The 53,551-nt window shown below is 72.8% G+C and carries 43 protein-coding genes and 1 pseudogene (1 of these 44 running past the window's edge); 13 read left to right on the forward strand and 31 right to left on the reverse strand.

Annotated features, from left to right (window positions below):
- The 3 genes from sdhA to ACZ4A5_RS09920 all read left to right on the forward strand — a co-directional run.
- Window positions 1-1,024, forward strand: the 3' portion of a protein-coding gene (sdhA, locus tag ACZ4A5_RS09910; protein ID WP_467580577.1) for a succinate dehydrogenase flavoprotein subunit. The gene continues 731 nt to the left of window position 1, outside the view; only the last 1,024 of its 1,755 coding nucleotides appear in the window; the start codon falls outside the window, past its left edge; its stop codon occupies window positions 1,022-1,024.
- Window positions 1,024-1,782, forward strand: a complete 759-nt coding sequence (locus tag ACZ4A5_RS09915; RefSeq protein WP_467580580.1) for a succinate dehydrogenase iron-sulfur subunit — start codon at window positions 1,024-1,026, stop codon at window positions 1,780-1,782. Before sdhA ends, ACZ4A5_RS09915 begins: the two co-directional genes overlap by 1 nt.
- Before the next feature lie 113 nt (window positions 1,783-1,895).
- The gene (locus tag ACZ4A5_RS09920; protein WP_467580583.1) at window positions 1,896-2,681 is read left to right on the forward strand and encodes an alpha/beta fold hydrolase; all 786 of its coding nucleotides are present in this window, start codon (window positions 1,896-1,898) and stop codon (window positions 2,679-2,681) included.
- 21 nt (window positions 2,682-2,702) lie between these two features.
- On the opposite strand, the gene ACZ4A5_RS09925 is transcribed toward ACZ4A5_RS09920, so the two are convergent.
- Both ACZ4A5_RS09925 and ACZ4A5_RS09930 read right to left on the reverse strand, forming a co-directional pair.
- Window positions 2,703-4,265 carry an ABC transporter substrate-binding protein gene (locus tag ACZ4A5_RS09925; RefSeq protein WP_467580586.1) on the reverse strand — a complete coding sequence of 521 codons (1,563 nt, stop codon included), beginning with the start codon at window positions 4,263-4,265 and terminating at the stop codon, window positions 2,703-2,705.
- Between the two features lie 114 nt (window positions 4,266-4,379).
- On the reverse strand, window positions 4,380-4,667 hold the full coding sequence (locus tag ACZ4A5_RS09930; RefSeq protein ID WP_467580589.1) for an SCO4848 family membrane protein: 288 nt from the start codon (window positions 4,665-4,667) through the stop codon (window positions 4,380-4,382).
- A 112-nt stretch (window positions 4,668-4,779) separates the two neighbouring features.
- Between ACZ4A5_RS09930 and ACZ4A5_RS09935 the strand changes: the two genes are divergently transcribed.
- The gene (locus ACZ4A5_RS09935) at window positions 4,780-6,021 is read left to right on the forward strand and encodes a D-alanyl-D-alanine carboxypeptidase family protein (RefSeq protein ID WP_467580592.1); all 1,242 of its coding nucleotides are present in this window, start codon (window positions 4,780-4,782) and stop codon (window positions 6,019-6,021) included.
- A 301-nt stretch (window positions 6,022-6,322) separates the two neighbouring features.
- Here ACZ4A5_RS09935 and ACZ4A5_RS09940 read toward each other — a convergent pair whose 3' ends face one another.
- From ACZ4A5_RS09940 to trpS, 3 genes are all read right to left on the reverse strand, one after another.
- Window positions 6,323-7,168 (reverse strand): YihY/virulence factor BrkB family protein, encoded by an 846-nt coding sequence (locus ACZ4A5_RS09940; protein WP_467580595.1) that lies wholly within the window; start codon window positions 7,166-7,168, stop codon window positions 6,323-6,325.
- Window positions 7,169-7,213: 45 nt separating this feature from the next.
- Window positions 7,214-7,798: a 2'-5' RNA ligase family protein gene (locus ACZ4A5_RS09945; protein WP_467580597.1), complete on the reverse strand. Its 585-nt coding sequence runs from the start codon at window positions 7,796-7,798 to the stop codon at window positions 7,214-7,216.
- Window positions 7,799-7,980: 182 nt separating this feature from the next.
- Window positions 7,981-8,994 carry a tryptophan--tRNA ligase gene (gene trpS, locus ACZ4A5_RS09950; RefSeq protein ID WP_467580600.1) on the reverse strand — a complete coding sequence of 338 codons (1,014 nt, stop codon included), beginning with the start codon at window positions 8,992-8,994 and terminating at the stop codon, window positions 7,981-7,983.
- 100 nt (window positions 8,995-9,094) lie between these two features.
- Here trpS and rocD point away from each other — a divergent pair, with 100 nt between their 5' ends.
- Window positions 9,095-10,303 (forward strand): ornithine--oxo-acid transaminase, encoded by a 1,209-nt coding sequence (rocD, locus tag ACZ4A5_RS09955; RefSeq protein WP_467580602.1) that lies wholly within the window; start codon window positions 9,095-9,097, stop codon window positions 10,301-10,303.
- A 259-nt stretch (window positions 10,304-10,562) separates the two neighbouring features.
- Here rocD and ACZ4A5_RS09960 read toward each other — a convergent pair whose 3' ends face one another.
- The 3 genes from ACZ4A5_RS09960 to ACZ4A5_RS09970 are packed head-to-tail and all read right to left on the reverse strand — an operon-like array spanning window position 10,563 to window position 12,300.
- On the reverse strand, window positions 10,563-10,736 hold the full coding sequence (locus ACZ4A5_RS09960; RefSeq protein WP_467580604.1) for a hypothetical protein: 174 nt from the start codon (window positions 10,734-10,736) through the stop codon (window positions 10,563-10,565).
- Between the two features lie 55 nt (window positions 10,737-10,791).
- The gene (locus ACZ4A5_RS09965) at window positions 10,792-11,976 is read right to left on the reverse strand and encodes a glutathionylspermidine synthase family protein (RefSeq protein ID WP_467580607.1); all 1,185 of its coding nucleotides are present in this window, start codon (window positions 11,974-11,976) and stop codon (window positions 10,792-10,794) included.
- 6 nt (window positions 11,977-11,982) lie between these two features.
- The gene (locus ACZ4A5_RS09970; protein ID WP_467580610.1) at window positions 11,983-12,300 is read right to left on the reverse strand and encodes a hypothetical protein; all 318 of its coding nucleotides are present in this window, start codon (window positions 12,298-12,300) and stop codon (window positions 11,983-11,985) included.
- Between the two features lie 121 nt (window positions 12,301-12,421).
- Between ACZ4A5_RS09970 and ACZ4A5_RS09975 the strand changes: the two genes are divergently transcribed.
- Entirely contained in the window at window positions 12,422-13,243 is an 822-nt protein-coding gene (locus ACZ4A5_RS09975) for a hypothetical protein (protein ID WP_467580724.1), read from the forward strand.
- Between the two features lie 273 nt (window positions 13,244-13,516).
- Here the strand turns inward: ACZ4A5_RS09975 and pdxR are convergent, their stop codons facing one another.
- Entirely contained in the window at window positions 13,517-14,932 is a 1,416-nt protein-coding gene (pdxR, locus tag ACZ4A5_RS09980) for a MocR-like pyridoxine biosynthesis transcription factor PdxR (RefSeq protein ID WP_467580612.1), read from the reverse strand.
- Between the two features lie 47 nt (window positions 14,933-14,979).
- Here pdxR and ACZ4A5_RS09985 point away from each other — a divergent pair, with 47 nt between their 5' ends.
- A complete protein-coding gene (locus tag ACZ4A5_RS09985; RefSeq protein ID WP_467580615.1) occupies window positions 14,980-15,456 on the forward strand; it encodes a carboxymuconolactone decarboxylase family protein in 477 nt (158 codons plus the stop codon).
- A 63-nt stretch (window positions 15,457-15,519) separates the two neighbouring features.
- On the opposite strand, the gene ACZ4A5_RS09990 is transcribed toward ACZ4A5_RS09985, so the two are convergent.
- The 13 genes from ACZ4A5_RS09990 to ACZ4A5_RS10050 all read right to left on the reverse strand — a co-directional run bounded on the left by ACZ4A5_RS09990 (window position 15,520) and on the right by ACZ4A5_RS10050 (window position 32,276).
- Entirely contained in the window at window positions 15,520-16,488 is a 969-nt protein-coding gene (locus tag ACZ4A5_RS09990) for an ABC transporter substrate-binding protein (protein ID WP_467580617.1), read from the reverse strand.
- Window positions 16,475-18,523, reverse strand: coding sequence for an ABC transporter permease (locus tag ACZ4A5_RS09995; RefSeq protein WP_467580620.1), 2,049 nt, complete (start codon window positions 18,521-18,523; stop codon window positions 16,475-16,477). Before ACZ4A5_RS09995 ends, ACZ4A5_RS09990 begins: the two co-directional genes overlap by 14 nt.
- A gap of 40 nt (window positions 18,524-18,563) precedes the next feature.
- On the reverse strand, window positions 18,564-19,622 hold the full coding sequence (locus tag ACZ4A5_RS10000) for a quaternary amine ABC transporter ATP-binding protein (protein ID WP_467580623.1): 1,059 nt from the start codon (window positions 19,620-19,622) through the stop codon (window positions 18,564-18,566).
- Window positions 19,619-21,190: a GMC family oxidoreductase gene (locus tag ACZ4A5_RS10005; protein WP_467580626.1), complete on the reverse strand. Its 1,572-nt coding sequence runs from the start codon at window positions 21,188-21,190 to the stop codon at window positions 19,619-19,621. Before ACZ4A5_RS10005 ends, ACZ4A5_RS10000 begins: the two co-directional genes overlap by 4 nt.
- Window positions 21,191-21,253: 63 nt before the next feature.
- A complete protein-coding gene (locus tag ACZ4A5_RS10010) occupies window positions 21,254-22,756 on the reverse strand; it encodes an aldehyde dehydrogenase family protein (protein ID WP_467580629.1) in 1,503 nt (500 codons plus the stop codon).
- 187 nt (window positions 22,757-22,943) lie between these two features.
- A complete protein-coding gene (locus ACZ4A5_RS10015; protein WP_467580632.1) occupies window positions 22,944-23,933 on the reverse strand; it encodes a hypothetical protein in 990 nt (329 codons plus the stop codon).
- A 12-nt stretch (window positions 23,934-23,945) separates the two neighbouring features.
- Window positions 23,946-24,479 carry a hypothetical protein gene (locus tag ACZ4A5_RS10020; RefSeq protein ID WP_467580634.1) on the reverse strand — a complete coding sequence of 178 codons (534 nt, stop codon included), beginning with the start codon at window positions 24,477-24,479 and terminating at the stop codon, window positions 23,946-23,948.
- Window positions 24,476-26,092, reverse strand: a complete 1,617-nt coding sequence (locus ACZ4A5_RS10025; protein ID WP_467580637.1) for a hypothetical protein — start codon at window positions 26,090-26,092, stop codon at window positions 24,476-24,478. The genes ACZ4A5_RS10020 and ACZ4A5_RS10025 overlap by 4 nt, the downstream gene beginning before the upstream one ends.
- 168 nt (window positions 26,093-26,260) lie before the next feature.
- The gene (locus tag ACZ4A5_RS10030; protein ID WP_467580639.1) at window positions 26,261-27,250 is read right to left on the reverse strand and encodes a malate dehydrogenase; all 990 of its coding nucleotides are present in this window, start codon (window positions 27,248-27,250) and stop codon (window positions 26,261-26,263) included.
- Window positions 27,251-28,284: 1,034 nt separating this feature from the next.
- Window positions 28,285-29,298, reverse strand: a complete 1,014-nt coding sequence (locus tag ACZ4A5_RS10035) for a helix-turn-helix domain-containing protein (RefSeq protein ID WP_467580642.1) — start codon at window positions 29,296-29,298, stop codon at window positions 28,285-28,287.
- Between the two features lie 389 nt (window positions 29,299-29,687).
- A complete protein-coding gene (locus ACZ4A5_RS10040; protein ID WP_467580644.1) occupies window positions 29,688-30,908 on the reverse strand; it encodes an NADP-dependent isocitrate dehydrogenase in 1,221 nt (406 codons plus the stop codon).
- Between the two features lie 101 nt (window positions 30,909-31,009).
- On the reverse strand, window positions 31,010-31,417 hold the full coding sequence (locus tag ACZ4A5_RS10045; protein WP_398868056.1) for a DUF3017 domain-containing protein: 408 nt from the start codon (window positions 31,415-31,417) through the stop codon (window positions 31,010-31,012).
- Window positions 31,407-32,276 (reverse strand): bifunctional methylenetetrahydrofolate dehydrogenase/methenyltetrahydrofolate cyclohydrolase, encoded by an 870-nt coding sequence (locus ACZ4A5_RS10050; RefSeq protein WP_467580648.1) that lies wholly within the window; start codon window positions 32,274-32,276, stop codon window positions 31,407-31,409. Before ACZ4A5_RS10050 ends, ACZ4A5_RS10045 begins: the two co-directional genes overlap by 11 nt.
- Window positions 32,277-32,439: 163 nt before the next feature.
- Here ACZ4A5_RS10050 and ACZ4A5_RS10055 point away from each other — a divergent pair, with 163 nt between their 5' ends.
- Window positions 32,440-33,120: an RDD family protein gene (locus ACZ4A5_RS10055; RefSeq protein WP_467580651.1), complete on the forward strand. Its 681-nt coding sequence runs from the start codon at window positions 32,440-32,442 to the stop codon at window positions 33,118-33,120.
- An 87-nt stretch (window positions 33,121-33,207) separates the two neighbouring features.
- On the opposite strand, the gene purH is transcribed toward ACZ4A5_RS10055, so the two are convergent.
- Together purH and purN are read right to left on the reverse strand one after the other, a co-directional pair.
- Window positions 33,208-34,788, reverse strand: a complete 1,581-nt coding sequence (purH, locus tag ACZ4A5_RS10060; RefSeq protein WP_467580654.1) for a bifunctional phosphoribosylaminoimidazolecarboxamide formyltransferase/IMP cyclohydrolase — start codon at window positions 34,786-34,788, stop codon at window positions 33,208-33,210.
- Window positions 34,785-35,417: a phosphoribosylglycinamide formyltransferase gene (purN, locus tag ACZ4A5_RS10065; protein WP_467580657.1), complete on the reverse strand. Its 633-nt coding sequence runs from the start codon at window positions 35,415-35,417 to the stop codon at window positions 34,785-34,787. The genes purH and purN overlap by 4 nt, the downstream gene beginning before the upstream one ends.
- Before the next feature lie 298 nt (window positions 35,418-35,715).
- Here purN and ACZ4A5_RS10070 point away from each other — a divergent pair, with 298 nt between their 5' ends.
- A complete protein-coding gene (locus ACZ4A5_RS10070; protein ID WP_467580659.1) occupies window positions 35,716-36,603 on the forward strand; it encodes a hypothetical protein in 888 nt (295 codons plus the stop codon).
- Between the two features lie 394 nt (window positions 36,604-36,997).
- Here the strand turns inward: ACZ4A5_RS10070 and ACZ4A5_RS10075 are convergent, their stop codons facing one another.
- From ACZ4A5_RS10075 to ACZ4A5_RS10100, 6 genes and pseudogenes are all read right to left on the reverse strand, one after another.
- On the reverse strand, window positions 36,998-39,340 hold the full coding sequence (locus tag ACZ4A5_RS10075; protein WP_467580662.1) for a cell division protein PerM: 2,343 nt from the start codon (window positions 39,338-39,340) through the stop codon (window positions 36,998-37,000).
- Window positions 39,341-39,526: 186 nt separating this feature from the next.
- Window positions 39,527-40,411 (reverse strand): succinate--CoA ligase subunit alpha, encoded by an 885-nt coding sequence (gene sucD / locus ACZ4A5_RS10080; protein WP_467580664.1) that lies wholly within the window; start codon window positions 40,409-40,411, stop codon window positions 39,527-39,529.
- Between the two features lie 20 nt (window positions 40,412-40,431).
- Complete coding sequence (sucC, locus tag ACZ4A5_RS10085) at window positions 40,432-41,607, reverse strand: ADP-forming succinate--CoA ligase subunit beta (protein ID WP_398868064.1); 1,176 nt, start codon at window positions 41,605-41,607, stop codon at window positions 40,432-40,434.
- A 241-nt stretch (window positions 41,608-41,848) separates the two neighbouring features.
- Window positions 41,849-43,171: a VWA domain-containing protein gene (locus ACZ4A5_RS10090; protein WP_467580727.1), complete on the reverse strand. Its 1,323-nt coding sequence runs from the start codon at window positions 43,169-43,171 to the stop codon at window positions 41,849-41,851.
- A gap of 147 nt (window positions 43,172-43,318) precedes the next feature.
- Window positions 43,319-45,565, reverse strand: a pseudogene (locus ACZ4A5_RS10095) (DUF5682 family protein); the annotation flags it as partial.
- Window positions 45,562-46,662: an ATP-binding protein gene (locus ACZ4A5_RS10100; RefSeq protein ID WP_467580668.1), complete on the reverse strand. Its 1,101-nt coding sequence runs from the start codon at window positions 46,660-46,662 to the stop codon at window positions 45,562-45,564. The gene ACZ4A5_RS10100 and the pseudogene ACZ4A5_RS10095, both read right to left, overlap by 4 nt.
- Window positions 46,663-46,790: 128 nt before the next feature.
- On the opposite strand from ACZ4A5_RS10100, the gene ACZ4A5_RS10105 reads away from it, so the two are divergent.
- Complete coding sequence (locus ACZ4A5_RS10105; protein WP_467580670.1) at window positions 46,791-48,122, forward strand: SWIM zinc finger family protein; 1,332 nt, start codon at window positions 46,791-46,793, stop codon at window positions 48,120-48,122.
- A gap of 112 nt (window positions 48,123-48,234) precedes the next feature.
- Entirely contained in the window at window positions 48,235-49,818 is a 1,584-nt protein-coding gene (locus tag ACZ4A5_RS10110) for a DUF5691 domain-containing protein (protein WP_467580673.1), read from the forward strand.
- Between the two features lie 55 nt (window positions 49,819-49,873).
- Here the strand turns inward: ACZ4A5_RS10110 and ACZ4A5_RS10115 are convergent, their stop codons facing one another.
- Window positions 49,874-50,281, reverse strand: a complete 408-nt coding sequence (locus ACZ4A5_RS10115) for a cobalamin B12-binding domain-containing protein (protein ID WP_361533297.1) — start codon at window positions 50,279-50,281, stop codon at window positions 49,874-49,876.
- A gap of 381 nt (window positions 50,282-50,662) precedes the next feature.
- Between ACZ4A5_RS10115 and ACZ4A5_RS10120 the strand changes: the two genes are divergently transcribed.
- A complete protein-coding gene (locus ACZ4A5_RS10120; RefSeq protein ID WP_467580676.1) occupies window positions 50,663-51,541 on the forward strand; it encodes an esterase/lipase family protein in 879 nt (292 codons plus the stop codon).
- A 249-nt stretch (window positions 51,542-51,790) separates the two neighbouring features.
- Window positions 51,791-53,290, forward strand: coding sequence for a M23 family metallopeptidase (locus ACZ4A5_RS10125; RefSeq protein ID WP_467580679.1), 1,500 nt, complete (start codon window positions 51,791-51,793; stop codon window positions 53,288-53,290).
- Window positions 53,291-53,551 lie beyond the last annotated feature (261 nt).

Here is a 53,551-nt window from a genome sequence, read left to right on the forward strand (position 1 = left end):
GGGCATCTGGCGCATGGGCATCCTCCTCACCGAGGGCGCCCGCGGCGAGGGCGGCATCCTCCGCAACAAGGACGGTGAGCGCTTCATGGAGAAGTACGCGCCCGTCATGAAGGACCTCGCCTCGCGTGACGTCGTCTCGCGCTCCATCTACACGGAGATCCGCGAGGGCCGTGGCTGCGGTCCCGAGGGCGACCACGTCTACCTCGACCTCACCCACCTGCCGCCGGAGCAGCTGGACGCCAAGCTCCCGGACATCACGGAGTTCGCGCGGACCTACCTCGGCATCGAGCCCTACACGGACCCGATCCCGATCCAGCCCACCGCGCACTACGCCATGGGCGGCATCCCGACCAACGTCGCGGGTGAGGTGCTGGCCGACAACGACACCGTCGTGCCGGGTCTGTACGCCGCCGGCGAGGTCGCCTGCGTGTCCGTGCACGGCGCCAACCGCCTGGGCACCAACTCGCTGCTGGACATCAACGTCTTCGGCAAGCGGGCCGGCATCGCGGCCGCGGAGTACTCCGCCAAGGCCGACTTCGTCGAGCTGCCGGAGGACCCGGCCCAGCTCGTCGTCGACCAGGTCGAGCGGCTGCGCAGCTCCACGGGTGGTGAGCGGGTCTCCGAGATCCGCAAGGAGCTCCAGGAGACCATGGACGCCAACGTCATGGTCTTCCGCACCGAGCAGACCATCAAGACGGCCGTCGAAAAGATCGCCGAGCTGCGCGAGCGCTACAAGAACGTGTCCATCCAGGACAAGGGCAAGCGCTTCAACACCGACCTCCTGGAGGCCATCGAGCTGGGCAACCTGCTCGACCTGGCCGAGGTGATGGCCGTGTCCGCGCTGGCGCGCAAGGAGTCCCGCGGTGGTCACTACCGCGAGGACTTCCCGAACCGCGACGACGTCAACTTCATGCGCCACACCATGGCGTACCGCGAGGTCGGCAAGGACGGCAAGGACTCGATCCGCCTCGACTACAAGCCGGTAGTGCAGACCCGCTACCAGCCGATGGAGCGTAAGTACTGATGGCAACCCCGACCCTGGACAAGCTCGAGGCGGACTCCACCGCCTCGCACCTCATCACGGTCACCTTCCGGGTCCGCCGGTTCAACCCGGAGGTCTCGGCCGAGGCGAGCTGGCAGGACTTCCAGCTGGAGATCGACCCCAAGGAGCGGGTCCTCGACGGCCTCCACAAGATCAAGTGGGAGCTGGACGGCTCGCTGACGTTCCGGCGTTCCTGCGCGCACGGCATCTGCGGCTCCGACGCGATGCGGATCAACGGCAAGAACCGCCTGGCGTGCAAGACGCTGATCAAGGACCTCAACCCGAGCAAGCCGATCACGGTCGAGCCCATCAAGGGCCTCACGGTCCTGAAGGACCTCGTGGTCGACATGGAGCCGTTCTTCCAGGCGTACCGCGACGTCATGCCGTTCCTCATCACCAAGGGGAACGAGCCGACGCGTGAGCGCCTGCAGACGGCCGAGGACCGCGAGCGGTTCGACGACACCACCAAGTGCATCCTGTGCGCCGCGTGCACGTCGTCCTGCCCGGTGTTCTGGAACGACGGGCAGTACTTCGGCCCGGCGGCCATCGTCAACGCCCACCGCTTCATCTTCGACTCGCGTGACGAGGCCGGCGAGCAGCGGCTGGAGATCCTGAACGACAAGGACGGCGTGTGGCGCTGCCGCACGACGTTCAACTGCACCGACGCGTGCCCCCGTGGCATCGAGGTCACCAAGGCGATCCAGGAAGTCAAGCGCGCTCTGATCACGCGCCGCTACTGATCCCGGTCGCACGACGTGCCAGGCCCCGCTCCCACCAGGGAGCGGGGCCTGGCACGTATCCGGCCCCAAGATCGCTTGACCTTGACACCGTGTCACATGACACGCTCGACGGCATGACACAGCAGCTTCCGATATCCCTCTCCACGGCCGTCCGCGGCTCCGGCCCCGGTGTGCTGCTCGCGCACGGCGCGGGCGGCAGCGTCGCGGGGAACTTCACGACGCTGATCCCCTCCCTCGCCGCGCACCACACCGTGGTGGCGCCCGACTACCCCGGCTCCGGCGCCACGCCGCGCGCGGACGCGCTGACGGCCGACCTGCTGGCCGACGCGCTCGTCGCCCAGGCCGACGCCGCGGGCCTCGACACCTTCACCCTGGTCGGTTACTCGATGGGCACCATGGTCTCCGTACGGATCGCGGCTCGCCATCCCGAGCGGGTGCGGGGGCTGGTGCTGACGGCGGGCCTGGCCAAGGCCGACAACCGCGTGCTGGCCTCCCTGGACCTGTGGCAGAAGCTGCTGGAGGACGGCGACCTGGAGAGCTTCGCGCGGTTCACCGCGCTGAGCGGCTTCAGCGGGGGGTTCTTCAACGCGATGCCCGAGGAGCAGCTCCCGGCGTTCTACAGCCTGCTGGCCAAGGGCGTCCCGGCCGGCGCCGCCGAGCAGGCGGCCGTGGTGCAGACGACGGACACCACGGCCGACCTCGCGGGCATCTCCGTGCCCACCCTCGTCATCGCCACCCTGCAGGACACCCTGGTCTCCCCCGAGAACTCCCGGCTCCTCGCGGAGGCCATCCCGGGCGCGGAGTACGCCGAGGTCGACACCGGCCACATAGTCATGGCCGAACGCCCCGACCAGTGGTCGAAGCTGATCCTGGACTTCCTTGCGCGTCACGGGCTCTGATCGCCCGTCAGGCGGCGGCGCTCACATCCGGCCCAGCTGCCACAGGCGCCAGGTGCCCGTGCCGTCCGAGAGGTATTCCGTGCCGGAGATGTCCGCGTCGCCCAGCACGTACTCCTTCTTCTGCCACAGCGGCACCAGCGGCACGTCCTCCGCGATGATCTTCTGGATGGCCCGGAAGTCGTCGGCCGTGCGGATGCGCTGCTCCTCCTGCTGGGTGGCGCGGATGAGCTGCTCCACACGGGGGTTGGAGTAGCCGGAGTGCAGGGCGGAGTCCTTGCCGACGACGGAGGTGGTGAAGGTGTCCGGGTCGGGGAAGTCGGCGAGCCAGCTGACGCAGTACGTGTCGTAGGCGCCGCGGGCGTAACCCGCCAGGAACTCCGCCCACGGCACGCGCCGGGTGGTGACCTCGAACAGGCCGGTGGCCTGTAGTTGCCTCTTCAGCAGGGCCGCCTCCTGGTCGGTGGCGGCACCCTGCGCATAGGCGAGGCCGAAGCGCACGGGTGTGGCGATGCCCGCCTGGCGCAGCAGGGTCCTGGCCTTCTCCGGGTCCGGCGTCGGATAGGCGTCGAAGAAGGACGTGGTGTGGCCGGTGAGGCCCTGCGGGACGAGCGCGTACAGCGGCTCGACGGTGCGCAGGTGGACGTCGCGCGCGAGGGCCTGCCGGTCGACGACCGCCGCGATCGCCCTGCGCACCGCCACCTGCCGCATCGGCGAGCCGTCCCGCAGGTTGAAAACGAGCGAGCGGGCCACCGAGCCCGTGGACTCCATCAGCTTCGAGCCGGCATCCGAGGGGGACTGCCGGGCGATGTCCGCCGGGGGGAGCTGACGGCCCGCGACGTCGATGCCGTGCCGCTTCCACGCCTCGCTCAGCTTGTCGGGGCCCGCGAAATAGCGGACGGTCACGGCGTTCCCCTTGGGCTTGACCGCGCCCTCGTAGTGCTTGGCGGGCTTCAGCTCGGCGCGCTCGCCCGGCCGGTAGCCCTTGAGGACGTACGGGCCCGAGCCGTCGGCCTCGTCGCCCGGCCGCAGCGCGTCCGCGGGATAGAGCGAGGAGTCCACGATCGACCCGGCGCCCGTGGCGATCTTGAAGGGGAAGGTGGCGTCCGGCGCCTTCAGGTGGAAGGTGACCGTCTGGCCGGCCGTCTCCACCGCGTCCAGCGTGGACAGCAGCGGCGCGGGGCCCTGGGCGGAGTGGATGCGCCGGATCCGGTCGAAGGAGAACTTCACGTCCTTCGCCGTGAGGTCGTGCCCGTTGCCGAACTTCAGTCCCTCGCGCAGGGTGCACGCGTACGTCATCAGGCCGCGGCCCTGGAAGCCGCAGCGGCTCGCCGCGTCCGGTAACGGGGTGCTGGAGCCGGGGGTGAAGGTCAGCAGCGACTGGTAGAGATTGCCGAACAGCGCCCAGGAGCCCACGTCGTAGGCGCCCGCCGGGTCCAGCGCGGTGACCGTGTCCGTCGTGCCGACGGTGATCGGCCCCCGGTCCGCCTCACCCGGTGACCCCAGCCCGCAGCCGGCCGCCCCCACCGTCAGCAGCACCGCTCCCGCGGCCGCCGCCGCACCCGTCCGTAACCGGCCCGCACGCATCCTCGCGCCCCCTCCGCCCGTGATGCGCATCACCCAAACACACGAGCGCCCGTACGTCCCGGGAATCGGCCAAGCGATCGGCGCCGACCGGCGGAGGTGGCCGGAAACCTCCCGCTATGAGGTGCGCCGCAACGCCCGCACGCCGCGCAACCCGACGATCCCCACGGCCGTCCCCAGAAGAAACGAGGTGATCGCGAGCAGGAGATGGACCCAGAAGTACGGGGTCGGGTCACCCGAGTCGTCGAAGGCGAGCCCGCTGCCGTCCTTCCACAGATTCTTCGCAAAGGTGATCCAGATGACCCACGACCACGCGCCGAAGGCGAGCAGGAACCAGGACACGCGACGGGAGAGGACGGCGGGGGCGGGAGAGGCGCCGGTGGTCTCTCCGGAAGAACTCTGCATGGGTTTCAGTATGCGTTCGGCCGTCTCGAATCCCCCTATCGGGTCCCAGGGCGGCACCCGCACCGGTGAGGCACCATCCACAGGCCACGGGCGTCGGGGTACGTTCACGGACGTGCCGACGACATCACTCCCCCCGCGGTACGCCGCGACGCGCCGCTACCGCCCCGCCCTCGCGGCGGCCGCCTCGTTGCTCCTCCCGCTGATGACCGCCGCTCCCGCCGCCGCCGACAACCCGGCCGACGGCAAGGGCGCTCCCAAGACCCCGCCCGCCCGGATGTCCACGGTGGGCGGCGAACTGCTCGGCAGGCCCGGACCCCAGGTGCAGCTGGGCCCGGGCGCGCCGCAGCTGCCGCAGGGCCTCAGCGGCCGCTCCTGGCTGGTCGCCGACGCCGAGTCCGGCGAGATCCTCGCCGCGAACAACGCGCACTGGCGGCTGCCCCCGGCCTCCACCCTCAAGATGCTCTTCGCCGACACGGTGCTGCCGAAGCTCCCCCGCGACAAGGTGCACAAGGTGGTGCCCGCCGATCTGGAGGGCATGGGCGCGGGCAGCAGCGCCGTCGGCGTCCGCGAGGGCTCCTCCTACACCGTCCACGACCTGTGGCTCGGCGTCTTCCTGCGCTCCGGCAACGACGCGGTGCGGGTGCTGTCCACGATGAACGGCGGCGTCCCGCAGACCGTCAAGGACATGCAGGCCCACGCGGACGAGCTCCAGGCGAACGACACCCACGTCGTCAGCCCCGACGGCTACGACGAGGAGGGGCAGGTCTCCAGCGCGTACGACCTGACGCTCTTCGCCCGCTCCGGGCTGCAGAAGGCGGACTTCCGCGAATACTGCTCGACGGTGACCGCGCAGTTCCCGGACGAGGAGAAGAAGGGCGAGAAGCGGACGTCGTCCACGATCGTCAACACCAACCGGCTCCTCACCGGACAGGGTGTGCCCGCGTACAAGGGCATGGCCGGGGTGAAGAACGGCTCCACCACGAACGCGGGCAACACCTTCACCGGCGTCGCCCAGCACGACGGCCGCAAGCTGCTGGTGACCGTCATGAACCCGGAGAAGAGCGAGCAGTACGAGGTCTACACCGAGACCGCGAAGCTCCTCGACTGGGGCTTCGAGGCGGCCGGGCACGTCAAGCCCGTCGGCACGCTCGTGGCGCCGAAGTCCTCGGCGGGCAAGTCCGGCGACCGCGCGCAGCCGTCCGCCGACCGGACGCAGGCTTCTGTCGCCGGGTCGGGTGGGGGCATGTGGACGGCGATGGGCATCACCGGGGCCGTCCTCGTGATCCTCGCGGTCGCGGGCTTCATGGTCCACCGGCGGCATCCGCTGCCGGATCTTGTGCGGCGTAAGGGGTAGCGGGGTGGGGGGGTGCGGGTGCGTTGCCGAGTGCGGGGGCCTGCGGCGGGCTTTTTCCCCAGCCCCGCCCCCTCCCGCCGCATCTGATGTGCGGCTCCGCCGCGTGGGGGGGCAAGCCCCCAGCCCCCCAGCAACACGCTTCGCGCGTTGTCCTCAAACTCCCCCAGCCACCTCCCCCAGACTCCGTCCGGGGGTGCCCCCAGAGGTGCCCCCAACGGGCTGGATGTTCAGCCCGTCCGGCGTTTGAGGACCCGGCCGCAGGGCGCTCTCCGCCGCAGGCGGCGACGGAACCCGCAGCCGATCACGCCTTCCGCGACGGCGTCGCGGTCCACGCCGCGCAGAAAAGCAGAAGCTTCGCCGTGAAGTTGATCCACAGCAGCAGAGCGATCGGCGTGCCGAACGCGCCGTACATGCTCTTCGCCGCCACATGCTGGAGATAGCCGCTGAGCAGCAGCTTCAGCAGCTCGAAGCCGACCGCGCCGATCAGGGCCCCCACCAGCAGGCGGTGCCGGGTGGGGTGGACGCCGGGGAGGCGGGTCAGGACGTAGAGCAGCAGGACGTAGTCCGCGAGGACGGCGATGCAGAAGCCCAGCGCCGTGAGCAGCCCGCCGACGCCCTGGAGGCCGGCGCGGTGGACCACCCAGCCCACCGCTGCCGAGGCGAACGCGGAGCAGCCCAGCGACACCAGGGCGACCCCGCCGAGCCCCAGCAGGACGCCGCCGTCCTTCAGCCGCAGCAGGACGGGGTTGCCGGGGCTCTCCTCGCACTCCCACACCGCGCGCAGGCACTCCCGCAGGGAGCCGACCCAGCCGAGGCCGGTGAAGAACAGCGCGGCGCCCGCGAGGACGCCGACCGTGCCGGCGTTGTCGACGAGGCCGCTGAGGTCGAGCTGGCCGGAGATCCCGGGCACCTGCGCGGCGAGCTTGTGCTCCAGGTCCTGCATCTGCTGTTTGCTGAGCACGGCCGCGCCGACGGCGGCGCCGACGGTGAGCAGCGGGAAGAGCGCGAGGAAGCTGGTGAAGGTGATCGCGGCGGCCAGCCGGGTCCACTTCACTCGGTCGAGGGTCTCGTAGGAACGCCATGCGTGCGTGCGCATGAGGCGGGCGATCAGAGGCCCGATCCAGGGCAGCCGGGTCAGCCATTGCATGGACCCACACATTGCCACGTACGGGCCCCGCGAACCCTCCGGGACTCAGCGGGACGGGGCCGGGGGGAAGGCCGCGTTCGACTGGGTGGGGACGGCGCTCTCCACCGGCGCCCCGAAGGGATACTCGCGCTCCAGGCGCCACACCGCGTCGTCACCCTGCTCGTACAGCGCGAAGCCGGTGACCGTCCAGGCGGCCTCGAAGTCCGCCAGCTCCGCGTACGCCCGGTCCATCGCCTCCTCGGCGATGCCGTGGGCGATGGTCACGTGCGGGTGGTACGGGAACTGGAGCTCGCGGGCCACCGGCCCGGAGCTGTCGCGGATGCGCTTCTGGAGCCACGCGCAGGAGGAGGAGCCCTCCACCACGTTGACGTAGACCACGGGCGAGAGGGGGCGGAAGGTGCCGGTGCCGGACAGGCGCATCCGGAAGGGGCGGCCGAGGGCCGCGACCTCGGCGAGGTGCTGCTCGATCACGGGCAGGGCCGAGGCGTCGGCCTCGGTGGGCGGCAGCAGGGTCACGTGCGTGGGGATGCCGTGCGCGTGCGGGTCCCCGAAGCCCTCGCGGCGCTTCTGGAGGAAGCTGCCGGACGGCTCCGGGACCGCGATCGAAACGCCGAGCGTTACGGTCCCCATTGCGTTCTCCCTCCTGTGCGCCTGCGTGTCCCCGTGGCCAGTGTGACGGCTGGGCCGCCCCCGGTGCCAGGTCCCCTGGTCCGCGCCCGGGACCCGTGGTCCCGGGCGCGCGTCCGGCCGCCACCGGTTCGCCCGGCGCTCGGTCGATGCCTGCTGCGTACTCGCCGTGCTCAGTCGTTCGCTCAGTGCTTCGCGGGCAGGAAGCCCATCCTGTCGTACGCCTGCGCCAGGGTCTCGGCGGCGACCGTGCGGGCCTTCTCGGCGCCCTTGGCCAGAATCGCGTCCAGCGTCTCGGGGTCGTCCAGATATTCCTGCGTACGGGCGCGGAAGGGGGTCACCCACTCCACCATGACCTCGGCGAGGTCGGTCTTGAGCGCACCGTAGCCCTTGCCCTCGTACTTCTGCTCAAGTTCCGGGATTCCCGTGCCGGTGAGCGTGGCGTAGATGGTCAGCAGATTGCTGACGCCCGGCTTGTTCTCGGCGTCGAAGCGGATCACCGTGTCGGTGTCGGTGACCGCGCTCTTGATCTTCTTCGCGGAGACCTTGGGCTCGTCGAGCAGGTTGATCAGGCCCTTGGCGGTGGACGCCGACTTGCTCATCTTGGCGGTCGGGTCCTGGAGGTCGTAGATCTTCGCCGTCTCGCGGACGATGTGCGGCGAGGGCATGGTGAAGGTGTCACCGAAACGGGCGTTGAAGCGCTCGGCGAGGTCACGCGTGAGCTCGATGTGCTGACGCTGGTCCTCCCCCACCGGAACCGCGTTCGCCTGGTAGAGCAGGATGTCCGCGACCTGGAGGATGGGGTAGGTGAACAGGCCCACCGTGGTCTGGCTCGCGCCCTGCTTCGCCGACTTGTCCTTGAACTGCGTCATCCGCGACGCCTCGCCGAAGCCCGTGATGCAGTTCATCAGCCAGCCCAGCTGGGCGTGCTCGGGCACGTGGCTCTGCACGAAGAGCGTGCAGCGCTCGGGGTCGAGCCCGGCGGCCAGCAGCTGGGCGGCCGCGGTGCGGGTGTTGGCGCGCAGCTCCTTGGGGTCCTGCGGCACGGTGATCGCGTGCAGGTCGACGACCATGTAATAGGCGTCGTGGGTCTCTTGCAGCGCCACGTACTGCCGGACGGCACCGAGGTAGTTCCCGAGGTGGAACGAGCCTGCGGTGGGCTGGATACCGGAGAGAGCGCGCGGACGATCGAGGGCCATGAGCACATTCTCTCAGGTGCGCAACCGGACTCGGCCCCGCGGTGCGGACGGGGGTGTAGAAAAGCCACAGCAGCCTGCCCCGCACAGCGGAACGGAGCACATGGTGACATCCACGGAACGCAGCATCGCAGCCGCCGAAGCCCACAGCGCGCACAACTACCACCCGTTGCCGGTCGTCGTGGCCTATGCGGAGGGCGCGTGGATGACCGATGTCGAGGGGCGGCGCTTCCTCGACATGCTCGCCGGCTACTCGGCCCTCAACTTCGGCCACGGCAACCGCAGACTGATCAACGCGGCCAAGGCGCAGCTCGATCGGGTGACGCTCACCTCGCGCGCCTTCCACCACGACCGCTTCGCCGACTTCTGCGCCGAACTGGCCGCGCTGTGCGGCAAGGACATGGTGCTGCCGATGAACACCGGCGCCGAGGCGGTCGAGACAGCCGTGAAGACCGCGCGCAAGTGGGGCTACCGCGTCAAGGGCGTGCCGGACGGGCGGGCGAAGATCGTCGTGGCCGGGAACAACTTCCACGGCCGCACGACGACGATCATCAGCTTCTCCACGGACGAGGAGGCCCGCGCCGACTACGGCCCGTACACCCCCGGCTTCGAGATCGTGCCGTACGGCGACCTCGCCGCGCTGGACGCGGCCGTCGACGAGAACACCGTGGCCGTGCTGCTGGAGCCCATCCAGGGCGAGGCCGGGGTGCTGGTGCCGCCCCCCGGCTATCTGCCGGGCGTGCGGCGGCTGACGGCCGAGCGCGGGGTGCTGTTCATCGCGGACGAGATCCAGTCGGGTCTCGGCCGCACGGGCCGGACCTTCGCCTGCGACCACGAGGACGTGGTGCCCGACATGTACGTCCTGGGCAAGGCGCTCGGCGGCGGGGTCGTGCCGGTGTCCGCCGTGGTGGCCTCCCGCGAGGTGCTGGGCGTCTTCCGGCCCGGCGAGCACGGCTCGACCTTCGGCGGCAACCCGCTGGCGTGCGCGGTGGCGCTGGAGGTCGTGGCCATGCTGCGGTCCGGCGAGTTCCAGCAGCGCGCGACGGAGCTCGGCGATCACCTCCACCACGAGCTCGGCCTGCTGGTGGGCGGCGGCGCGGTGGAGGCCGTACGGGGCCGTGGGCTGTGGGCCGGCGTCGACATCGCCCCTTCGGTGGGCACGGGGCGGCAGATCTCCGAGCGGCTGATGGAGCGGGGGGTTCTGGTCAAGGACACGCATGGGTCGACGATCCGGATCGCTCCGCCGCTCGTGATCAGCAAGGAGGATCTGGACTGGGGGCTGGAGCGGTTGCGGGGGGTTCTGGCGGTTTAGCGGCGCGCGGCGCGGCTTCCGGGTGCGGGTCGGTGGCGCCTGCGGCGGGCTTGTTCCCCTGTCCCGCCCCTTCCCGACCGGGGCTGCGCCCCAGACCCCGCAACACGGCTTCGCCGCGTTGTCCTCAAACGCCGGACGGGCTGAAAGTGCCGACTACGGTCCGCACAATCCAGCCCGTTGGGGGCACCTCTGGGGGCACCCCCGGACGGAGTCTGGGGGAGGTAGCTGGGGGAGATTGAGGACAGGAAACCGCCACCCGCTACGCGTCGAAGTTCCGGTCGAAGATCTCCCGTGCCTTCCATTCCTCGGCCTCCGCGTCCACCGTCCTGCGGCGCTCGCGATCGTCCGCCTTCTCCCGCTCCTGGGCCGCCTTGGACTTCGTCTGGTCCTTCTTCCGCGCCGCCTTGTCCCGGGACTTGTCTCCACCGGCCATCGCGCTCACTCCTCTCGCGGCCAGGCTGACACAGGCCCCGATCACCCGCATCTCGTCAGCGGATGACGTGCGGCAGGAAGCGCGCGTAGCCGTCCGTGACCAGGCCGGCCGACTCGCGGATGCCCAGGCCGGCGGGCTCGCCGTCGACGGTCCAGGCGCCGAGGACGACGTGGTTGCCGTCGAAGTCGGGCAGGGGTGCCAGCTCCTGGAAGCAGCACGGTTCGCCGGGGGCGGGTGGGGCGGCGCCCGGTGGGTGGACGGTGACGCCCGCGCCCTCGCGCCCCAGGAGAGGCTTGGCCACGTAGCCGCGCGCGGCGGCGAGCTCGCGGGGGCCGTCGAGGTAGGCGGGCAGCAGGTTCGGGTGGCCGGGGAAGAGCTCCCACAGGACGGCGAGCAGCGCCTTGTTGGAGAGGAGCATCTTCCAGGCCGGTTCGATCCACAGGGTGGAGCCCGTACCGCCGCCGTTGTCGAGGGTGTCCAGGGCGTGCCCGCCGAAGCGGTCGGTGGCCAGCCACTCCCAGGGGTAGAGCTTGAAGCAGGCGCGGATGAAGGCGTACCGCTCGTCGACGAAGCGGCCGGAGAGCGGGTCCCAGCCGATGTCCTCCATGGAGATCGCCCGGGTGTCGATCCCGGCCTGTGCGGCGGTCTCGCGCAGATAGGCGACGGTCATGAGGTCCTCTCCGATCTCGTCGCCGACGGAGTGCGCGAAGTGCAGCGGGGCGCCGGGCGGCAGCAGGTCCGCCTGGCGCCGCCAGGCGTCGACGAGGCGCTCGTGGAGGGAGTTCCACTGATCGCCGTCGGGGAAGCGGTCCTCCATCCAGAACCACTGGGCGCTCGCCGCCTCCACGAGCGAGGTGGGCGTGTCGGCGTTGTACTCCAGCATCGTGGCCGGGCCTCGCCCGTCGTAGCGCAGGTCGAACCGCCCGTAGACGGACGGGAGTTCGTCCCGCCGCCGCCAGGACTCGGCGACCAGGCCGGCGAGCCGGGCGTCGGTGATGCCGAGGTCGGCGAAGCGGTCGCGGTCGACGATGTGCGCGGCCGCGGCCAGGCACATCTCGTGCAGCTCCGCCACGACGGCTTCCAGCGCCTCGACCTCGGCGAGCGAGAAGGAGTAGTACGCGCTCTCGTCCCAGTACGGGCGCAGCGAGCCGTCCGGGTGCCGGGTGAGGGGATAGACGACGCCCTGTTCCTCGACGGTGGTCTGCCAGCCGGGGCGGGGGGTGGTGCGGTGGCGGCGCACGGCCGGTCAGCCGCCGCTCGAACCGGAGCAGCCGAAGCCGCCGCGGTGCACGGCGCTGCTCTTGTCGAACGTGCCGCCGCCGGTGTAGGTGCCGGACTTGCCGCTGTTGTAGTACCAGGTCCCCGCCGGGTGGCCGGTGCTCTTGTCCGAGCACGCCTTCCGGTCGAGGACGCGGTAGCCGCCCTTGGCCACGTCGTAACTCTTCGGGTCCACGCAGCGCTTGTCCGGCTCGGAGCCGCAGGAGGTGAGGGCCGCCGCGAGGGCGCCCATGCTGCCGAGTACGACCGTGGACGAGCGCAGGCGCCTGCGCGCTTTCTCCGCCATGTTTCCGACCCCCGTCAGAATGCGTTCCGTGCAGCGGGTTCCCGCTGAAGCGTTCACCCTAAAGGGGGAAGACGTGTGGCCGGCCGCCGGGCGGCCTACAGTTCGGGGCGTGCTTCTTGGGATGCTCTGCGCGCTCGGTTCGGCGGTCTGCTTCGGCACCGCGTCCGTCCTCCAGGCCGTCGCCGCCCGGGCCTCCGCGCCCGGCAGCGGCTCGGGCGTGGACCCGGTGCTGCTGCTGCGGGTGCTGCGGCAGTGGCGCTATCTGGCCGGACTCGCCCTCGACGGCCTGGGCTTCCTGCTGGAGCTGGTCGCGCTGCGTTCCCTGCCGATCTACGCCGTGGGCGCCGCCCTCGCCGCGAGCCTCGCGGTGACGGCGGTGGTGGCCTCCCGGGTGCTCGGCGTACGGCTCAGCGGCGTGGAGTGGGCCGCGGTGTGCGTGGTGTGCGGCGGGCTGGCGATGCTCGGCCTCGCCTCGGGCGCGGAGGGGCACCGTACGGGCTCCACGGCGCTGCGCGTGGGCACCCTCGCCGTCGCGGCCGCCGTCCTGGGCCTGGGCGCCGCGGCCGGCCGCCTGCCGGGCCGGGCACGGGCGGCGGCGCTCGGCCTGGGCGCGGGCATCGGCTTCGGCGTCGTGGAGGTGGCCGTCCGCCTCGTCGACGACTTCTCGGTGCGGGGTGTGCTCACGAATCCGGCGGTCTACGCGTTGCTGCTGGGCGGGGGTGCGGCGTTCCTGCTGCTGACCTCCGCGCTGCAGCGGGGTTCTGTGACGGCGGCCACGGCGGGCATGGTGATCGGGGAGACGCTCGGGCCGGCTCTGGTGGGGGTGGCGTGGCTGGGGGACCGGACGCGGGCCGGTCTCGAACCGCTCGCTGTGGCGGGGTTTTCGCTGGCGGTGCTGGGGGCGTTGACGCTGGCGCGGTTCGGGGAGGTGGGGGGTGATTGATCCTTCCGCCTGCGGCGGGCTTTTCCGGGTGCGGGCCGGTCGGCCCCTGCGGCGGGCTTTTCCCCTACCCGCCCCTTCCCGGCTGCATCTGATGTGCGGCTCCGCCGCGTGGGGGGGGGCAAGCCCCCAGACCCCCGCAACGTCGCGCGACCCGGAACTGGGGCTGCGCCCCAGACCCCGCAACACGCTTCGCGCGTTGTCCTCAAACGCCGGACGGGCTGAAATACAACCCGATGTCACCCCCGGCACCGCAAGGCACCACCACCCCGCCCCCTACCCCGCCGGCAAAACCCGCAGCAAAGCAGCCAACGCCCCCTCGAACCCATGCGCCGGCGGCGTCGCGTACCCCACCACCAAGCCGTCCGGACCTGCCGAAGCCCCCCGGCGGAAGCGTGAGAGGCCCTCAAGGGCGAGACCCTCCCAGGCCGCGGCCCGCACCGTGTCCTGTTCCGTGCCCTCCGGCAGGGAGAGGACCGCGTGCAGCCCCGCCGCGATCCCGGTGACCCGGATATGGGGAGCGTGCGCGGCGAGCGCGGACACCAGCTGGTCGCGCCGGCGCCGGTAGCGCAGCCGCATCGCGCGGACGTGGCGGTCGTACGCGCCGCTGGTGATGAGCTCGGCGAGAGTGAGCTGGTCGAGGGCGCCCGAGCTCCACTCCCCCGCGCGCTTGAGCGCGACGACGTCGCCGACGAGGTGTTCGGGGAGGACCATCCAGGCCAGCCGCAGCCCGGGGGCGAGGGACTTGCTGGCGGTGCCGAAGTAGACGACGTTCTCGGGGCGCAGCCCCTGGAGGCAGCCGACGGGGTGGCGGTCGTAGCGGAACTCGCCGTCGTAGTCGTCCTCCAGGATCAGTCCGCCGGTGCGCACCGCCCAGTCGACGACGGCCGCGCGCCGGTCGGGGTGCAGGGGCACGCCGGTGGGGAACTGGTGGGCGGGGGTGAGGAGGACGGCCCGCAGGTCCTCGTGGCCGGCCAGCTCCTCGACGCGGGCGCCGGATTCGTCGACGGTCAGCGCGGTCGTGCGGAGCCCGTGCCGGTCGAGCGCGTCGTGGTGGAACCAGAGCCCGTACGCCTCGACGCCCAGCTCGCGCGTCCCGCGCTCGCGCAGCACCCGGCTCAGCAGGGCCAGGCCCTGGGTGAAGCCGGCGCAGACGACGATCCGCTCCGGGTCGGCGCGCACGCCGCGCGCCCGCGAGAGATAGTCCGCGAGGGCGGTCCGCAGCTCGACGCGGCCGCGCTCGTCGACGTGGCCGAACGCCTCGGCGGGCGCCGCCGCGAGCGCGCGCCGGGCGGCGCTCAGCCACGCGGTGCGCGGGAAGGCGGAGACGTCGGCGGTGCCGCCGCGCAGGTCGTAGAGAGGTCGCGGGCGCGTCCGGGGCACGGGTGACCTGCGCTCGGGGGCACCGGGTTCCGCGCGCGGTGCCACCCGGGTGCCGGAGCCCTGCCGGGCGGTGAGCCAGCCCTCGGCGACGAGCTCGCCGTAGGCGTCGGCGACGGTGTTGCGGGCCAGGCCGAGGTCCGCCGCGAGCGTGCGGGAGGCGGGCAGGCGGGTGCCGGGGGCGAGCCTGCCCGTACGGACGGCGTCGCGCAGGGCCCGGATCAGCGAGGCCCGTACGCCGCCGGGGCCGGTGAGGTCGAGGTGCAGGTCGGCGCCCGCGCCGTCGCCGGAAATGGCCCACGTTCTCTCCACGGGAATGGACCATACCTGTGGGCTGCCCGCGCCGTAATGTCGCAGGCATGACGAACGAGAACACGCACGACCACAGCCCCCGGATGTTCCTCCACCAGCTCGCCCCCGAGGTGCAGAAGGCGATGATCGCCCTGCACAAGGCCGCCACGAAGGGCCTGGAGCCGTCCCTCGTCGAGCTCGTCCAGATCCGCGCCTCGCAGCTGAACCACTGCGCGTTCTGCCTGGACATGCACACGAAGGACGCGCGCAAGGCGGGCGAGACGGAGGAGCGGATCCACCTCCTGCCCGCGTGGGAGGAGGCGCACGGCTTCTACACCGAGAAGGAGCGCGCGGCCCTCGCCCTCACCGAGGCCGTCACCGTCCTGACGGACGGCTTCGTGCCGGACGAGGTCTACGAGCGCGCCGCGCGCCACTTCCCCGAGCAGGAGCTCGCGCACCTGATCTCGGCGATCATCACGATCAACTCGTGGAACCGCATCGCCGTGACGACCCGGCTGGCGCCGGGCGCGTACGACCCCAGCTGACGGACCGGGACGGCACGGGGGTCCGTCCCGGCCGGCCGGCGGGGGCCGCGTCCACGGCGTCCGCTAGGGGAGCCACCGCTTCCAGACGTCCGGGTGCTCCTTGACCCACCGCTTGGCCGCGTCGTCGGCGGAGAGCTTCTCCTCCGCGATCATCTGGGCCACTTCGTTCTGGTCCTGCTTGGTCCAGTTGAAGTTCTTCAGGAAGCGGGCCGCCTTGCCGCCCTTGCGGGTGAAGTCGGCGTTGAGGAACTTCTTCAGCGACGACGTCGGGTACGCGCAGTCGACGGTGGAGGGATCCGCCGTGCCCTTGTCCGCGCAGGCGGTGGTGTGCTCGGGGAGCTTCACCTCCACCATCGGCACCTCGTTGAAGAGCCACTGCGGCTCGTACCAGTAGGTGAGGAAGGGCTTCCTGTCCTTGGCGAACTGCTTGATCTGGGTGATCTGCGCGGCCTCGGAGCCGGCGAAGACCACCTGGTAGTCCAGGCCGAGGTTCTTCACCAGCGCCTTGTCGTTGGTGACGTACGACGGGGAGCCGTCGAGCAGTTGGCCCTTGCCGCCGCTCTCGGGAGTGCGCAGCTGGGACGCGTACTTGTTGAGGTTCTTCCAGTCCAGGACGTCCGGGTGGGCGTCGGCGAAGTACTTGGGGACGAACCAGCCGATGTGCCCGGTGACGCCGAGGTCGCCGCCGGGCGCGATCGTCTTCTTGTCCTCGACGTACCGCTTCTCCTGGTCCGGGTGGCCCCAGTCCTCCAGGATCGCGTCGACGCGGCCCTGGCTGAGCGCGTCCCAGGCGGGCACCTCGTCCACCTGCACGGTGTCGACGCGGTAGCCGAGTTCGTGCTCCAGCAGGTACTTGGCGACGGCCGCGTTGGCCCGCGCGCCCACCCACGACTGCACGGACAGCGTGATGGACTTCGTGCCCTGGGCGTTGGCGTACGGCGAGGACTGCTTGGTCATGTCGGCCGCACCGCAGCCGGTGGCGGCCAGCAGGCCGAGCGCGCCCGCCGCCACGATCCACTTACGCGCCTTCACGGGAGCCTCCCTTCTTCGTCGGCTGCGTGACCCGGTCGAGCATCAGGCCCATGCAGACGATCGCCGCGCCCGCGACGAGGCCGGTGGCCAGGTCGCCCTGGGCGAGGCCGAAGACGACGTCGTAGCCGAGCGCGCCGCCGCCGACGAGGCCGCCGATGATGACGACGGACAGCACCAGCACGACCGCCTGGTTGACGGCCAGCAGCAACTGCGGGCGGGCCAGCGGGAACTGCACCTGGCGCAGCTGCTGCCCGCTGGTCGCGCCCAGCGAGCGCGCGGACTCCAGCGCGCCGGGGTTGACCTGCCGCAGACCCTGGCTGGTGATGCGGACGACGGCGGGCAGCGCGTAGACGATCGCGGCCGCCGCGGCCGGGGCCCGGCCGACGCCGAAGAGGGCGACGACGGGGATCAGATAGACGAACTGCGGCATCGTCTGGCACACGTCGAGGACCGGGCGCAGCAGCCGCTCCACCCGGGCGCTGCGCGCGGCGGGCACGGCGATCGCGAAGCCGAGGACGAGCGTGACGGCGACGGCCGCCAGCACCTGGGAGAGCGTGTCCAGGGAGATCTCCCAGCGGCCGAGCACGCCGATCGCGGCCAGCGCGAGCACGGCGGTCAGCGCGGTGCGCCAGGTGCCGATCAGCCAGGCGAGCGCGGCGACCAGCAGCAGCGCGCCCCACCAGGGGAGGGCCTGGAGGCCGTCGCGCAGCGGGTCGAGGATCCAGCCGGTGTAGTGCGCGGCCCAGTCGGCGGTGCCGCCGACGCCGGGCAGGCCGGAGTAGAGGTGGTCGACCATCCAGTCCTTGGCGTCGTTGACGGGACCGGCGATGGCGACGTTCCAGCTGTCGGGCCAGTTGAGCGCGGAGAGCGCCCGGCCGCCGAGGGCGACGGCGGCGGTGCCGGCCGCGGCGATCAGCCAGGCCGTGCGGCCGCCGATGCGCGTGCCGGGGGCGCGGCCTTCGGCGCCCGCGGCGGCCGTGGTGCGGTCCATGACGATCGCGAGCAGCACGATGGGGATGCCCGCGGCCAGCGCGCTGCCGACGTCGACGGTCGACAGGGCCTGGTAGACGCGGTCGCCGAGGCCGTCCGCGCCGATGACGGACGCGATCACGGCCATGGACAGGGCCATCATGATGGTCTGGTTGACGCCCAGCAGGAGTTCGCGGCGGGCCAGCGGCAGGCGTGCGGTCAGCAGCCGCTGCCGGCCGGTCGCGCCGAGGGACTCCACGGCCTCCATGACGCCCTGGTCGGTCGAGCGCAGGCCCAGGGCCGTGAGGCGGGCCATCGGCGGGGCCGCGTAGACGACGGTCGCGAGGACGGCCGGTGCCACACCGATGCCGAAGATCAGCACGACGGGCATCAGGTAGGCGAACGCGGGCAGCGCCTGCATGGTGTCGAGGACGGGGCGCATGGCGCGGAACGCACGGTCCGAGAGACCGCCCGCGAGGCCCAGCAGCGCGCCCACCGCGACGGACGCGGCGACGGCGACGATCATCAGCGCGAGCGTGCGCATCGTGGGCACCCACATGCCGAGCAGCCCGCACACGGCGAACGACACGACGGTGGTGACGGCCACCCGTACGCCCGCGACCCGCCAGGCGAGCAGCGTGGCACCGGCGGTGACGCCGGCCCAGCCGAGGGCGAGGAGCACGGTGTAGACGGCGTGGACGGCGTCGATGATGCCGCCGCTGATGTAGCCGAAGAAGTACAGGAACAGCCAGTGGCTGTCGCGGTTGTCGATGATCCAGTCGTTGGCGCGGCCGAGCGGCCCGCTCAGGTCGACGGTCAGCGCGTGCGGCCAGCCGCCGCTGCCCCAGAGGGCGGCGGCGAACGGCACGAGCACGGCGGCGGCGACGGCGAGCACGAGCAGCTTGCGCGCGGCGGGCCGCTCGCGCAGGGCCTGCCGGACGGCGGACGCGCGGCCTGTGGGCTCGGCGGCCACGGGCTGCGGGCGCGCGGCGGGCTTGGCGCCCGCGGCGTCGGCGGCGGGCGCGGCCGGACGGGCGGACGCGGGAGGGGAGACGGTGGTGCTCATGCGCGGCCCCTTCCGGTCATCCGATGGGTGGTGAGTGCGTTCACGCGGCCGCCTTCCGGTCCAGGCCCGCCACCACGCCGAGGAGGGCCTGGCTGTCGACCACCCCCAGGCAGCGGCCGCCCTCGACGACGCGCGCGGGGGCGCCCGTGCGGGCCACCGCCTCGATCGCGTCGGCGACGGTCGTCGCGGGGGTGAGCGCGGCGCCCGAGTCGGCCTCGCCCGCGCGGGCGGGGCGCATGGCGCGGCGGACGGTGAGGACCTGCTCGCGGGGGACGTCGCGGACGAAGTCCCGTACGTAGTCGTCCGCCGGGGAGCCGACGATCTCCTCCGGGGTGCCGCACTGCACGACGCGCCCGCCGCGCATCAGCGCGATCCGGTCGCCGACGCGCAGCGCCTCGGACAGGTCGTGGGTGATGAAGACCATCGTGCGGCCCTCGTCGCGGTGCAGGCGGACGACCTCCTCCTGCATGTCCCGCCGGATCAGCGGGTCGAGCGCGCTGAACGGCTCGTCGAACAGGAGCACTTCGGGGTCCGCGGCGAGCGCGCGGGCGAGCCCGACGCGCTGCTGCTGACCGCCGGAGAGCTGGGTGGGGCGGCGCCCCTCCAGCCCGGCGAGGCCGACCTTCTCCACCATCTCCCCGGCCTTGGCCCGGCGTTCGGCCCGGCCGACGCCCTGGATCTCCAGGCCGTACGCGACGTTGTCGAGGACGGTGCGGTGCGGGAGCAGGCCGAAGTGCTGGAAGACCATCGCGGCGCGGTGCCGGCGCAGTTCGCGCAGGGCGCCGCTGTCCATGCCGCACACGTCCTCGCCGTCGATGGCGATGGTGCCGGACGTCGGCTCGATGAGCCGGGTCAGGCAGCGCACCAGCGTGGACTTGCCGGAGCCGGAGAGGCCCATGACGACGAAGACCTCGCCCTGGCGGACGTCGAAGGACACGTCGCGGACGGCGACGGTGCAGTTCGCCTGCGCGCGCAGGTCCTCGGGCGAGAGGTCGGCCAGCGGGCCGCCCGGCACGCGCTCGGCCTTGGGCCCGAAGACCTTCCAGAGGTTGCGGACGGAGAAGACGGGCGCGTCGGTTGTGCCACTGCCGCCGTTCATCGGGCATCGCCCCTGTCGGTATCGGAGACAAGCAGCTCCGCGCACTTCTCCCCCACCATCAGGACGCCGATCATCGGGTTCACGGCGGGCATGGTCGGGAAGACGGAGGCGTCGGCGATCCGGACGCCCTCCAGGCCGCGGATCCGCAGCTCGGGGTCGACGACCGCCTGCGGGTCGTCGGCGGCACCCATCCGGCAGGTGCCGGCGGGGTGGTAGACGGTGTGCGCGACCTTCCGCGCGTACTCGCTGATCTCCTCGTCGGAGGTGATCTCCGGGCCGGGGCAGACCTCGCGCTTGAGCCAGCCCGCCAGCGGCTCGGTCCTGGCTATCTCCCGGGCGATCTTGATGCCGTCGACCAGGGTGCGGCCGTCGTAGTCCTCCTCGTCCGTGAAGTAGCGGAAGTCGAGGGCGGGCTTGACGGCCGGGTCGGCGCTGGTGAGGTAGAGCCGGCCGCGGCTGCGCGGCTTGGGGATGTTGGGCGTCATCGACACGCCGTGCTCGGGCTTCTCGTAGCCCAGGCGCTCGGGGTTGTCGGTGAAGGGGATCTGGTAGAAGTGGAACATCAGGTCGGGGCCCGGGGATTCGGGGTCCCGGCGCACGAAGAGCCCCGCGTCGGAGTCCATCGCCGAGTTGTCGGGGATCGGCCCGTCGGTCTCCCAGACGATCACCGACTCGGGGTGGTCGAGGAGGTTCTCGCCGACGCCCGGCAGGTCGTGGACGGCGGGTATGCCCAGCGCGTCCAGGTCGGCCTTGGGGCCTATGCCCGAGTGCATCAGCAGGCGCGGGGTGTCGACGGCCCCGGCGCACAGCAGCACCTCGCGGCCGGCCTCGACGAAGATCTCCTCGCCGTCCTTGGTGCGCACGTGCACGCCGGTGGCGCGGGTGCCCTCCAGTTCGAGCTTGTACGCCCAGGTCTCCAGCAGGATGCGGAGGTTGGGGCGGTCACCGGCCTCGATGTGCGGGTGGAGATAGGCGACGGACGCGGAGGAGCGCTTGTTGTTCTCCGGGTGGTACGCGAGGTCGAAGAAGCCGACGCCCTCGTGGAAGGGCTTCTTGTTGAAGCCCTCCACGCGCGGCACCCCGACGGCGGCCTGCGCGGCCTCCACGAAGTCGCGGGCGATGGCGTTCCGGTCCTTCTCGTCCACGGCCACGATGTTGTTCCGCAGCCGGGCGAAGTACGGCTCCATGGACGCAGCGTCCCAGCCCTCCGCGCCCGCGGCCACCCACTCGTCCCAGTCGCCGGGCAGCGGCTTGAAGGAGATCAGGGTGTTGTGCGAGGAGCAGCCGCCCAGGACCTTCGCCCGGCTGTGCCGGATGTGGGAGTTGCCGCGCGGCTGCTCGGTCGTCGGGTAGTCGTAGTCCAGGTCGCCGCCGAGGAGACCGAGCCAGCGGCGCAGCGTGAGCACGTCGGGGCGGTCGATGTCGGTCGGGCCGCCTTCGATGACGACGACGGACGTGCCGGGGTCCTCGGCGAGCCGGGAGGCGATCACCGATCCGGCGGTGCCGCCACCGACGACGACGTAGTCAGCGGTGATCTTCGCGCGGGTCTCTTCGACAGCGGGGGGCATGGGGGTACTCCTCGGAGGGCAGGGAAGGTTCTTCGCGTGGCGTTTCGTCAGGCGGCGCGGGCGTCAGCCCGCGAACCAGCGGACGGGCTTCGGGGCGAGGTTCTGGTAGATGTGCTTGGCCTCGCGGTATTCGGCCAGGCCCGCGGGGCCGAGCTCGCGGCCCGTGCCCGACTTGCCGAAGCCGCCCCACTCCGCCTGCGGCAGGTAGGGGTGGAAGTCGTTGATCCACACGGTGCCGTGGCGCAGCCGCCCGGCGACCCGGCGGGCCCGGCCGGCGTCCTTGGTCCACACGGCGCCCGCGAGCCCGTACTCGGTGTCGTTGGCGAGCTCGACGGCCTCGTCCTCGGTGCGGAAGGTCTCGACGGTGAGGATCGGCCCGAAGGTCTCCTCCCGGACGACCTTCATGCCGCGGTGGCAGCGGTCGAGGACGGTCGGCGAGTAGAAGTAACCGGTCGCGGGGCGGACGGCGTTCGGCTCGGGCTGGCCGCCGCCGCAGCGCAGCGCGGCGCCCTCGGCGAGCGCGGAGGCGACGTACGCCTCGGTCTTGTCGAGCTGCGCGGCGGAGACGAGCGGGCCGCACTCGACGCCCTCCGCGGTGCCCCGGCCCAGCTTGATCTTCTCGGCGCGGCGGGCGAGTTCGGCGACGAAGCGCTCACTGACCGACTCCTCGACGATGAGGCGCGAGCCGGCCGAGCAGACCTGGCCGCTGTGGATGAACGCGGCGTTGAGGGCCTGGTCGACGGCGGTGTCGAAGTCCTCGTCGGTGGCGCAGGCGTCGGCGAAGACGACGTTGGGGTTCTTGCCGCCGAGTTCGAGGGCGACCTTCTTCACGGTCGGCGCGGCCGCTTGGGCGACCTTGACGCCGCTGGTGAGGCCGCCGGTGAAGGAGACGAGGTCGACGTCCGGGTGCTCGGACATCCGGGCGCCGACGGGGTCGCCCGCGCCGGTGACGAGGTTGGCGACACCGTCGGGCAGGCCCGCCTCGGCCAGCAGCCGGACGAGGTGCACGGTGGAGAGCGGGGTGACCTCGCTGGGCTTGATGACGAAGGTGTTGCCCGCGGCCAGGGCCGGGGCGATCTTCCAGCTCGCCTGGAGCAGCGGGTAGTTCCACGGGGTGATCAGCGCGCAGACGCCGACCGGCTCGTGGACGACGACGCTGTGCACCTCGTCCGAGCCCGCGTCCACGACGCGGCCGCCGCCCTCGCCGATGACGAGGTCGGCGAAGTAGCGGAAGGCGTTGGTGACATCGTCGACGTCGACCCGGCCCTCCTCCAGGGTCTTGCCGGTGTCCCGGCTCTCGGTCAGCGCGATCTCCTCGCGGTCGCGCTGGAGCAGGTCGGCCACGCGCCGCAGCAGCGCGGCCCGTTCGGCGACGGGCGTCCGCGGCCAGGCGCCGTGGTCGAAGGCGCGGCGGGCCGCGGCGATCGCGGCGTCGGTGTCGTCGGCACCACCCTCGGCCACGACGGCCAGGGTCTTGGCGTCTGCGGGGTCGAGGACCTCCCGCTGCGCGCCGGACGCGGCGGCACGCCACACCCCGTCCACAAGGATGGTCTCGACTGACGACATGCTCTTCTGCCTTCCGGTCCACTGGGCACTCACTACCGCGCCGGGCCCTCGCGGGGCCCGGCAACGAGGCGCGCCTAACCAGAAGGCGGAAACATATGCCACTTCTTTCGCGAAGAGTGACGGGTGTCACTTATGCCGGCCCGACGGCCCGCCGCCGACAAGGGGCGGCGGGCCGTCGGGAGCGCGGTCAGCCTCCGCCCGGGCAGTATCCGGTCGGGCAGAACGAGCCCAGCAGCACCGCGTAGACCCGCGCGTACGAGGACCACTCGTCGTCGGGCCCGGTCACCAGCAGGACGTACATCTGGTGATCGGGTGCTCTCACGTCACGCAGGACGACGTGCCGGGTGCCGCCGTCACGGGTGTAGGTGTACTCCAGCTCCGCCTCCGAGCCGTCCGGCGTCTGGCCCAGCTTGATGCGGCGGTAGCCCGGGTTCTTGGACATCGTCGCCTCGAGCGCCGCGGCCGCCTCGGCCGGTGTGCTCTCCGGTCCGTTCTGCCGGTAGACCTGGATGAAGTTCTGGCCGTCGGGCGCGGAGCGGTAGAACACGCTGATGCCGTCCGCGGTGCGGCGCCAGTCCTGGGGCACGTCGAGCGTGATCCCCGAGGGGTCGCCGACCCGCTGGTATCCGGCGGGAGCGGCACCCGTGCCGCCGGAGGAACCGGAACCCCCGGAGCCGCCGGTCGAACCGGAGGAGCCGGTCGACCCCGAGGTGCCGGTCGACCCGGAGGAGCTAGCCGACCCCGACGTACCGGTCGATCCGGCGGAGACCGAGGAGCCGCCCGAGCCGTACGCCGGCGCGTCCGGTGTGGCACCGGTGCCGCCGCCCGTGGTGACCGCGCCGCCGGTGCCGCCCGTGGCGCTCACCCCGCCGTCGCCCAGGCCGGGCGTCGCCGGGGCGGTGGAGGCGGTGCCGCCCGGCCCGGCGGCGTGGTCCCCGCCGTCGTCCTGGGTCAGCTTCCAGACCCCGAAGCCGATGCCCCCCGCGAACACCACGCCCGCCACCGCCCCGGCCAGGATCGCCTGGCGCGAGGGGCCCCGCGGCGCGCGGGCGCCCGAGGAGACCCGGACCAGGGGGAGGTCGGGCTCGGTCGGCTCATAGGCGGCGGAGGGGTGCGCGCCGCGCGGTGGCGGCTCGTCGTCCACCCACTGCTGGAGATCCGCGTCCCAGCGGCTCACGTGACCGCCCCCTCACGCCAGCAGCTGACTGATCGCCTGGACGACGGCGAGCGCCGACGCCAGGCCCGCCGCCACCGTGGCGCCGCCGGTCAGCAGGGACCGCAGCCGCTCCAGCCGGCCGCGGTCGGCCCGGCCGGTGCGCGTGGCCTCCTCCTCCAGATCGGCGAGCTCACCCTCGACCTCGTCGATGCCGTCGCCCTCCGTCCGCGCGAGCAGCGGTAATTGACCGCGCAGGTCCCGTACCGCCACGAGCAGCGCGGCCGGTACGGGCAGCGGCTCGCGGGACGCGTCCACCGCGGCCGCCCGCTCCCCCGCGGCCACCGCTCCGCCGCCCAACTCCCCGACGGTGATGCTCCCTTCACCGGGCGCCCGGTGCGGGACGGGAGCCGGCCCGCCCCCTCTCGTGGCGGGCCGGGCGGTCCGCTCCGAGCGGTCCTCCGCGCGCGCCCCGCGGCCGCTGGCGGCCGCGCCGCCGGTCATGCGGCCGATGGCGATCCCGCCGCTCTTCTCCCCGGCCTTGTGCTGCTGATCCCTGGCCTCTGTCATGATCCCCCGCTTTGTGTGCCGCTCTTGGCCGACGCCCCGGCCCCGCTGGCGACCGCGCCGCCGCTCATCGAGCCGATGAAGACGCCGCCCTCGCTGACCTGGACGAAGTGCTGCTCGAACTGGTCGGTCTCGTAGCCCTGCGCGCGCAGGGCGTCCCGTACTCCGCTCGCGATGCGGTCCTGGACCGTCTTCACATAGCGGCTGATGTCCATCTCCTGGAACAGCGACAGCGTCTGCGTGCCGGCCAGCTCCCGCACCGAGGTGGCCGGGCCGTCCGGGATCCCGTACTGCGGCATCGTCAGCCAGGTGCGGAAGCCGGAGACGGCGGAGCTCACCGTGGAGACGGCGGAGGCGAACCCGGCGGCCGGCCCGCTCAGCAGGGCACGCAGCCCGTCGCGCAGGAAGTTGTCCCCGCCGCGCGCCACGATCACGTCGACCGCGCGGAACTCCGGCTTGATGGGCATCAGCACATGCGGCACGACCTCCAGGACCAGCATGCCGCCCTGGGTGTGCACCCGGACCAGGATGGTCGCCACGACCTGTTCGTCCCAGGCGCCGACGCGGATGCGGAGGAAGTAGCGACGGGCCTCGCCGCCCTCGTCGACGGACTGCGCGAGGTGCCGCAGGACGGTGCCGCCCCCGTAGTCCACCTCCGGTCGCGGCGGGCCCACCGGGAGATAGACGAACTCCTCGATCTCCAGATCCTTCAGCCGGTCCCGGCTGGTCTGCGCGGCGCTCTCCCGCAGCGCCTCCAGCCGGGGCCGGATCAGCTCGACGACCGTACGGGCGGTGAAGGGCGCCGGGCTCGTGGGCTCCTGGCCGGCGTCCGGGCGCCGCTTGAGCTCCAGGGCGAGCGACCAGGGCTCGTACGGCCGCCCCATGCCGAGGAACGGGCGGCCCGAGTCGTAGATGGTCAGCCCCGCGTACTGCTCGCGGTCGATGGCCTCGGCGATCCGCCGGTGGTGTTCGGTGGACGGGAACGCCCGGTCCCGGCGCGCGAACTCCTGGCGGCTCAGCTCGGCGCGCATCACGTCCGCGACCCGCGTACGGTGCGCCCAGACGGGGAGGGCCAGCAGCAGCGGGAAGACGATCGAGATCCAGCTGCCCGAGCCGGTGAAGAGCCGCAGCAGCGCGTACGCCCAGTAGGCGAGCGCGAGGACCACCGGGACCGCGGGTATCAGGACCCGCACCTGTCCCTTCATCGCCTCGCGCATGGTGCGCTTGTCGACCACGTACACGGACGAACCGCGCCCGGCGGCGGCAGCGACCCACCACTGCACGAAGCAGACCACCGCGTACAGCAGGGCCCACAGTGGGAAGCCCATGCCGACGCCGGGGTCGACGGCATCGTCGGCGGTGCCGACCTCGATACCGATGAACAGGCCCCAGATCAGCAGGAGCCACAGCGCCGTCTGCGCGTCCTGCGCGCGGGCGCGCAGCGCGTGCGCGAGCACCGGCACGATATCGACACCGAGCGAGGGCGCTATCGGGCGCTCCTCGTGCTCCACCAGCTCTTCGATGACCCGGCGGCGGAACCCGATGTCCAGGTAGGCGCCCGCGCAGAGAAGTCTCGTGGCCTCTGTGCGGGACTCACGTCCAACAGGAGTTGACATACGTCCCCCGATTGTCGAACTCACCTGCTAGTAAGCAGGAGTTGACACTCTTTCGGAGAACTCAGAATATGCCGAACGGCCCGCCACCGTCCCCGTCGGGGAACGAATAGCGGGCCGGAATTCGACGCGTACAGGCGTACGTCAAAACGCCCGTACGAAAAGGGTCGGTCAGATGAGGCCGAGGGCGCGCACCGCGTCGCGCTCCTCCACGAGCTCCCGCACGGAGGCGTCGATGCGGGTGCGGGAGAACTCGTTGATCTCCAGGCCCTGGACGATCTCGTACGTGCCGTTCTTCGTGGTGACCGGGAAGGACGAGATGATGCCCTCGGGCACGCCGTAGGAGCCGTCCGACGGGATACCCATCGAGGTCCAGTCGCCGGCGGCGGTGCCGTTGACCCAGGTGTGCACGTGGTCGATCGCGGCGTTGGCGGCGGAGGCGGCCGACGAGGCGCCACGGGCCTCGATGATCGCGGCACCGCGCTTGGCGACCGTCGGGATGAAGGTGTCGGCCAGCCACGCCTGGTCGTTCACGACCTCGGCGGCGTTCTTGCCCGCCACCTCGGCGTGGAAGATGTCCGGGTACTGGGTGGCGGAGTGGTTGCCCCAGATCGTCAGCTTCTTGATCTCGGAGACCGGGGTGCCGGTCTTCTGCGCCAGCTGCGAGATCGCGCGGTTGTGGTCCAGGCGCGTCATCGCGGTGAAGCGCTCCGCCGGGACGTCCGGCGCGGCGGCCTGGGCGATCAGGGCGTTGGTGTTGGCCGGGTTGCCGACGACGAGGACCTTGATGTCGTCCGCGGCGTGGTCGTTGATGGCCTTGCCCTGCGGCTTGAAGATGCCGCCGTTGGCCTCCAGCAGGTCACCGCGCTCCATGCCCTTGCTACGCGGGCGGGCGCCGACCAGCAGCGCGACGTTCGCACCGGCGAACGCGACGTTCGGGTCGTCCGTGATGTCGATGCCGCGCAGCAGCGGGAAGGCGCAGTCGTCGAGCTCCATGGCGGTGCCCTCGGCGGCCTTCAGGCCCTGCGGGATCTCCAGCAGACGGAGCTTGACCGGCACGTCCGCGCCGAGCAGCTGGCCGGAGGCGATGCGGAAGAGCAGCGCGTAGCCGATCTGACCGGCCGCGCCGGTGACGGTGACATTGACGGGAGTGCGGGTCATGGCGATCTCCTGCTGCGAACTGGGGTTGGGTGTCCCTGCCCATTTGTGGGGATCTCTCTCGGTGTCAAGAGATCCGGCGTCAGGCTATCCGACGCGGCGGCGGGGGAACGCCGCGGTGGGTGTGGAACGCGACTCATCGGACCGGGTCCTTGGAACGAGTCCTCTGAGCGAGTCCTCGGAGCCGGACGGGCTGGGGCCCCGGGTGCCGGGTGCGTCGGCTGACGCGCAGCGCCTGCGGCGCTGTCCTCAAACGCCGGACGGGCTGGAAGGGTGCGGGTAGCCGGTCTGCGCCCTGACCCGGGTACTTCGGCTCACGCACAACGCGAGTCCTCGGAGCCGGACGGGCTGTGGATGGCCCGGCTGCCGGGTGCGTCGGCTCACGCACAGCGCCTGCGGCGCTGTCCTCAAACGCCGGACGGGCTGGAAGGTGCGGGTAGCCGGGCCACGTCCAGGCTGCCGGCCTGCCCACCCACGCAAGGCAGACCCTCAGAACCGGACGGGCTCGAAAGAATGCGGGCGCCCCTTCGCCTGCGGGGAATCCCCCGGGCGGCTGACCGGCTGCGGCAGTGCGTCCGCTGACGCGCGGCGCCTCCGGCTTCGGATGGGGTACGCGTAGGCGGCAGCCGCAGGGATCCAACCACGAACGGCAGGCCCAGCGCGGGCCTCGCCCTCCCCCTGTCAGGCGACACCTCACGCTCACCCCCTCCAGCCCGTCCGGCGCTTGAGGACCTGCGCCGCAGGCGCTGCGCGTCAGCCGACGCATCCGACAGCCGGGACACGGCCAGCCCATCCAGCTCCAAGGACCCGCTGCGCGTCAGCGCACGTACGCGACGACGCGACCGCCGCACCTCCCAGCCCGTCCGGCGCTTGAGGACCTGCGCCGCAGGCGCTGCGCGTCAGCCGACGCATCCCGCAACCAGGTCACCCATAGCCCGTCCGGCTCCAGGACCCGCGGAGCCCAGGAAGGAAGTCGGGGGTGCGGGACGGAGCCCCGCAGAGGGCGGAGCCGAAAAGCACGCCGCGGACCCACGCGGCTAGCGCTGCGGTTTCGTGCACCCCTTCGAGCCCGTCAGAAGCGTCGCGCACGCCGTCGCCTGGTCCGGGGCCGAGACCGTCACCATGGGGGTGTAGCCGTCGGCCGTGTGGCCGGGCGTGGCGCCGACGCGGCCGGCCTCCGTGCGGGCCGGGGCCGAGGCCGTCGGGCGGGAGTTTATGCGGATGGCGTCACCGCTCGCGGCCTGGGTGATGCGGCCCCACGCCGCCCGGCAGACCTCGCTGTAGCGCACCTCGACGTACGACGTGCCGACCGTCGCCGAGCCGGCCGTCGTCGCGCGGGCGCCGCCGCAGCCCATCGCCTCGGGATCCTTGCCCGCGCAGCTGTCACCGGCGCACTTCACACCGGTCGGCAGGTCCGCGGAAGCGCTGGCGGCGGGCGAGGCGGCGGGCGGCGCCTGCGCACCCTTGTGTTTGCCGCCGCCCGTGCCGAGCAGCAGCGCGGCAGCGGCGACGACGAGAAGGGCGCCCACGACGCCGGTGACGAAGAGCGCGGCCCGGCGGCGCGGCCGCTGCCCGACGGGGATTGCCTTGGCGCGGTAGTCGGGCGGCCGGGGCGAGCGCGGCACGGACGGGGCGGACGTGTCGCGTGGCTCCGGGGCCGCACAGCAGAGCGGCGGCGGCTGCGGCGGCGGCACCGACCGCGCCGGCGGGCCGAACTCGCCCAGCGCGGCCCGCGCCTGGGCGACCCGGACGGCCTCCATCGTCACATCGTGCCGCAGCTCGGCGCGGCTCCAGGCCCGTTCGGCCAGCTCCCACATGGTGCTCAGATGCCCGACGTCGACGCCCGTCACCCCGGCGAGGGCCTCGGCGGCGCCGAGCGGCGGCAGCAGCCGCCCGTTCAGATACCGCTCCCAGGACGTCTTGCTGTAGCCGGTGCGGTCGGCCACGGCACCTAGGCTCAGTCCGCTGCGTTCGACGAGTCTGCGCAGCTGTTCGGTGAATTCGCCGACTTGTGGATCGAGTTCTTCCGGTAGCGCCCTCCAGCGAGGCATTGCCGTCCCCCCTGTTCCCCCGATGCGTGCGGTTGTCCCCCGCGGTCCCGGTGCTGGCTACCCAAGGGGATGCCATACACCAGCATGGCAGTTCCCAACCCCGGGGCGCACGGTGGCATTTGGAGTGATCAGCGGGCCGATATGCACCCTTGTCACGCCGGGGGCGCAACTGATACGGAACAGGGACCTCGTCCCAGAACCGTCACTTCCCGGCCACAGCAGGCTTGAAGATCTTGCTCGGGTCCGTTCCGCTCACGATTCTCGTTTCGGGCGGTGTCCCGTTTTCCCACGGGGGTGGAAGAGGGGGCACCGTGGCCGCTCACCCGGCGGGAGGCGGTCCGCGGCACCCGGCCAGGGTGCGTGCGGACCGCCTCCTCGCGCAAGGGGGTTCAGCGGGCGGCCATCCGCTCCCCGAGCTTCTCGTCCAGCGCGTCCAGGAACTGCTCCGTGGTCAGCCAGGGGGTGTCCTTGGAGATCAGCGTCGCCAGGTCCTTGGTCATCCGGCCGCTCTCGACGGTCTCGACGCAGACCCGCTCCAGTTCCTCCGCGAAGGCGGTGACCTCGGGGGTGCCGTCGAGCCTGCCGCGGTGGGCGAGGGCGCGGGTCCAGGCGAAGACCGAGGCGATCGGGTTGGTCGAGGTCGCCTTGCCCTGCTGGTGCCGGCGGTAGTGCCGGGTGACCGTGCCGTGCGCGGCCTCGGCCTCCAGGGTGCGGCCGTCGGGCGACATCAGGACCGAGGTCATCAGGCCCAGCGAGCCGAAGCCCTGCGCGACGATGTCGGACTGCACGTCACCGTCGTAGTTCTTGCAGGCCCAGACATAGCCGCCCGGCCACTTCAGCGCGGCGGCGACCATGTCGTCGATCAGCCGGTGCTCGTAGGTGAGCCCCGCCCGCTCGAACTCCGCCCGGAACTCCGCGTCGAAGACCTCCTGGAAGAGCTCCTTGAACCGCCCGTCGTACTTCTTCAGGATGGTGTTCTTCGTCGAGAGGTAGACGGGGTAGCGGCGGGCCAGGCCGTAGCGGAACGAGGCGCGCGCGAAGTCGCGGATCGAGTCGTCGTGGTTGTACATCCCGAGCGCCACCCCTGGGCCAGGGAAGTCGTGCACCTCCACCTCGACCGGCTCGGAGCCGTCCTTCGGGGTGAAGGTCATGGTGAGGGTGCCGGGGCCGGGGATCCTCAGGTCGGTCGCGCGGTACTGGTCGCCGAAGGCGTGGCGGCCGACGACGATCGGCTCGGTCCAGCCCGGCACCAGCCGCGGCACGTTCGCCATGATGATCGGCTCGCGGAAGATCACCCCGCCGAGGATGTTGCGGATCGTGCCGTTGGGCGAGGGGTACATCGCCTTGAGGCCGAACTCCTCGACCCGCGCCTCGTCCGGCGTGATCGTCGCGCACTTCACGCCGACGCCGTGCTCCTGGATGGCCTTGGCGGCGTCGACGGTCACCTGGTCGCTGGTGGCGTCGCGGTGCTCGATCCCCAGGTCGAAGTACTTCAGCTCGATGTCGAGGTAGGGAAGGATCAGCTTGTCCTTGATGAAGGACCAGATGATGCGGGTCATCTCGTCGCCGTCGAGCTCGACGACGGGGCGGGCAACCTTGATCTTGGCCATGGGGAGATCTTCGTCCCGCCCGGTCGGACAGTCACGTACCCCACGCGCGCGCTTTCCGCCGGGTGCGGACCCATGACCGGCCCGCACCCCTGCCCACCGGATCAGACCGTGAAGTGCAGGACGTCCTCCAGGAACGGGATCTTCACCCACGCGTGCGGCTGCGCCATCAGCGTGAGCAGGACGATCACCGCGCCCAGCCCGCCGTACGTGACGATGTCGGTGAACCGCGAGCGCACGGCCAGCATGCCCACCGACGGCAGCGTCCAGCGCAGCACCGCGCCGCCGATCATCGCCACGCCGATCAGCAGCGTCCCGACCCGGAAGACGTCGAACGCGACGAGCAGCAGGCCCAGGCCCGTCAGCCCCAGCACGGCGAGCAGCGGCCACTGGCGCGCGGGCGCGGGCGCGTCACCGGGGGCCGCGCGCCCGCCCCCCTCGGGGCGGGCCGTGTCCCGGGTGAGCTGGAAGCGGCGCGACTTGCCGGGGGCGGCGCCCATCTCAGCCCGCATTGCCGATTCCGGCGGCGCGCTCGGCGGCCTCCACGACGTTGACCAGCAGCAGCGCGCGGGTCATCGGGCCGACGCCACCGGGGTTCGGGGAGATCCAGGCCGCGACCTCGGAGACGCCCGGGTCCACATCGCCCATGATCTTGCCCTCGCCGTCCCGGCTGACGCCCACGTCGAGCACCGCGGCGCCCGGCTTGACGTCCTCCGGCTTGATCAGGTGCCCGACGCCGGCCGCGGCGACGATGATGTCCGCCTGGCGCAGCTGGGCCGACAGGTCACGGGTGCCGGTGTGGCAGAGGGTGACGGTGGCGTTCTCGGAGCGGCGGGTCAGCAGCAGCCCGATGGAGCGGCCCACGGTGATGCCGCGGCCGACGACCACGACGTGCGCGCCGTTGATCTCCACCTTGTGGTGGCGGAGCAGCTCGATGATGCCGTGGGGGGTGCAGGGCAGCGGGCCGGTCTCGTTCAGCACGAGGCGGCCGAGGCTCATCGGGTGCAGGCCGTCCGCGTCCTTGGCCGGGTCCATCAGCTCCAGCACGCGGTTGGTGTCGATGCCCTTGGGGAGCGGGAGTTGGACGATGTAGCCCGTGCACTCCGGGTTGTCGTTGAGCTCGCGTACGACCGCCTCGATCTCCTCCTGCGTGGCGGTGTCGGGCAGTTCGCGCTGGATCGACGCGATGCCGACCTGGGCGCAGTCGCGGTGCTTGCCGGCCACGTACCACTTGCTGCCGGGGTCGTCACCGACGAGGAGAGTGCCGAGACCGGGCGTGACGCCCCGGGCCTTCAGCGCTTCCACGCGGGTGGTGAGTTCGGACTTGATCGCGGCTGCGGTGGCCTTGCCATCGAGAATCTGGGCGGTCATGGCACCCATACTCCCGGATGGACCGGCGCTCGTTCCAATCAGGTCACGTCCGCAGGCGCGCCGTATATCACGCGTTCGCTGTGCCTACGATGATCCGCGCCGCGGCGGACACCGCGGCAGTCCCCACGCAACAAGCCCGGCACCACCGCTCGAAGGACCCCAGGTGACCCACCCGAACCCGCCCGGACCGTACCCGTCCTACCCCCAGCAGCAGCCGGGCCAGCCCTACGGGCAGATCCCGCAGCAGCCGTACCCGGGCCAGCCCTACCCCGGCCAGCCCTATCCGGGCCAGCAGCCCTACCCGGGCCAGCAGTACCCGGGCGGCGGCTACGGCTACCCCGGCCAGGACCCGTACGGCACGCAGCGCCCGCCGCTCGCCGGCTGGGGCTCGCGCGTGGGCGCCTCGCTGCTCGACGGCCTGATCAGCGGCGCGGTCCCGATGATCCTGTTCATCGTCGGCATGATCATGATCGTCTCCTCGCAGGCCGACGGCAGCTGCTCGCAGTTCAGCGCCGACCAGGGGCTGTGCACCCGGAGCACGAGCTCGCCGATGGCGGGCGTGATCCTGGTGCTCCTGGGCGTCGTCGTGGGCTTCGTGCTCGGCCTCTGGATGCTCTACCGCCAGGGCAAGACCGGTCAGTCGCTCGGCAAGAAGATCGTGGGCATCAGCGTCCTGCGCGAGCGCGACGGCATGCCGACCGGCTTCGGCATGGCCTTCGTCCGCAACCTCTGCCACATCGTCGACGGCTTCTTCTACCTCGGCTACCTGTGGCCGCTGTGGGACGAGAAGAAGCAGACCTTCGCCGACAAGATCGTCAGCACGGTGGTCGTCCGCGTCAAGTGACCGTCCGGTCACGGCAGCACGAGGCCGCGCCCCGGGGTTCCGGGGCGCGGCCTCGTCGTATCCGCGGTATCAGTCGTATCGGCGGTATCAGTGGAAGAAGTGACGCGTGCCCGTGAGGTACATCGTCACGCCCGCCGCCTTCGCGGCCTGGACGACCTGCTCGTCACGGACCGAACCGCCCGGCTGGACCACGGCCTTGACGCCCGCCTCCAGGAGGACCTCCAGGCCGTCCGGGAAGGGGAAGAAGGCGTCGGAGGCGGCGTACGAACCCGCGGCACGCTCCTCGCCCGCCCGCTGCACCGCGAGCTTCGCCGAGTCGACGCGGTTGACCTGGCCCATGCCGACGCCGACCGTGGCACCACCCTTGGCCAGCAGGATCGCGTTGGACTTCACCGCGCGGCACGCGCGCCAGGCGAAGGCCAGCTCGGCCAGCTCGTCGGCGGGGAGCGCCTCGCCCGTGGCGAGCGTCCAGTTGGCGGGGTCGTCGCCCTCCGCCTGGAGGCGGTCCTTGGCCTGGACGAGCGCGCCGCCCTCGATCGGCCGGTACTCGCCGACCGCGCCGGGGGCGTCGGGGCAGCTCAGCACGCGGATGTTCTTCTTGCGGGCCAGCACCTCGACCGCGCCGTCCTCGTAACCGGGGGCGACGATGACCTCGGTGAAGATCTCCGCGACCTGCTCGGCCAGCTCCACGGACACCGGGCGGTTGACGGCGATCACGCCGCCGAACGCGGAGAGCGAGTCACAGGCGTGCGCCTTGCGGTGCGCCTCGGCGACGTCCGAACCCACCGCGATGCCGCAGGGGTTGGCGTGCTTGATGATCGCGACACAGGGCTCGTCGTGGTCGTACGCCGCCCGGCGCGCGGCCTCGGTGTCGACGTAGTTGTTGTACGACATCTCCTTGCCGTGCAGCTGCTCGGCGACCGCGAGACCGGTGCCCGTGCCGTCGGTGTAGAGCGCGGCGGGCTGGTGCGGGTTCTCGCCGTAGCGCAGGACCTGCTTGCGGCTGAGGACGACACCGGCGAAGTCCGGCCAGGGGCCCTCGTCGGCCGCGTAACCGTCGGCGAACCAGCTGGCCACCGCCACGTCGTAGGCGGCCGTGTGCTGGAACGCCTCGGCCGCGAGCCGCTTGCGCGCGGCCAGGTCGAACCCGCCCGCGCGCACGGCGTCGAGCACGTCGGCGTAGCGGCCGGGGTTGACCACGACGGCGACGGAGGGGTGGTTCTTGGCGGCGGCGCGGACCATCGAGGGGCCGCCGATGTCGATCTGCTCCACGCACTCGTCGGGCGAGGCGCCGGAGGCGACCGTCTCCTTGAAGGGGTAGAGGTTGACGATCACGAGCTCGAAGGGCTCCACGCCCAGCCCGGCGAGCTGCTCGCGGTGCGAGGCGAGCCGCTGGTCGGCGAGGATGCCCGCGTGGACGCGGGGGTGGAGGGTCTTCACCCGGCCGTCCAGGCACTCGGGGAAGCCCGTCAGCTCCTCGACCTTGGTGACCGGGACGCCCGCGGCGGCGATCCGCGCGGCCGTCGAACCGGTCGAGACGAGCTGGACGCCGGCCGCGTGCAGCCCCTGGGCCAGTTCCTCGAGCCCCGTCTTGTCGTAGACGCTGACCAGCGCGCGGCGGATGGGCCGCTTCGCGCCGTTCGTACCGTTGGTGCCTTCGGCAGTCACGGGATTCTTACCTTTCGTCCCTCTATGCGGTAGCCGTTGTGGGCCAGATGCCCCACGACATCGACGAGCAGCGCTCGCTCGACTTCCTTGATGCGCTCGTGCAGCGCGGATTCGTCGTCCTCGTCCCGGACCTCGACCACGCCCTGCGCGATGATCGGGCCGGTGTCGACGCCGTCGTCGACGAAGTGGACGGTGCACCCGGTCACCTTCGCGCCGTACGCGAGCGCGTCGCGCACGCCGTGGGCGCCGGGGAAGCTGGGCAGCAGGGCGGGGTGCGTATTGACGATCCGCCCCCCGAAGCGGGCCAGGAACTCCTTGCCCACGATCTTCATGAAACCGGCGGAGACCACGAGGTCCGGCGCGTACGCCGCCGTCGCCTCGGTCAGCGCCCGGTCCCAGGCGTCACGCGTCGGGTGGTCCCTCACCCGGCAGACGAAGGTCGGCAGCCCGGCGCGCTCGGCGCGCTCGAGGCCGGCGATGCCGTCCCGGTCGGCGCCCACGGCCACGATCCGCGCGCCGTAGCCCTCCGGGTCGGCGGCGATCGCGTCGAGCAGGGCCTGGAGATTGGTGCCCGAGCCGGAAACCAGCACGACGAGCCGGGCGGGAAGCGCGGGAGGCGGGGAGGCCACGGTGGGGCCCTTTCTCGCGGGTGGTGCGGTTTGTATGGTCGTACAAGCCGGAGGGGTCCCCGAATACGGGGGACTCTACGAAGCCGCCGACCGCCAGCAACGATACCGGCACGCGGAACGGCCCCCACGGGACGGGGGCACGCGCGGGAGGTAGCGTCTGGAAGCAGCGCACGGAAAGCGCGGGCCACGCGCATGGAATCCGAGCGCGACGCCGTACGTTCGGTGTGCAGTACGTCATGGCGTGCGGGGCACGCCTGCGACGTACAGGACGACGACACAAGGGGAAGACACACTCCACATGCCGGACCGACGCCTCCACGCGGCTCACCGCTTCCCGCTGTCCACCGAGCCCTCCGAAGCCTTCGGGGATTTCCGGGCCGCGGCAGGGAACGCCCGCATGGCGCACGAGCGCCCCTCGTCGCCGTCCCCGGACGGGCGGCCGTCCCTGGAGAAGCGGCCGCCTTCGCCTTCGTCGTCTTCGGGTGACCAGCCTTCGGGTGACCAGTCCTCGGGTGACCAGCGGGACAATCCGTTCGCGCCCCCGCCGGAGGACCGGCCGGACCGGCCCTGGGAGCCGCGCGAGCGGCCCGAGGGGCGCGGTGGTGAGGACGGCGGCGGCGCTGACGGTGCTGACAGCGCCGACGGTGAGAAGCCCCCGGCCTGGGGCAGCCAGTGGAGCAGCCGACAGCCCGGCCCCCACGGCGGCGGCTTCGGAGGCCAGCGCCCCTCGAGCCCCCCGAGCGGCGGCGCCGGCGGCGGCCTCCGCTGGGACCCGACCGACCCGGCCCAGCGCCGCGCGCGCTACGCCCTGCTGGCCGGCCTGTGGGGCTTCTTCTTCGCCCTCTTCAGCATCCCGCAGGTCGCGCTGCTCCTCGGCGCCCTCTCCGTCTACTGGGCCATCAGCTCCCTGCGCGCGAAGCCACAGCAGAAACAGCGCACGGACCCGGACATCCCGCCCCCGCCACCGCCCGCGCCCGGTGCTCCCCGCCCCCAGACCACGGCGGCCGTGAGCGGCCTGGTCATGGGCGGCCTGTCCCTCGCGATCGTGGCGGCGACGTTCGCCTTCCAGATCGTCTACAAGGACTACTACACGTGCGTGGACGATGCGCTGACGCAGTCGTCGCGGCAGGCTTGTGAGTCGCATCTGCCGAAGGAGTTGCGACCGTTGCTGGGGGCTCAGGACTGAGTTCTGAGTGCGGGTGCGCTTGCGCTGGCTTGTGGGGTTGGTGGGGCGGTTCGTCTGTCGGGTGCGGGTTCGTTGTGCTTGCGGCGGGGTGGCCTCAGACATCGGCCGGGCTGGGTTTGTGGTGGGTGCCGGGGGGCACGTTCAGGGTCCATTCCGGGCAACCAATCAGCCCGTTGGGGGCACCTCTGGGGGCACCCTCGGACGGAGTCTGGGGGAGGTAGCTGGGGGAGTTTGAGGACAACGCGCGAAGCGTGTTGCGGGGGGTCTGGGGGCTCGCCCCCAGTTTCGGGAAGGGGCGGGTAGGGGAAAAAGCCCGCCGCAGGCGCCATGGACCCGCAGCCGGGGGGCTGGGGCACGCGCCCCAGTTCAGGGCGGGCGGGTGGGGAACAGGGAATCACGGACCTTCAGACGGCCGGCCCACATCCCGCGGCTCGAACTCCGGCACCAACCCACCCCCCGACTCCCGCAACGCCGCCCACCGAACCCGCCGAGCCCCCGTCTCATGCCAAGCCGCCACCCCAGACGAGTCGCAGGCCCCCACGACCACCCCCTCCACCGGCACCCCCGCCTCCACCCCGCCGGGCACCCCGCCCGGCACGGCGGCGCCCGATGCCGCGGCCGCATGCCTCCCCCGCCCCCTTCTCGCCGTGGCCCGCCACCACCACCCGCGCGCCCGCGACCACCTCGGCTCGCGCAGGGCGTCCAGGAGCGTGGCCCCCTCCCGCTGCCGGACGGCAGGACCGGGCAGCGGCAGGCCCAGAGGCGCGGGCGAGGGCCCGGCCCGGACCGGCAGTTCCTCCACGGCCTGGCTCTCGTCGACGACGGGCTCGCACACGTCGGGCTCAGCCGCGGGCGCTCCGGACCCCCGCCCCTCACGAGCCCCAGGCTCCGGAACCTCCGTCCCGGCCGCACGGCCCTCGGCCTCGCGCACCCCGGGCTCGCACCCCCCGGGCTCACGAACCTCCGCGCCCTCACGACGCCCCCGCCCCCCGCGCCGCCGTTCGCGCCTCGCGGCCCCGCGGGCCACTGACGCCTCCCGCCGCGCGGCCGCACGCTCCACCGGCTCCCGCACAGGCTCGGGACCCTCCAAGGCGGCCGGCGTCTCCGTGGCAGGGGCAAGAGCCTCGGCAACCGGCTCTTCCGGGGCGGGGGCCTCCTCCGCGGGCGCCGCGAACCCCAGCCACGCCCCCGCCGCCCGTACCACCGCCCCGCCCGGGACCCGGCGCGACCGCGCGACCGGCTCGGCCACCGGCTCCGGTGCCGGTGCCGGCTCGCCGGAGCCCGGCGGGACCAGGCCCAGCGCCGCCACGGGGCCCTTGCACCACGTCGGTACGAGCTCGGGGTGGCGCGTCCGGCGCGGCGCGGCCGTCGTCGCGACCACCGCGCGCGGCGCCGGCTTCGGGCGGGCCCGGCGGCGGACCCAGCGCAGGATCAGCGCGCCCGGCACGCCGAGGGTCGTCGTCCAGACCAGCGCCGCGCCACCGACGAGCCACCAGGGCGGGCCGAAGTCGGTGAGCGTGTCCTCACCGAGCGGGCCGGACGCCACGTAGGACAGGACGGACATCAGCACCGCGCAGAGCACCCCGCCCAGCGCCGCGGTCGCGGCCGTGCGGCCGGCCTTCGAGCGGCGCAGGGCCTTCGGCTCCCGGGGGACGGTCGCGTACGCGATCGCCACCCCCGCGCCGGCCGACAGCGCCGACGCGAACGCCAGCGCCGCCGGGCCGGAGGGGCCCGGCGGCGGCAGGGCCGCGAAGAGCGGGAAGCGGGGCAGCAGCGGATAGCCGGCCACCCCGAGCGGGCCGACGACGCCGTCCACGCCGACCATGAACCCCGGCCCCAGCCCGTACGCCGCCGCCCACACGACCGCGTTCGGCAGCAGCGCCACGCACAGCAGCAGCACGGCGACGCGGCCGGACCACGCGAAGGTCATCTGGAGGAGCGACTGCTGGGCCACGGTCACGTGCAGCAGGAGCGCGCCCGCGAGCAGCAGCGCGCCGCCGCCGAGCAGCGCGCCGGTGCCGACGGCCCCGGTCCGTACGACCTCCGTCAGCCGGGGGCGCGTGAACCAGCGCCGTACGCCCCTGGGAAGCCCCTCGAGCGTCCGGCGCGCGAAGGGCGGGGGCGTCATGCCGGGGAAGCCCGCCGCCGCCCACGCGCCCCCGCCCACGGCCACGCCCGCGAACAGCGGCAGGTGCAGCAGGGCGCTCAGGGGATCGACGGGGAGGGGGCCGGAGGAGGCGTAGAGCGCGGCGGCCGTGGCCACGGAGAAGTAGCCGCCGAGCAGGGCCGCGATCGCCTTGCGCGGGGTCAGGACGGCGTGTCCCGCGGCGGACTCCCCCGCCGGGCCGTCCGGCGCGTCGTCCGACGGCTGGTCCTCCACCGGGTCGAGCGCGTGCCGGGTCGCCCGGTAGAGCAGCCAGCTGGGCAGCACGGTGAAGAGCAGGGGCGTCAGGCCGATCGGCGCCGGGGCGCCGGTGAGCGTCTCGGTGCGGACGAGGTGCGCGCCGTGCGCGAGAAGCCACAGGGCGGCGGCGACGCGCAGGGCCGTCGCGGGGCCGCTGTCCGGGTAGGGGGAGGAGATCCAGAGCGAGAGGACGACCACGGCGAGCGTGCCGAGCCCGAGACCCGCGGCGACCATCCCGCCGAGGAACACCGCGCCCGCCATCGGAGGTGGCCCCGCGGCGGTGGACCTGCTCCGCGAAGGCAACTGCGGGCTGTGATCGGCAAAAGGGGTCACGGCCCCATGCTGCCAACAAGATGGCTTTCGTACGGGTAGCGGGCAAATAGCCGTCGTGTCGCCCGCATTCGCTTATGCACCTTTTAAGCCTGACGGGTGGACAGCTTCACCCGGACGGGCCCGCCGGAACGGGTGTGGGCCCGCGCCCCTTCCGGGACGCGGGCCCACACCGTGGAACCGTACGGCTCAGGCGGACAGCGCCTCGCGCGCCAGCAGAGCGGTCTCGGACGGCGTCTTGCCGACCTTCACGCCCGCGGCCTCGAGGGCCTCCTTCTTCGCCTGGGCGGTGCCGGACGAACCGGAGACGATCGCGCCGGCGTGGCCCATCGTCTTGCCCTCGGGCGCGGTGAAGCCGGCCACGTAGCCGACGACCGGCTTGGTGACGTTGGCCTTGATGAAGTCCGCGGCCCGCTCCTCCGCGTCGCCGCCGATCTCACCGATCATGACGATCAGGTCGGTGTCGGGGTCGGCCTCGAACGCGGCGAGCGCGTCGATGTGCGTGGTGCCGATGACCGGGTCGCCACCGATGCCGACGGCCGAGGAGAAGCCGATGTCACGGAGCTCGTACATCATCTGGTAGGTCAGCGTGCCCGACTTGGACACCAGACCGATGCGGCCGGGCTTGGTGATGTCGCCCGGGATGATGCCGGCGTTGGACTGGCCCGGGGTGATGAGACCGGGGCAGTTCGGGCCGATGATCCGGGTCTTATTGCCCTTCGAGCCCGCGTACGCCCAGAAGGCGGCGGAGTCGTGGACGGCGATGCCCTCGGTGATCACGACGGCCAGCGGGATCTCGGCGTCGATCGCCTCGACCACAGCGGCCTTGGCGAACGCCGGCGGCACGAAGACGACGGTGACATTGGCACCGGTCTTCTCCATCGCCTCGGCGACGGAGCCGAAGACGGGCACGTCGGTGCCGTCGAAGTCGACGCTCGTGCCCGCCTTGCGCGGGTTCACGCCACCGACGATGTTGGTGCCGTCGGCCAGCATGAGCTTGGTGTGCTTCATGCCCGTGGCGCCGGTCATCCCCTGGACGATGACCTTGCTGTCCTTGGTGAGGAAGATAGCCATGGTTGTGGAGTCCTCGTCCCTTACTTCGCAGCCAGCTCGGCGGCCTTGTCGGCCGCGCCGTCCATGGTGTCCACGCGCTGCACCAGCGGGTGGTTGGCGTCGGACAGGATCTTGCGACCCAGCTCCGCGTTGTTGCCGTCGAGACGGACGACCAGCGGCTTGGAGACGTCCTCGCCCTTGGCCTTCAGCAGCTCCAGGGCCTGGACGATGCCCTTGGCGACCTCGTCGCACGCGGTGATGCCACCGAAGACGTTGACGAAGACGGACTTGACGTCCGAGTCGCCGAGGATGATCTCAAGACCGTTGGCCATGACCTCGGCGGAGGCGCCGCCACCGATGTCGAGGAAGTTGGCCGGCTTGACGTTGCCGTGCTTCTCACCGGCGTACGCGACGACGTCCAGGGTGCTCATGACGAGACCCGCGCCGTTGCCGATGATGCCGACCTCGCCGTCGAGCTTGACGTAGTTGAGGCCCTTGGCCTTGGCGGCGGCCTCGAGGGGGTTGGCCGCGGCCTTGTCCTCCAGCGCCTCGTGCTCCGGCTGGCGGAAGTCGGCGTTCTCGTCGAGCGAGACCTTGCCGTCCAGGGCCAGCACGTCGCCATTGGCGACCTTGGCCAGCGGGTTGACCTCGACGAGGAGCGCGTCCTCGGCGACGAAGGTCTTCCACAGGGTCACCATGACCTCGGCGACCTTCTCGGCGACCTCGGCCGGGAACTTCGCCTGGGCGACGATCTCGCGGGCCTTCTCGATGGTCACACCCTCGTTGGAGTCGACCGGGACCTTCGCGAGGGCCTCGGGGGTCTTCTCCGCGACCTCCTCGATGTCCATGCCGCCCTGCACCGAGGCCATGGCCAGGAAGGTGCGGTTGGTGCGGTCGAGGAGGTACGAGACGTAGTACTCCTCGAGGATCTCGGGAGCGGTCTCGGCGATCATCACCTTGTGGACCGTGTGGCCCTTGATGTCCATGCCGAGGATGTCCGTCGCGCGGGCGACGGCCTCGTCCGGCGTGGCGGCCAGCTTCACGCCGCCGGCCTTGCCGCGGCCGCCGACCTTCACCTGAGCCTTGACGACCGACTTGCCGCCCAGCCGCTCAGTGGCCTCGCGCGCCGCCTCAGGCGTGTCGATGACTTCACCGGCCAGCACCGGTACACCGTGCTTGGCGAAGAGGTCCCTCGCCTGGTACTCGAACAGGTCCACGCGCGTCCGTCCCTTTTCCATGGATATCGCGGTTCAGTGTCTGCGCGGGCGTGCCGCAGGCCAGCGTGACGACGCGATCTTTTACGAGGGCGGCACACGTTCACCGTTGACGCGGCATGTCCGTCTCGCAGGTTATCCCCGAGGGACGGAGGTCCCTAAATCGCAGGTCACACTCCGGCCGTGATTACCCTCACAGATCGCACACGGATCGCTCACGGATCGCACCCGGCGACCCCTCCGGTCAGGGCTCGGGGACGGGCAGTGGGCGCTTCTCCAGCGCGGCGGCCATCACCTCCGGGAAGAGGTCCGGAGTGCAGGCGAAAGCGGGCGTGCCCAGGGCCGCCAGCGCCGCCGCGTGCTCTCGGTCGTACGCCGGGGCGCCCTCGTCGGACAGCGCGAGCAGCGTCACGAACACCACTCCGGACGCCTTCATCGCCGCGACCCGCCGCAGCATCTCGTGGCGGATCCCACCCTCGTAGAGATCACTGATGAGGACGACGACGGTCTCCGCCGGGCGGGTGATGCGGGACTGGCAGTAGGCGAGCGCCCGGTTGATGTCGGTGCCGCCGCCGAGCTGGGTGCCGAAGAGCACGTCGACGGGGTCGGCCAGCCGGTCGGTGAGGTCGGCGACCGCGGTGTCGAAGACGACGAGCCGGGTGTCGAGGGACCGCGTCGAGGCGAGGACGGCGCCGAACACGGCGGCGTGGACGACCGAGGCCGCCATCGAACCGGACTGGTCGACACAGAGGATCACCTCCTTGCGCACCGCTCGCGCCGCCCGCCCGTGGCCGACGAGCCGCTCGGGGACGACGGTGCGGTGAGCGGGCAGGTAGTTCTTGAGGTTGGCCCGGACGGTGCGGTCCCAGTCGATGTCCCGGTGCCGGGGGCGCGCCACGCGGGCCGACCGGTCCAGGGCGCCGCCGACCACGGCTCGGGTCCGCGCCGTCAGGCGCTTCTCCAGCTCCTGGACGACCTTGCGGACGACGGCCCGCGCGGTCTCCTTCGTCGTCTCCGGCATGGCCTTGGCGAGAGACAGCAGAGTGCCGACGAGCCGTACGTCCGCCTCCACGGCCTCCAGCATCTCCGGCTCCAGCAGCAGCGCGGCCAGCCCGAGCCGGTCGATGGCATCACGCTGCATCACCTGAACGACGGACGCCGGGAAATACGTACGGATGTCCCCCAGCCAGCGGGCGGCGTACGGCACGGAGGCCCCGAGCCCCGCGCTCCCGCCCGCGTCCCCGTAGAGCGCGTCGAGCGTGCGGTCCAGCGCGATGTCGGCGCCGCGGAGCGGGGGGCCGCTGTCGCGGCCGTCATCCCCGAGCACGAGCCGCCAGCGGCGAAGCCGCTCGGGGGACGACGGCGGGGCATCGGCCTGGCGGGTGGCCGGAGGGAGGGGCTGGGCGGGGAGATCGGCGCGGGCGGCGTCCGAGAGGAGAGCTTGGGCGGAGGCATCGGCCTGCCGGGTGGCCGGGAGAAGAGGCCGGGCGGAGGCATCGGCCCGGTCGGCATCCGGGAGGAGCGGCCGAGCCGCGTCTGAGGGGAGGGGCCGGGCAGCGGAATCCATCCGTCCGGCGTCCGGAGGGAGCGGCCGGTCGCCGCCCGAGGGGAGAAGCCGGGCAGCGTCCGGGGCCTGGAGCCCCGATTCCGGAAGGAGCGGGGCCACATCCAGAGCCCGGGAACCCACTTCCGGAAGCAGCGGGCCGGCCGTCCCGCCGTCCAACCCCAGCAGCACGCGCAGCACCGGCACCACCGCCGCCGCCCGTTCCTCGTCCGCCCCCGCCCCGAATCCCGGCACGCCCCGCGAAGCGGCCACGGTGCCCCGGCGGATGAGCTCGCCCAGCGTCCGCCGCACTCCCGCCCCGTACGCGGAGAACGTCCGCCGCAGCAGGGGCAGCACCCCCGTGAACTCGCGGCCGGGCACCGCCACGAGCCACGAATCCACCAGCGCGCGCAGCCGCTTGTCGTGGACGAGCAGCATGCCGCCGGCGTCGCCCTCGCCCAGGAACCCCTCGATCCACGCCGCCGCCTCCACCGGTGCGACCGCGCCCGAGAGCGCGAGTCCCATGAGCCGGGCGGCCCGGTCCTCCGTCAGGTGGCCCTCGTCCAGGAGGAGTCGCGCGGCTCTCCCCCGGATCCCGCCGGGCAGGCCGTCCCGCCCGGCGAGCAGCCGCAGCACCGCGGACCAGCGCTCGCGTACGCCGCCGGGCGGAGCCTGCGCACCGGCGAGCAGGCCGACCGCGTGGTGCACCGCGTCCAGGTGGCCGCGCATGTCCGCCGCCGCGTCCGTGTCCAGGCCGTGGCAGGCGGCGGGCAGGCCGACGAAGACCCGCTCGGCGAGGCCCGCGGCCACCTCGCCGAGGGCGGCGGTGTCGGTGCGGCGCACGTCGCCGTACCGCAGCGAGCGGACCAGCGCGGGCAGGGCCGCGGCCAGGTGCGCGACGTCCGCGTCGAGCGCCGCGCGGTCGGCGAGGACGCGCATCACGGTGGGGAGGGCGTCGGGCAGCCCCGCGAGCAGGCACCGCTCGGCGAGGGACGTGAGCCCGGCGAGGGCCGGGGTGCCGATCGCTTGGGACTCCGCCTTCGCCGTCGCGGCGGCCTCCACGGTCGTGCCCCACGCGCCCGCCTCGGCGATCCGGACGGACAGCTCGGGGTCCCACCGCAGCCGCCAGGTCTCCCGGAAGGTGCCCGTGCCACCGCGGGAGGGCACCGGCTCACCCCAGTCGACGCCGAGGAGCCGCAGCCGGTGGAGGAGCCGGCTGCGGGCGGCGTCGGTGTCCTTGCGCAGGTCGAGCTCGCGGTCCCGCGCGGTGGCCTCCGGCTTGAGCCGCAGGGTGCGCTGAAGACGGGTCAGGTCCCGCCGCAAGGGAGTGGCGGGCGCGGCGTCGGGCACCTCGCCGAGGTCGTCACCGATGACGAGGCGCTCCCGCACCAGGGCGAGGGGCACGTCGGAGCCGTCGCACATGACGGCCCGGACCGCGTCGAGCGTCTCGGTGAGCCCGGCGAGCGGGCGGCCGCGCAGGGCGGCGAGGGTGTCGGCGAGCCGTACGGCCTCGATGACGTGGGCCGGGGAGACGGGGTGGTCCTCGGCGCGCAGCAGCCGGGCGACCTCGGTCATCCAGCGCTCGACGGGCCGGTCGGGGGCGTGGAAGAGGTGGCCGTACCAGCCGGGCGCGTCGATCCCCGCGCCGTAACCGCTGTGGCGGGAGAGGCGCCGGTGCGTCCAGGGCACCCAGCTGAGCTCGGCCTTGACCTTGGGCAGGCCCTTGAGCTCCGCGCGGTCCGCGGCGACGGTGCGCCTCTCCGCGAGCGCCGGTACATGCCACGCGCCGCAGACGACGGCGAACGCGTCGCCGAACTCCCGCCGCGCTTCCCTGATCCGCAGCCGCATGTGCGCTTCGCGCGCGGCGTCGTGGCCGACGCCCTCCCCGTGGGCGGCCCGCAGCTCCGCCATCGCCTCGGCGAGGGCGTGGAACGGCGCGAGCGCGTCGCCCGCGCGGGGCCCGCTCCGGTGCTCGACGGCGTCCTCCCACCACCGCTCGGGGTCGTCGTGACCGGCGGCCGCGGCGAGCACGGCCAGCGGGTCGGCCCGCTCCGTCCGGCCTTCCCCGCCGGGTGGTCCGGCCTGCCCCCGCAGGGCGAGGGTGTGGGCCGCCGGCAGGTCGACGAAGCGGACGGGGACGCCGTGGGCGAGGGCCCAGCGGATCGCGGTCCACTCCGGGGAGAACGCCGCGAGCGGCCAGAACACGGACCGCCCGGGGTCGTCGACGGCGTGGGCGAGGAGGGCGACGGGCGGGCGCATGCCCTCGTCGGCGGCGAGGTGGACGATCGGCTCGGCCTCGGGCGGCCCCTCGATCAGCACGGCCCGCGGCCCGCACCGGTCGAGCGCGGCCCCGACGGCCCGCGCGGAGCCGGGGCCGTGGTGGCGGATGCCCAGCAGGGCCGGGCCGGTCCCGGTCATGCGGCGGCCTCCCGGCACGCGCGGTAGAAGTCCTTCCAGCCGTCCCGTTCGCGGACGACCGCCTCCAGATACTCCTGCCAGACCAGGCGGTCCGCCGCCGGGTCGCGGATCACGGCGGCCGTGACCCCGGCGGCCACGTCGCTCGCGCGCAGCACGCCGTCACCGAAGTGGGCGGCGAGGGCGAGCCCGCCGGTGACGACGGAGATCGCCTCGGCCGTCGAGAGCGTCCCCGAAGGGGATTTGAGCTTGGTGCGGCCGTCGGCGGTGACGCCGTCGCGCAGCTCACGGAAGACGGTGACCACGCGCCGGATCTCGTCGGCGCCGTCGGGTACGGCGGGCAGGTCGAGGGAGCGCCCGATCTGGTCGACGCGCCGGGCGACGATGTCGACCTCGGCCTCCGCGGTGGCGGGCAGGGGCAGGACGACGGTGTTGAAGCGGCGGCGCAGGGCACTGGAGAGCTCGTTGACCCCGCGGTCGCGGTCGTTGGCGGTGGCGATCAGGTTGAACCCGCGCACCGCCTGCACCTCCTCCCCCAACTCGGGGATGGGCAAGGTCTTTTCGGACAGCGCGGTGATGAGCGTGTCCTGCACGTCGGCGGGGATGCGGGTGAGCTCCTCGACGCGGGCGATCGCGCCGGCGGCCATGGCGCGCATGACGGGGCTGGGGACGAGCGCGGCGCGGCTGGGGCCCTCGGCGAGGAGCCGGGCGTAGTTCCAGCCGTAGCGGATGGCCTCCTCCGGGGTGCCGGCCGTGCCCTGCACCAGCAGGGTGGAGTCGCCGCTGACCGCGGCGGCCAGGTGCTCGGACACCCAGGTCTTGGCGGTGCCGGGCACGCCGAGCAGGAGGAGCGCGCGGTCGGTGGCGAGGGTGGTCACGGCCACCTCGACGACGCGGCGCGGGCCCACGTACTTCGGGATGATCACCGTGCCGTCGGGGAGGGTGCCGCCGAGCAGGTAGGTGGCGACGGCCCACGGCGACAGCCGCCAACGGGCGGGGCGGGGCCGGTCGTCGGCGGCCGCGAGCGCCTTGAGCTCCCCCGCGAAGGCGTCCTCGGCGTGCGGGCGCAGCGCTTCGGTCTCGATTCCGGGCACGGTCACAAGTCCCCCTCGGTCGTGCGGTTCCGGGTCACGTGAACAACCCTGCACCACACCACTGACAATCGGCCCCGGCGTCGGAAATCCGCAGGTCAGGGCGATTGTCAGTGGGGGGTCGTAGCGTTTGCGGCATGAATCCGCAGGGGGAACGCTGGACGGAGGACCGGGTGCTCGCGCTGGCGCCTGACGGACCGTCACGCATGGCGGGCGGCAGGCTCGCGGTGCCGGGCCGGTGGTCGGGCGCGGGGGCGCGGGGCGCGGGCGCGGTCTGGGGGGAGTGCGAGGGCGGCGGCTCGCCGTGCCGGACGGTCGTGGACCTCGACAGCCCCGGCGGCCCCGCGTTCCACTGCTCGTGTCCGGGCCGCGAGTTCCCGTGCGAGCACGCGCTCGGGCTGTTGCTGCTGTGGTCGGCGGGCGGGGATCCGGTCCCGGAAGGCCGGCCGCCGGGCTGGGCCGGGCAGTGGCTGGACCGGCGGCGAGCGGAGCCCGGAGCACTGCCTTCCGCGCCGGCAGGGGCCGACGCGGCGCGGCGCAGGGCGGAGCGCCGGTCGCAGCGGATGGCCGCAGGGGCGAGGGAGTTGGAGCAGCGGCTCGGCGACCTGCTGCGGGCCGGCCTCGCGGCCGACGGCTCGCAGTACGGGCAGTGGGACGAGACGGCGGCCCGCATGGTCGACGCGCAGGCGCCCGGACTGGCCGCGCGAGTACGGGAGTTGGCGGCCGCGCGTGCCTCCGGCGGCGACTGGGCGTCGCGGCTGCTGGCGGAGTGCGCTCTGCTGCACACGCTCAACCAGGGCTTCCTGCGCCTCGACCGCCTCCCCGAGCCCTTGGCCGCCACGGTGCGCACGCGCGTCGGTATCGCGGCGGATTCCTCGGCCCTGCTCGCTTCCGCCACGCCCGTCCGCGACCACTGGCTGGTCCTGGCGCGGTCGGACAGCGACGACGGCCACTTGATCACCCGGCGGACCTGGCTACGCGGCCGGAAGACGGGGCGGATGGCGCTGCTCCTCTCGTACGGAGCGGGCGGCCGGGCACCGGAGTTGTCGCTTCCCACCGGCCTCTCGCTGGACGCGGACCTCGCGTATTACCCGGCGGCGCGACCGCTGCGCGCCGCCCTGGGCACCCGGTACGCGACCTTCGAGCCCAGCCCCGCTCCCCCGCCGGGCGGTGACGTCCGGCGGGCGCTGGAGACGTACGGCGAGGCCCTGCGCGACGACCCGTGGCTCGACGCCTGGCCGGTGATCCTCGATGCCGTGGTCCCGATACCGGGCCCGGAGGCGGGCTGGCAACTGGCGGACGCCGACGGCGATTCGGCCCTCCCCGTCCACCCCCGCCACCGGGACCGCTCCGGCCTGTGGCAGCTCACCGCGCTGTCCGGCGGCCGACCGGTCACGGTCTTCGGCGAGTGCGGCCACCAGGGCTTCACGCCGTTGTCCACGTGGGCCCCTGAATGCGTACAGCTCTGAGACACCTGCCGATCTGGGACACCTGCCGGGGTCCGGGTGCGGCGGATCGACCGCCTCCGGGTGCGCGCTCTCACGACGAACCGCCGGCACAGCGCAGCGAAAGGGCAACCGCATGAACACCACCTGGGACGAGTTGGTCTCCGCCGCCCTGCTCGGCACCGCCCGGCGCACACCGCCCGTGCGGCCGCGGGACGGCCAGGACGCCGCCATGGCCCTGCTGGACGCCGCGGCCCTGCACACCGTCCGGCTGCGTGCGGGGCTCGTGCCCGCCGCCGCTCGGCCGCGGCCGGAGCCCGCGCCCGAGGACCCCCGGCCCGCGCTGCCGCCCGCCGCGCGGCGCCGGCTGGCCCTGCTGCTCGCCGACCGCTCCGGAGGCGGGAGCGGCGCGGGACGGCGGATCGGCGCGCCCGATCTCACGGAGCTGCTGCCGCAGTGGCTGACCGCCGCCAACCGGTACGGCTACCGAGCGCCAGCCGCCCTGCTGCCCGCACTGCTGGAAGCGGCCCGCGCCCGTACGGATCTCCGGCCCGCGGCGCTCACGTTCGGCGGCTCCCGGGCGCGCTGGCTGGCCGGGCTCAACCCGCAGTGGAAGTACGCGCTCCGCGCCGGACCCGCCACCGCGCCGGGCCACACCGTGGCCGATGCCGCCGAGGCCCGGAAGGTGTGGGAGGAGGGGCTGTTCGCCGAGCGGGTGGCGCTCCTGGCCTCCGTACGGCGCCGCGCCCCGGCGGCCGCCCGGGAGCTGCTGGCGGAGACCTGGCGGACGGAGCGGGCGGAGGACCGGCTGATGTTCCTGGACTCGCTGCGCGAGGGGCTCTCCCCGGACGACGAGCCGTTCCTGGAGCAGGCGCTGACCGACCGGAGCGGCAACGTCCGCGCCACGGCGGCGGAGCTGCTGGCGCGTCTCCCCCACTCCGCGCTCGCGGGGCGGATGGCGGAGCGGGCGCGTACGTGCGTGGCCCTGGAGCGCGCGGGCGGTGCCGCCCGGATAGCGGTCGAGGCGCCGCACGAGTGCGACAGGGACATGCAGCGGGACGGCGTCGTCGCCAAGCCGCCGCCCGGCCGCGGCGAGCGGTCGTGGTGGCTGAGCCAGGTGGTGGAGGCGGCCCCGCTGGCCATGTGGCGCGAGCGGTTCGGAGGCCGTGGGGCCGAGGCGATCGTGGCGCTGCCGGTCGCCGACGGCTGGCAGCCGGAACTGCACGCGGCCTGGTGCCGGGCCGCCGTCCGGCAGCGGGACGCGGAGTGGTCACGGGTCCTGCTCGGCCCGCCGACGGCGCCCCCGGAGGGCTCGTCCTGGCGGGACCCGGCGAAGCTGCTGTCCGCGCTGCCGCCGGAGGAGCGGGCCGAGTGGGTGGCGCGGTTCATCGCGGCGCACGGGCTGTCGGAGGCGTTCCGGCTGCTGGGCGTGTGCGAGGTGCCGTGGGCGCGGCCGCTGGGCACGGCCCTGGTCGACGCGCTCGACGCCGCACGCGACGCGGGCGGCTACCCCTGGAGCTTCAGCGGCGTGATGGGCCTGGCCGAGCGCTGCCTGGACCCGGCGCAGGCGGACCGCCTGGAGGAGCTCACGGCACTGCCCGGCGAGCCGCGCTCCCTGTCCGAGTCCGACGGCGCGGCCGGCTATTGGGCGGAGGCGTTCCGGCGGCTCGTCGGTACGTTGCGCCTGCGCGCGGTGATGGCCGCGGAGCTGGCGGGATGAGGCGGCGGACCGGGATCGCGGGTGCGCGACGCGGCCCGCCGCCGTGCCCGACCGGCTACGCCGCCCCGCGGACGTTCTCGTTGACCCACTCCACGATCGACGCCGTCGTCGCGCCCGGGGTGAAGATCGCGGCCACTCCCTGCTCCTTGAGCGGGGCGATGTCCGCCTCGGGGATGATGCCGCCGCCGAAGACCTTGATGTCCTCCGCGTCGCGCTCCCGCAGCAGCTCGATGACCTTGGCGAAGAGCGTGTTGTGCGCGCCGGAGAGGATGGACAGGCCGATCGCGTCGGCGTCCTCCTGGATCGCGGTGTCCACGATCTGCTCCGGTGTCTGGTGCAGGCCGGTGTAGATGACCTCCATGCCCGCGTCGCGCAACGCCCGGGCGATGACCTTGGCCCCGCGGTCGTGACCGTCGAGCCCCGGCTTGGCCACCACTACACGGATCGGACCGGTCACTCCCATCACTGCCTCCAAGTACGACAAGTACGACGCCGACGACCGGCCGAGAGGATTCCCCGCGCCCTGGGGGCGGGATGTGAACGAACGTTATCCCCAGCATCCCGCACCCGGCCGTTTCACGGTGGAGAGGGAGGGGGAAATCACACGTGGGACAACACGTTCGCTACGCACCGCCCTCCCGCTTCCGTATCCCAGGGGTCTTGGGGCCTCTCGTGTCACCGGAGCGGCGGGACCGCGGGCGGTCGCGAGGGGAGCCGCAGCGAGCTCGCCGCAACAGTGTGCCGACAGCCGCGCGGCACAGTGATGCGGCCTGTGGCGCACAGCTGCCCGTGAATGCACACGGGGGAGAGAGCCGCCTTCTGTGTGCCGTTCAGGAGGTCGGCCATGGCGGCCCTGCGCTTGATCACTCTCTTCTCCGCCCTGCTGCGCCCCTCGGCGCTGCTCGTCAGGTCCACGCTGCTGGAGCTGGCGATCCTCACGGGCCACGTACTGCTCTATCCCACCGGTCTGACGCAGGAGCGCCGTCCGCCACCGCTGTCCCCACCACCCACAGGGCGCAACGACACGCCCGAAGGCGAATCGGAATCGGGAACAAAAGGCAAAACAGAACAGGAAACAGAACACGCGCCCCACCCGCCCGTGCTTCTCCTCCACGGTTTCATCGACAACCGCTCCGTCTTCGTCCTGCTGCGCCGCTTCCTCCGCAGGAACGGCTGGCAGCAGATCGAGTCCCTGAATTACTCCCCGCTGACCTGCGACGCCCGGCTCGCGGCCGAGTTACTGGCCCGGCACGTGGAGGAGTTCTGCGCCCGGACGGGCCGGACGGAGATCGACGTCGTGGGCCACAGCCTCGGCGGACTGATCGCGCGCTATTACGTCCAACGCCTGGGCGGGGACGCCCGGGTGAGGACGCTGGTCACGCTCGGCACCCCGCACGGGGGCACCCGCGTCGCGCCTTTGATGTCCGCGCATCCCCTCGTCCGGCAGATGCGCCCGGGGTCGGATGTCATAGCCGAACTCGCCGCGCCCGCGCCCGATTGCCGAACGCATTTCATCAGCTTCTGGAGCGACTTGGACCAGATAATGGTGCCGGTCGAGACGGCGCGGATCGATCACCCGGATCTGATCACTCGCAATGTCCGCGTGACCGGCGTCGGCCATCTCGCGCTCCCGGTGCACTGGGCGGTGGCGGCGGGCGTCCGCCAGGCCCTGACCGCGGAGGAAACCGCAGCTGAGGCGTCCGGTGCGGCGTCGGTCGCCTGATCCGCGACCGGTCCCGTAAGGCGCCGCGCACCCCCGTCCGTTCACCCTTGAGGGGACGGAACTCGATTCCACCCACCAGAAAACCGAACAACCTTCGAACGTCAAATCGGTTTCCCGGGCTTCAGTCCACCGAAAGGCGGCCAAATGCCCGCCCCAGGGCCGCCTGAAACGTGACGAAGATTGTCGCCATCCCGAACCGCCGGGTACAGTCGCCGCTAATTCTCCTGCTCCCGAGGCGAAAGAGAAGTGGTGGTGAACGACCGTCACCCGTCGGCGGGCTCCGGCCCGGCCGGTCCCGCTCAGGACATCTCCTACGGGCACTACACGTCGTACGAGCAGCAGGGCACCCCGCACGGCTACCCCGGCTACGAAGGCCAGGACTCCGGGCAGTGGGACACCTCCGGCTGGGGCCACTCCCCCGACGCCTCCTGGGGCGGCCACACCGCGGGCTGGAACCAGTTCACCGACGGCGGCTGGGACCAGGGCGCCACCGGACAGACCCAGACCTGGGAATTCACCGGCTACGACACCGGGCAGACCGGCCAGTGGGACACCTCGGCCTGGGGCCACCCGGGCGGCGTCCCGGCCGCGGACACCGGCTCCTGGAACACAGCCGGACCGTACGACACCGGCTCCGGCTGGGCACAGCCCGCCGACGGCGGCTGGCACCCCGACACCTCCGTCCACGCCCAGAGCTGGGACACCACCGGACCGCGGACCACCGGCTGGGAACAGCAGCAGGACGCCGGCTGGGGCGACGTCAGCACCCAGCAGACGCAGACCTGGGACACCAGCGCGTACGCGGACACCGAGGCGCCCGAGGCGCAGCACACCCCCACCCTCATGGTCGACCTCTCCGGCGCCGACCTGGGTCCCGCTCCCTCGCCCGGCGCTCATTACGTCGCCGACGCCGAGACCCGGACCATGTCGGTGCTCGACCAGCCGGAGCCCGAGGACGCGCAGGACGCGCCGACGGCGGCGGGCGTCCCGGCGCAGAGCCGCAGCCGCCGCAAGGGAGGCTCCTCGCGCACCGGCTACCGGCCGCGCCGCAAGGCCCTGTTGACGGTCGCCGTGCCCTCGGTCGCGGTCATGGGCGTCGCGGGCATCGCCGCCGCCTCCGTCTCCGGCGGCAAGAGCGAGGCGAAGCAGACCCAGGCCGCCGCCGCTCCCGACGCCGCGGCCGTCCCCTCGATCGCCAACAGCAAGCTGGACACCCAGCTCGCCGGCCTCAGCCGGGGCGCCGACGACTTCGCCACCCGCGCCACCCGCACCCAGGAACGCCTCGACCTCAAGGCGCGCCAGGAGGAGGAGAAGAAGCGCAAGGCGGAGGAAGCGGCGCGCAAGGAGGCCGAGCGCCCCAAATTCGCGCTCCCCGTCACCCAGCACGGCCTGAGCGCGTACTACGGGCAGGCGGGCGTCAACTGGATGTCCGTCCACACCGGCATCGACTTCCCCGTCAGTTACGGGACGCCGGTCATGGCCGCGACGGACGGCACGGTCCGTACGCAGTACAACGTCGCCTACGGCAACATGGCCATAGTGACGTCGCCCGACGGGACCGAGACCTGGTACTGCCACCTCAGCAGCACGAAGCTTCGTTCCGGGCAGGTCAAGGCCGGTGACGTCATCGCTTACTCGGGCAACTCCGGCAACTCCACGGGGCCGCACCTCCACTTCGAGGTCCGGCCGGGGGGTTCGGCGGTCGATCCCCTGCCGTGGCTGAGGTCGCACGACCTGGACCCGACGTAGGGCTCCGCCGTGTGGGGGCGCGTGCCTGTTGCGCCTGCGGCGCTTCGTTCCCCCCGACTGCGGGCCGGTTCACCGCCTGCGGCGGGAGCGGCCTGCGGCCGCGTCCTCAAGCGCCGGACAGGCTGATTTTTTTCCCAGCCCCGCCCCTTCCCGGCTGCGTCTGATATGCGGCTCCGCCGCGTGGGGGGCTTCGCCCCAGACCCCGCAACACGCTTCGCGCGTTGTCCTCAAACTCCCCCAGCTACCTCCCCCAGACTCCGT

The organism is Streptomyces sp. NPDC025618, assembly GCF_055558795.1.

Coding starts and splice junctions, on each gene's coding strand:
- ACZ4A5_RS09915 (WP_467580580.1), top strand. CDS start 1,024: ATGGCAACCCCGACCCTGGACAAGCTCGAGGCGGACTCCACCGCCTCG.
- ACZ4A5_RS09920 (WP_467580583.1), top strand. CDS start 1,896: ATGACACAGCAGCTTCCGATATCCCTCTCCACGGCCGTCCGCGGCTCC.
- ACZ4A5_RS09925 (WP_467580586.1), bottom strand. CDS start 4,265: ATGCGTGCGGGCCGGTTACGGACGGGTGCGGCGGCGGCCGCGGGAGCG.
- ACZ4A5_RS09930 (WP_467580589.1), bottom strand. CDS start 4,667: ATGCAGAGTTCTTCCGGAGAGACCACCGGCGCCTCTCCCGCCCCCGCC.
- ACZ4A5_RS09940 (WP_467580595.1), bottom strand. CDS start 7,168: ATGCAATGGCTGACCCGGCTGCCCTGGATCGGGCCTCTGATCGCCCGC.
- ACZ4A5_RS09945 (WP_467580597.1), bottom strand. CDS start 7,798: ATGGGGACCGTAACGCTCGGCGTTTCGATCGCGGTCCCGGAGCCGTCC.
- trpS (WP_467580600.1), bottom strand. CDS start 8,994: ATGGCCCTCGATCGTCCGCGCGCTCTCTCCGGTATCCAGCCCACCGCA.
- rocD (WP_467580602.1), top strand. CDS start 9,095: ATGGTGACATCCACGGAACGCAGCATCGCAGCCGCCGAAGCCCACAGC.
- ACZ4A5_RS09960 (WP_467580604.1), bottom strand. CDS start 10,736: ATGGCCGGTGGAGACAAGTCCCGGGACAAGGCGGCGCGGAAGAAGGAC.
- ACZ4A5_RS09970 (WP_467580610.1), bottom strand. CDS start 12,300: ATGGCGGAGAAAGCGCGCAGGCGCCTGCGCTCGTCCACGGTCGTACTC.
- ACZ4A5_RS09975 (WP_467580724.1), top strand. CDS start 12,422: ATGCTCTGCGCGCTCGGTTCGGCGGTCTGCTTCGGCACCGCGTCCGTC.
- ACZ4A5_RS09985 (WP_467580615.1), top strand. CDS start 14,980: ATGACGAACGAGAACACGCACGACCACAGCCCCCGGATGTTCCTCCAC.
- ACZ4A5_RS09995 (WP_467580620.1), bottom strand. CDS start 18,523: ATGAGCACCACCGTCTCCCCTCCCGCGTCCGCCCGTCCGGCCGCGCCC.
- ACZ4A5_RS10000 (WP_467580623.1), bottom strand. CDS start 19,622: ATGAACGGCGGCAGTGGCACAACCGACGCGCCCGTCTTCTCCGTCCGC.
- ACZ4A5_RS10005 (WP_467580626.1), bottom strand. CDS start 21,190: ATGCCCCCCGCTGTCGAAGAGACCCGCGCGAAGATCACCGCTGACTAC.
- ACZ4A5_RS10010 (WP_467580629.1), bottom strand. CDS start 22,756: ATGTCGTCAGTCGAGACCATCCTTGTGGACGGGGTGTGGCGTGCCGCC.
- ACZ4A5_RS10020 (WP_467580634.1), bottom strand. CDS start 24,479: ATGACAGAGGCCAGGGATCAGCAGCACAAGGCCGGGGAGAAGAGCGGC.
- ACZ4A5_RS10025 (WP_467580637.1), bottom strand. CDS start 26,092: ATGTCAACTCCTGTTGGACGTGAGTCCCGCACAGAGGCCACGAGACTT.
- ACZ4A5_RS10030 (WP_467580639.1), bottom strand. CDS start 27,250: ATGACCCGCACTCCCGTCAATGTCACCGTCACCGGCGCGGCCGGTCAG.
- ACZ4A5_RS10035 (WP_467580642.1), bottom strand. CDS start 29,298: ATGCCTCGCTGGAGGGCGCTACCGGAAGAACTCGATCCACAAGTCGGC.
- ACZ4A5_RS10040 (WP_467580644.1), bottom strand. CDS start 30,908: ATGGCCAAGATCAAGGTTGCCCGCCCCGTCGTCGAGCTCGACGGCGAC.
- ACZ4A5_RS10045 (WP_398868056.1), bottom strand. CDS start 31,417: ATGCGGGCTGAGATGGGCGCCGCCCCCGGCAAGTCGCGCCGCTTCCAG.
- ACZ4A5_RS10050 (WP_467580648.1), bottom strand. CDS start 32,276: ATGACCGCCCAGATTCTCGATGGCAAGGCCACCGCAGCCGCGATCAAG.
- ACZ4A5_RS10070 (WP_467580659.1), top strand. CDS start 35,716: ATGCCGGACCGACGCCTCCACGCGGCTCACCGCTTCCCGCTGTCCACC.
- sucD (WP_467580664.1), bottom strand. CDS start 40,411: ATGGCTATCTTCCTCACCAAGGACAGCAAGGTCATCGTCCAGGGGATG.
- ACZ4A5_RS10090 (WP_467580727.1), bottom strand. CDS start 43,171: ATGGATTCCGCTGCCCGGCCCCTCCCCTCAGACGCGGCTCGGCCGCTC.
- ACZ4A5_RS10105 (WP_467580670.1), top strand. CDS start 46,791: ATGAATCCGCAGGGGGAACGCTGGACGGAGGACCGGGTGCTCGCGCTG.
- ACZ4A5_RS10110 (WP_467580673.1), top strand. CDS start 48,235: ATGAACACCACCTGGGACGAGTTGGTCTCCGCCGCCCTGCTCGGCACC.
- ACZ4A5_RS10115 (WP_361533297.1), bottom strand. CDS start 50,281: ATGGGAGTGACCGGTCCGATCCGTGTAGTGGTGGCCAAGCCGGGGCTC.
- ACZ4A5_RS10120 (WP_467580676.1), top strand. CDS start 50,663: ATGGCGGCCCTGCGCTTGATCACTCTCTTCTCCGCCCTGCTGCGCCCC.